This window comes from Streptomyces sp. NPDC002564, assembly GCF_042889645.1.
Lineage (GTDB): Bacteria > Actinomycetota > Actinomycetes > Streptomycetales > Streptomycetaceae > Streptomyces.
The window spans coordinates 111,719-167,884 of record NZ_JBIARE010000013.1 but is presented as its reverse complement, the minus strand read 5'-3'; the positions used below and the strand labels follow the sequence as shown (position 1 = coordinate 167,884).

Below are 56,166 nucleotides of genomic sequence, written 5' to 3'. Positions count from 1 at the left end.
ACTGGAAGCCTTCCGCGCACGCCTCACACTGCTGCGCGGCGAGACAGGCCTGTTCCAGGCCATGGGCACGCTCCCGCCCCGCCAGTTCGACGCGATCGTCCTGCGGTACGTCCTGCAGTACGACACCCGGTGGATCAGCTGGTACATGGGCGTCACGCCCAGCACCGTCGACTACCACTGCCGCAAGGCGAAGGAGCGGCTCGAGCCCGCCGTGGCCTCACACATCAAGACCGAGGGGGACCCGAAATGACCACCATGGAGACGTTGCTGGCCCAGGCAGGCGCGGAACTGCGCACCCGGCGACGGCCGTTCGACGTGGGCGCCGGACTGCGCCGCCTCGCCGAGGACGCCGGGTACGTACCACCCTCCCGGGAGGTGCCGCCCGTCTCCCGGGCCCGCCAGCAACTCTCCGTCGTGGTGCGCTGGTCGCTCAACCAGGCCGGCGCCGCCGACCACGTCGAACGACTCGCCCAGGAGATAGGGGAGGACGGACTCGACGGCACCTGCGCCCCCCTCAAGGACCTCGACGTCGACGGCGCCCACATCTTCGCCTGCATGCTCCACCTCGCCGAACACCCCGAGAGCGCCCAGTTCTGGTGGCAGCTCGCCGCCGGCGCCGGCAACCGCAGCGCCGCCTACTGCCTCCACCTCCACCACCTCGGCCGCGGCGAGGACCCCGAGGCCGCCCACTGGCTCGACCAGCTCCAGCACCATCTCGACGGACCCAGCGACGCCTTCGTCAAGGGCATGGGTGAATTCACCGCCTACGTCCGCCGCAACTGCCCGCCCCAGCGCGCCGGAGAACCCGGCATCACCGCCGAGGTCGAACGGCTCGCCGCCCGCGACGACACCGATCCGGTGCTCGTCTGCCGCCCCGAACGCGAGATCGCCGACCGCCTCCAGCACTGCGCCCAACAGCACTGACACCACCCAGCCACCAGCGCCGCACCCGCACCTGCGCCGCGCCCGCACGCGCGCCGCACCCACACGGCGAAGGGCCTGCCAGGCGGTCTCCGGTTCCTAGGCCACCGACCGCCGACAGGCTCCTCGACAGGAACGCCCTCAGGAGGCCCTGCCATGCCCCAGCGTAAGCCGAAGCCCGCCCGCACGACCCCCCTCCCGCCGGACGAGGAACCCCTCCCGCCCCCGCCCGACAAGGACCCGTGCCGACGCCGCCGCCACGACGCCGCCACCCACCTGCTGCGCGGCACCTGCTACGGCCTCGGCACCGGAATCGTCAGCCTCGCCGTCTGGTGGATCCAGCAACACCCGTGACGAACCACCCTGTTGGCCACGCCCCGACCCCCTCGCCCCCACCGGCCCCCTCGCACGCGTCAGGCGGAACACGCACATGAACCACCACCACGGCACCGGCCCCACCGACGGCGACCCCGGCGGCCGGGGCGGCTTCGCCCGCTGGCTGCTGCGGCAGTACCGGCTCGCCGGATACGACACCGACGACATCGACGCCCACGTCCGGATCGTCTCCATCGCGGCCGTCGCACTCGACGAAGGCCTCACGCCCGAACGGACGGCGGAACTCGCCCGCACCCTCGCCGTCACCCCGCACGAGATCACCACCGCCCACCGCGCCGAGATGCGCCGGCGCACCCTCGACCGGATCCTCGACCACCCCGGCCTCGCCGCACTCGACGCCCACCTGGACGACATCGTCCGATAGGCCTCACCCGACCCCCGCGGAGCGGGGGCGCCGCTCCTATGAGCGGTGCCCCGCACAATTCAACACTTGTCAAGAGCCCTTCATGCAAAGGTTGTTGAGTAGTCACCCCCGGCCAATTCTCTACCCGCCGGTAAGGCCTAGGGTCGAACCATGCGCCGAGCGAAAATCGTCTGCACCCTGGGACCCGCCACCGACTCGTACGACCAGATCAAGGCACTGGTCGAAGCCGGAATGGACGTGGCACGCTTCAACCTCAGCCACGGCACCTACGCCGAGCACGAGGAGCGCTACCACCGCGTGCGCAAGGCCTCCGAGGAGACCGGCCGCAGCGTCGGCATCCTCGCCGACCTTCAAGGCCCGAAGATCCGCCTCGGCCGCTTCCGCGAAGGCCCCGTACTACTCGAACGGGGCGACGAGTTCACCATCACCGTCGAACCCGACGTCCAGGGCGACCGCCAGCTCTGCGGCACCACCTACGGCGGCCTCGCCGACGACGTCACCACCGGCGAGCGCATCCTCGTCGACGACGGCAAGGTGAGCCTCGAGGTCACGGCGGTCGACGGCCCGCGCGTCACCACCACCGTCGTCGAAGGCGGCATGGTCTCCGACCACAAGGGCCTCAACCTCCCCGGCGTCGCCGTCTCCGTCCCCGCCCTCTCCGACAAGGACGAGGCCGACCTGCGCTGGGCCCTGAACTCGGGCTTCGACGTCATCGCGCTCTCCTTCGTCCGCAGCGGACGCGACATCGAGGACGTCCACCGCATCATGGACGAGGAAGGCCGCCGCCTCCCCGTCATCGCCAAGGTCGAGAAGCCCCAGGCCGTCGACAACATCGAGGACATCGTCGCCGCCTTCGACGGCATCATGGTCGCCCGCGGCGACCTCGGCGTCGAGATGCCCCTCGAACAGGTGCCGATCGTCCAGAAGCGCGCCATCAAGCTCGCCAAGCGCAACGCCAAGCCGGTCATCGTCGCCACCCAGATGCTCGACTCGATGATCGACAACTCCCGGCCCACGCGCGCCGAGGCCAGCGACGTCGCCAACGCCGTCATCGACGGCACCGACGCGGTGATGCTCTCCGGCGAGACCAGCGTCGGCAAGTACCCCGTCGAGACGGTCAGGACCATGGGCCGCATCGTCGAGGCCGCCGAGGAGGACATCCTCGCCAAGGGGCTGCCGCCGCTGACCGAGCGCAACAAGCCCCGCACCCAGGGCGGCGCCGTCGCCCGCGCGGCCGCCGAGATGGGCGACTTCCTCGGCGCCAAGTTCCTCGTCGCCTTCACGCAGTCCGGCGACACGGTCCGCCGCCTCTCCCGCTACCGCTCGCCGATCCCGCTCCTCGCCTTCACCCCCGACGCGGCCACCCGCGCCCAGCTCAACCTCACCTGGGGCGTCGAGACCCTCCTCGGCCCGCACGTCGACTCCACCGACGCGATGGTCGACCAGGTCGACGAGCTCCTCCTGAAGATCGGCCGCTGCCAGAAGGGCGACGTCGTCGTCATCACGGCCGGCTCCCCGCCCGGCGTCCCCGGCTCCACGAACCTGGTCCGCATCCACCACATCGGCGAGGACGACAGCCCGAAGTAGACGACAGCCCGAAGTAGGGGAGCGCCCGCTCCGGTGGTCAGTGCTTGGGGCCCACGTGGGTGTCCATGAGCGCCACGGAGGCCTTGCGGGCCACGGAGATGTTGTACGGGTTTCCGTGCCGGGTGCAGTGCGTCCACGTGACGCCGAGCTGGTCGAGGGTGTCGGTGTAGAGCCGACGGATGTCGTCGGACTTGTTGGTGAAGAGGTACCGCGGATACTCGTACCGTTTGCGCTCACCGCCGACCGTGCGGGTCGTCCAGTTGGTGATGCGGCAGCCGTCGGAGTGGACGAGCCCGCGGACGAGGTCCCAGGGGTGGACGTCGACGATCTGCTTCTGCCAGGGCGCGAGGGCGATGGTGCGCTCGTGCTTCGGGCCTGGACCGTGCTGGGGGAACAGACACCCCAGGTGGTTGGAGTAGACCTTGATGTTCTGGCAGCCGGTTCGGCGCACCCGGCAGACGGCGTTGTCGGGGAAGACCGCGCGCATGGCCCTCTCGCAGTCGTCCTTGAGACCGGGCCACGCGTCACCACAGGTGATCATGAGGCTGGGGACGCGGTGTGCCGAGTACCGGATGATGTGCCCGTCCCCGAGATAGAGCCCCAGCAGATACGCGTAGGCCGGCCCGTCGAGGTCGCGGTCGTCGCAACGGGGGCAGGGGGGATCGTGCCGGCCCGGACAGGTGCCCCGGCGCTCGCGGTCCCGGTGCAGCCAATAGCCGACGGTCCCGGCCGGGACGTCCAGTGCGCGGGCGACGTCCGCGTTCCGTGCGCCGTCGCGGAGCAGGGCGAGGGCCCGTCGGCGCACCTCTGAGCCGTGAACGTTCATACGGCCACTCTGTGTCACGGCCCGGCGCCGGGGAAGACGAAAAGCGGAGATCCACGAGAACGTGGATCTCCGCTTTCGACGAGTGCCGGGTGCGGGATTCGAACCCGCAAGCCCTCTCAGGCAGAGGTGTTTGAGACCTCCGTGTATACCGTTCCACCAACCCGGCCAGGCGCTGCCGGAAGTGTACCGGGTCACCGCACGGCGCCGCAGCTAGGTAGGCTGCAGGGGCAGTGCACCTGCCATGAACGAGGAGCCCCCCGTGACCGCCCCCGAGTCGCCCCAGCCCATTGACGCGTCGGACGACGACAAGTCGCACGTGCCTCCGCTGACGACCCGTGTCGTCATCGCCGAGGACGAGGCCCTGATCCGGCTCGACCTCAAAGAGATGCTCGAGGAAGAGGGCTACAGCGTCGTGGGCGAGGCCGGTGACGGCGAGAAGGCCGTCGAGCTGGCCCGCGAGCACCAGCCGGACCTGGTGATCCTGGACGTGAAGATGCCCGTGATGGACGGCATCTCCGCGGCCGAGAAGATCGCCGAGGAGTCCATCGCCCCCGTGCTGATGCTCACCGCGTTCTCCCAGCGCGACCTCGTGGAGCGGGCCCGCGACGCCGGTGCGATGGCGTACCTCGTGAAGCCCTTCAGCAAGACCGACGTCGTCCCGGCCATCGAGATGGCCGTCTCGCGCTTCACGGAGCTGAAGACGCTGGAGAAGGAGGTCGCCGACCTCTCCCAGCGCCTGGAGACCCGCAAGCTGGTGGACCGCGCGAAGTCGATCCTGCAGACGGAGTACGGCCTCACCGAGCCCGCCGCGTTCCGCTGGATCCAGAAGACGTCGATGGACCGCAGGCTGTCCATGCAGCAGGTCGCCGAGGCCGTCATCGAGGACGCCGAGGAGAAGAAGGCGTCCAAGGGCTAGCCCCGGGCGCGTACGGACGTACGGCGTACGAGGAGGCCCGCACCCCGGGACGGGGTGCGGGCCTCCTCGTGTGCGCGGCGGCGGGGCCGCTCAGTCCTCGCCCAGGTACGCCTTGCGCACGGACTCGTCGTGCAGCAGGTCGCTGCCCGTGCCGGAGAGGACGATCCTGCCGACCTCCATGACGTGTCCGTGGTCGGCGAGCGAGAGCGCCGCCTGGGCGTTCTGCTCGACGAGGAGGATCGTCGTGCCGTTGGCCTTGAGCTCGGCGATGGTCGCCATGATCTTCTGCATCATGATCGGCGAGAGGCCCATGGAGGGTTCGTCGAGCATGAGCAGCTTGGGCCGGGACATCAGGGCGCGGCCCATGGCGAGCATCTGCTGTTCGCCGCCGGAGAGGGTGCCCGCGGCCTGCTTCTTGCGTTCCCCGAGGATGGGGAAGAGCTCGTAGGCGCGCTGGATGTCCTTCTCGATGCCCGCCTTGTCGGAGCGGAGGTAGGCGCCGAGGCGGAGGTTGTTCTCGATGGTCATGCGCGGGAAGATGTGCCGGCCCTCGGGGGAGTGCGCGAGGCCTTGGGCGACGATCTGGTCCGCGCGGTACTTGCGCAGCGGCTTGCCGTTGAACTTGATGGCGCCGCCGACGGGCTTGAGCAGGCCCGACAGGGTGCGCAGGGTGGTGGTCTTGCCCGCGCCGTTGGTGCCGATCAGGGTGACGACCTCGCCGGCGTCGACCTTGAAGGTGATGCCCTTGACGGCTTCGATCTTGCCGTAGGCGACGCGGAGGTCCTCGACCTCAAGGAGTGCGGTCATGAGTTGTTCTCCTCGAAGGGCTCGCCGAGGTAGGCGGCGATGACGCGGTCGTCCTGCTGCACCGTCTCGCTGGTGCCTTCGACGAGTTTCTCGCCCTGGACGAGGACGGCGACGCGGTCGCAGAGGTTGAAGATGAAGCGCATGTCGTGCTCGATGACGAGGATGGCGATGCCCATGTCCCGGATGGCGAAGACGAGTTCTTCGGTGGCGCGGGTTTCCTGGGGGTTCATGCCGGCGGTGGGCTCGTCGAGGAGGAGCAGGCCGGGTTCGCTGGCGAGGGCGCGGGCGATTTCCAGCTTGCGCTGTTCTCCGTAGGGGAGGTTGCGCGAGAGGTGTTCGGCCTTGTCGGCGAGGCCGACGAATTCGAGGAGTTCCATGGCGCGGGCCTTGGAGGCGGCCTCCGCCTTGTGGAAACCGGGGCCGCGCAGGAGGGCCGACCAGAGGCCTTCCTTGGTGCGGGTGTGGCGTCCGACGAGGACGTTTTCCAGGACCGTCATGTTGGCGAAGAGACGGATGTTCTGGAAGGTGCGGGCGATTCCCGCGGCGGTGACCTTGAAGGATTTGGCGGGCAGGATCTTGCCCTTGTAGCGGACTTCTCCCTCGGTGGGGATGTAGAGCCCGGTGAGGCAGTTGAAGAAGGTGGTCTTGCCGGCGCCGTTGGGGCCGATGAGGCCGACGATTTCTCCGCTGTTGACGGTGAGGTCGACGGAGCGGACGGCGGTGAGGCCGCCGAAGCGCATGGTGACGCCGCGGGCGTCGAGGACGGTCTCGCCGGCCGGGGCGGCGGGGGTGCGGTCCTCTGTGGTGGTGTCCGTGGTCATGGTCAGACCCCTGTCTTGCTGAGGGCTGCGGGCGGCGGCGTCTCGCCGGGGCTGAGCTCGGCTTCGTGGAACTCGAGTTGGCGGCGGCGGTTGGGGATGAGGCCTTCGGGGCGGAAGCGCATCAGGAGGGCGAGGGCGAGTCCGAAGGCGAACAGCTGGTAGTCGCCGAGGAATTGGAGTTTGTTGGGGATGAGGTAGAGCAGGGAGGCGCCGACGAGGGGTCCGCTGATGGTGCCCATGCCGCCGAGGACGACGGCGGCGAGCAGGAAGGCGGAGTTCGGCGGGACGGAGTTGGCGAACTGGTACTGCTCGGGGGTGACGGTGTAGGTCACGTGGGCCTGGACGGTGCCGGCGAGTCCGGCGAGGGAGGCGCCGAGGGCGAACGCGATGAGTTTGACGCGGAAGCCGTTGATGCCCATGGCGAGGGCGGCGGTCTCGTCCTCGCGGATGGCGACCCAGGCGCGGCCGATCCGGGAGTCGCCGCTGCGTCGGAAGACGAGGACGACGACGAGGGTGATGAGCAGCATCAGGAAGAAGTAGTTGGCGAAGCGGCCGATGGTGAAGCCGGCGATGCTGTGTTCGAGCCCGAAGTCGAAGCCGAGGATCTTGAGGTTCGGGATCGAGGAGATGCCGTTGGATCCGTTGGTGATGTCGGGTCCGGAGGAGCCGTCGGAGTTGTTGGCGGCGAGGCGGAAGATCTCGCCGAATCCGAGGGTGACGATGGCGAGGTAGTCGCCGCGCAGCCGCAGGGTGGGGGCGCCGATGAGGACGCCGAAGACGAGGGAGGCGCCGGCGCCGACGAGGATGGCTCCCCAGAACGGCAGGTGGACGTCGAAGGGCGAGGAGGGCGAGCCGGAGACCATGGACGCGGCGTAGGCGCCGACGCCGAGGAAGGCGACGTATCCGAGGTCGAGGAGTCCGGCGAGGCCGACGACGATGTTCAGGCCGAGGGCGACGGTGGCGAAGATGAGGATGTAGACGCCGATGGTGGCGTACTGGTCGTCGCTCTGGGTGAAGGGGAAGGCGGCGGCGGCGAGGAACGCGCCGATGAGGGTGATGTTGCGGTGGCGCGCGGTGTACGTGGAGACCTGGGCGACGAGCCCTGCCTTGGCGAGTGCGGCGAAGCTGAGGCCGACGGTGATGAGGAACCCGATGAAGAGTTCGTCGTACTCGGTGCCGATGCCGTAGGTGAAGACGAGCAGGCCGGTGGCGAGGGCCGTGATGATGATCAGGATCTCGAGGTACGAGTTGAGCTTGCGGGGCGGGGCCGGGGTTTCCGCGGCGAAGGCGCCCTTGACGATGGTGTTGGCGTTGCGTGCGCGGTGCTTGAACTGTTCCCAGGAGCTGTCTTCCTCGTCGACCGGGTAGGTGTGCGGTCGTGGGAAGGGCAGGGCGAGGGCGCCGACGAGGGCGACGAGGGTGGCGACGGCCGCGACCCAGCCGCCGGGTTCGAGGTTGGCGAGGCCGCCGAGCTTGTCGCTGATCGCGATGATCGTGTACCAGGCGGTGGCGAAGGCGGCGAGGGCGGCGAACTTGACGGCGGCGTCGGCTCCGGCGGGGGCGAGGGCGCGGACGCCCTTGACGCCGTAGGAGGCGAGGCCGAAGAGGGTGGTGAGCGCGCCGGCGATGAGGACGAGCCACTGGAGGCCGCCGGGGTAGCCGTAGACGGTGAGGTCGCCGGGGAAGGCGGAGGTCCAGGTCCAGGCGAGGAAGGCGGAGATGACGGTGAGGATGCCGCCGCCGGTGGCGAGGGCGCGGGCGGGGCCGACGGGGAGGGGGATGAGCCCGGTGGCGGGCTGGTCCTTGTGGAGGGTGTCGGCTGCTGTGGTGTGTGTGGTCATGGTTGTCACGCCCTGTCCGCGACGCGCTCGCCGAGGAGCCCCTGGGGCCTGACGAGGAGGACGACGATGAGGAGTACGAACGCCCAGACGTCGGCCCAGGACTGGCCGCCGAGCTTGTCCATGCCGGGAACGTCGTTGATGTAGGCGGTGGCCATGGATTCGGCGAGGCCGAGGACGACGCCGCCGATCATGGCGCCGTAGATGTTCCCGATGCCGCCGAGGACGGCCGCGGTGAAGGCCTTGAGGCCGAGGATGAATCCCATGCGGAAGTCGATCTGGCCGTACTTGAGGCCGCGGGCGACGGCGGCGATGCCGGCGAAGGCGGCGCCGATGGCGAAGGCGACGACGATCACGCGGTCGGTGTTGATGCCCATGAGCTTGGCGGTGTCGGGGTCCTGCGCGGTGGCCTGCATGCCGCGGCCGATGCGGGTCTTCATGACGAAGTAGCCGAGGGCGAGCATGCACAGGGGTGCGGCGACGAGCAGGAAGATGTCGCCGGGCTGCATGGTGACGGAGCCGATGTGGATGGAGCCGCCGGGCAGTTCGGGGAAGGAGCGGGCGGACTTCGCTTCGGGGTACCAGGCCCACACGGCTTGCTGGAGGGCGAGGGAGAGTCCGATGGCCGTGATGAGCGGGGCGAGGCGTGGTGCTCCGCGCAGGGGCCGGTAGGCGAAGCGTTCGGCGCCGATGGCGATGGTGGTGGAGACGAATATCGCGCCTATCAGCATGAGGGGCACGGCGGCCCACATGCTGGTGCCTCCGGGCAGCCAGAGCCAGACCGTGAGGGCACCGAATCCGCCGGTCATGAAGATCTCGCCGTGGGCGAAGTTGATGAGCTGGACGATGCCGTAGACCATTGTGTAGCCGATGGCGATCAGGCCGTACATGGATCCCAGTAGCAGGCCGTTGACCAGCTGTTGCGGCAGTTCGTGCACCGCAGGTCCTCCGAGTCTTTCGATGTCGTACGACCGTTTCGCGGTGGCTCGTCGGCCTGCGCGCGGCCGCACGCTCCTGTGACGAATGCGACGGATGCGACACCGCGCGGGGCGCTGGCCTGCAGCGCCCCGCGCGGCGTGTCGTGGGTGCGGGTCGGGGTCAGTTGGACCCGGTGTAGGTGCCGGACTCCACGGGCTTCCAGCCGGCCTTGGGGTCGGTGGACTTGACCTGGTAGACCGTGAGCTGCTTGTTCGTGGCGTCGCCGAATTCGTCGAAGGAGACCTTGCCGGTGACTCCGTCGAAGGAGACGCCCTTCATGGCCTCGATGACCTTGGCGCGGGCGTCGTCGGGCAGCTTGCCGTCGTTGTCCTCGACGACCTTCTTGACGGCCTCGATGATGGCCCAGGCGCTGTCGTAGGAGTAGCCGCCGTAGGCCTCGTAGGCCTCCTTGAAGCCGGCCTTCTTGTAGTTGGCGATGAACTCCTTGGCGGAGGGCAGTTCCTCGACGGGCTGGCCGACGGAGGTGGCGTAGTCGCCGACGCCCTGCTTGCCGGAGAGCTTGATGAAGTCGGCGCTGTAGATGCCGTCGCCGCCGACGAGCGGGGCCTTGGACCCGGCCTGCTTCATCTGCTTGCTGAGGGGGCCGGCCTGCGGGTACTCGCCGCCGTAGTAGACGAGGTCCGCGTCGGAGTTGCGGATCTTCGTGGCGACGGCGCCGAAGTCCTTGGTGTCGGGGTTGATGTGCTCGGTGCCGACGACCTTGCCGCCGAGCTTGGTGAACTCGTCCTTGAAGGTGGCGGCGAGTCCGGCGCCGTAGGTCTTCTTGTCGTCGACGACGAAGACCTTCTTCTTCTTGGCCTTGTTGTACAGGTACTGCGCGGCGAACGGGCCCTGGATCGCGTCGGTGGTGGCCGTACGGAAGTAGGACTTGTAGGGGCGCGCCTTCTTGCCGCCGTTCCAGTCCGGGCCCTGGGTGAGGGCCGGGTTGGTGTTGGCGGGGGAGACCTGGACGAGCTTGGCGTCGTCGAAGACCTTCTGCATGGACTCGGCCACCGAGGAGTTCAGGGGGCCGACGGCGCCGAGGACGTCCTTGTCGGCGACGAGTTTGGTGGCGTTGGTCTGGCCGGACGAGGGCTGTCCCTGGTCGTCGAGGGCCTGGATCTTGAACGTGACGCCGTCGACGTACTCCTTGGCGTTGGCCTGCTTGGCGGCGAGGTCGACGGAGTTGCGGATGCCGAGGCCCAGCGCGGAGAGCTCGCCGGTCAGCGGCGCGTCGACGCCGATGACCACCGTGGTGCCGCCACCGTCGGCCTTGTCTCCGTCGTCCTTGTCGTCGCGCGAGCCACAGGCGGTGAGGGTGAGAGCCCCCGCGGTGAGAGCGGCGGTGATGGCTATGAGCGAACGTTGACGCACGATCAGTCCTTTCCCCTGGCACGGCTGTCCCTTGTTGGGATGCCGAGTCGAGCGCGGAACCGAACTGACAGGAATCCGGTGGGCGCGGTGACTGGCCGTGACTCTAAGGGCGCCTTTGTTCCTGGTGGAGTGGTCGGAGCAAGGCTGTGACGCTCTTGTTATGCCACGGAGTATTCCGGGCTGGAACACGGGGGGCGGTTGGGGCTGAATATTGCCTTGTTCGGTGGATCTCGACGTATCCGCATGCTGAGAATCTCCAGGGCAACTTGCATGACCGTACACCTGTTTCACTCATGACAGCGGTGTTCGCGGGCATGCGGCGGTCAGCGCCCTGGAAAGATCATTCGCGTATTCCGGACCCAGGATGTAACTCTGCTTCTCCATTGCGCGCGTATTACGCAGCGTAACTTCCAGGAAAGGGAGTCCGGCATTCCGGGGCACGCCCCGGCAGGTGTGAATGCGCATCCTGACGATCGATGTCCGAGGTGGGCCCGATTTCACCTCGAAAGGGGCGACGGGGGAGGTGCCGACCGAAAGCGCCACCGAGGGCTGGCCGACCCGACGCACGGTGACCGGCGGCCCCGACTCCTGGGCGAACGCGACGGTGAAGGTGAAGCTCCGGTCCCCGGGCCTCGGGTGCGACATCCGGCCCGTGTACGTCACCGAGACGCTCTGCGACGGATACGGCGCGGGCGGCGGGGGCGGGGGCTGCGGGCGGGTCAGGTAGAGGCTCAGACCGGCCGCGGCGACGAGCAGGGCCGCGCCGGCCGCGAGCGTGCCGCGCCGGTGGCGGAGCCGGTGCGGGGCGACCCGGACCGGGGGTGCCGGGGTGCCCTCGTGGCCGTAGGTGTCCTCGCCCGGCTCGACCGGGCCGATGGCGTTCACGTCCAGGGGCCTGTGCTCGGCCCGCCGTCGCGGTAGCGCTCCGCGCACCGCTCACGGGCCTGACGGGTGATCAACTTCCGTCCCGCGCCGACCGATTCGCGCCGGCGCTCGGCGCGTGCGGCGTCCAGGACCTCGCGCAGGATCAGATACTGCCCGTTCGACAGGCCCATCGACTGGTAGTCGCCGTAGGTCGAGTCGCCCGCGTCGTAGATCTTCCCCGCCCACCGGGTGATGATCGTGGCGCACAGGTCCTCGGGGGAGGTCGTGCCCGGCGAGGGGCTGGGGGACGCGTCGGGGGTCCCGGAACCGGAACCCCCGCATCCGGTGGCGGTGACGGCGACGGTGGTCAGGGCGAGCGCACAGAGCGACATCCGGTGCCTCATGCACCGACGCTAGTGCGGAGCCACACGCTCCGACAATGCGCGGGCGCCCGCCCTTCCGTCCTTCACCGGACCCGGGATCAGCCCGCGGCGCCCGCCGCGCCCGCCGAGCCGGTCTGCGGGGTCGCGTCGCGCAGCAGGCACGTCAGCCGCGCGCTGCACACCCGCTTGCCCTGCTCGTCGCTGATCACGATCTCGTACGTCGCCGTCGAGCGGCCCCGGTGCACGGGCGTCGCCACCCCGGTGACCAGGCCCGAACGGGCGCCGCGGTGGTGCGTGCAGTTCAGGTCGACGCCGACGGCGAGCTTGTCCGGCCCGCCGTGCAGCATCGCGCCGACCGAGCCGAGGGTCTCGGCCAAGACCGCGGAGGCGCCGCCGTGCAGCAGGCCGTACGGCTGGGTGTTGCCCTCCACGGGCATCGTGCCGACGACGCGCTCCGCGGCGGCCTCCAGGATCTGCACGCCCATGCGGGTGCCGAGGTGCCCCGCCGAGAACAGGGAGGGGAGGTCGACACCGAGCGAGGCGTACTCGTCGATGACCTCCTGCGGGAACTTCACGCTGTGCTGCTCGCCCATGGGGCCCGGCTCCGTTCGTTCGTCGTCGTCACCTGTCGCTGAGCAAACGCTCAATCGATCGCCGATTGTTCCAGGCGCACGACGACGGACTTGCTGGCAGGGGTGTTGCTGGTGTCCGCGGTGGCGTCCAGCGGCACCAGGACGTTCGTCTCCGGGTAGTACGCGGCGGCGCAGCCCCTGGCCGTCGGGTAGTGCACGACGCGGAAGCCCGGGGCGCGCCGCTCCACGCCGTCCTGCCACTCGCTGACCAGGTCGGCGTACGTCCCCTCGGCGAGGCCGAGCTCCGCGGCGTCGCGCGGGTTGACCAGGACCACCCGGCGGCCGTTCTTGATGCCGCGGTAGCGGTCGTCCAGGCCGTAGATGGTGGTGTTGTACTGGTCGTGGGAGCGCAGGGTCTGCAGCAGCAGCCGGCCCTCGGGCAGGGCGGGGTACTCGACGGGGGCCGCCGTGAAGTTGGCCTTGCCGGTCGCGGTGGGGAAGCGGCGCTCGTCGCGCGGGGCGTGCGGCAGGGCGAAGCCGCCGGGGTGCGCCACCTTCGCGTTGAAGTCCTCGAAGCCGGGGATCACGCGCGCGATGCGGTCGCGCACGCTCGCGTAGTCCTTCTCGAACTCCTCCCAGGGCGTGCGCGAGGCGCTGCCGAGGACGCGGCGCGCGAGGCGGCACACGATGGCCGGTTCGGACAGGAGGTGCTTGCCCGCGGGGGCCAGGCGCCCGCGCGAGGCGTGCACCATGCCCATGGAGTCCTCGACGGTCACGAACTGGTCCGCGCCCTTCCCGTCCGGGCCGGCCTGGCGGTCGCGCTCGGTGCGGCCGAGGGTGGGCAGGATCAGGGCCCGCGCGCCGGTGACCGCGTGCGAGCGGTTCAGCTTCGTCGAGACGTGCACGGTCAGCCGGGCCCGGCGCATCGCGGCCTCGGTGACCTCCGTGTCGGGCGAGGCGGAGACGAAATTGCCGCCCATGGCGAAGAAGACCTTCGCCTCGCCGTCGCGCAGCGCCCTGATGGCGCGCACGACGTCCAGGCCGTGGTGGCGGGGCGGCGCGAAGCCGAACTCCTTCTCCAGGGCGTCCAGGAAGGCGGGCGCGGGGCGCTCGAAGATGCCCATCGTGCGGTCACCCTGCACGTTCGAATGGCCGCGGACCGGGCAGACGCCCGCGCCGGGCCTGCCGATGTTCCCGCGCAGCAGGAGGAAGTTGACGACCTCGCGGATGGTGGGCACCGCGTGCTTGTGCTGGGTCAGGCCCATCGCCCAGCACACGACGGTGCGCTGGGAGGCGAGGACCATGCGCAGGGCCTCCTCGATGCGCTCGCGCTCCAGGCCGGTGGCCGCGAGGGTCTCGTCCCAGTCGGCGGCCCGGGCGGCCTCGACGAAGTCCTCGTAGCCGTGGGTGTGGTCGCGGACGAACTCCTCGTCCACCGCGCCGTCCGTCTCCAGGACGAGCTTGTTGAGGAGGCGGAACAGGGCCTGGTCGCCGCCGAGGCGGATCTGCAGGAAGAGGTCGGTCAGGGCGGTGCCCTTGAGCATGCCCTGCGCGGTCTGCGGGTTCTTGAACCGCTCCATGCCCGCCTCGGGCAGCGGATTGACCGTGATGATCTTCGCGCCGCCGTGCTTGGCCTTCTCCAGGGCGGACAGCATGCGCGGGTGGTTGGTGCCCGGATTCTGCCCGGCGACGATGATCAGGTCCGCCTGGTGGAGGTCCTCCAGGAGGACGCTGCCCTTGCCGATGCCGATCGTCTCGGTGAGCGCGGAGCCGGACGACTCATGGCACATGTTCGAACAGTCGGGGAGGTTGTTCGTGCCGAGCTCGCGGGCGAACAGCTGGTACAGGAACGCCGCTTCGTTGCTGGTGCGGCCCGAGGTGTAGAAGACGGACTCGTCGGGGGAGTCCAGCGCCGCGATCTCCTCGGCGACGATGTCGAAGGCGCGCTCCCAGGAGACCGGCTCGTAGCGCTCGGCGCCCTCGGGCAGGTACATGGGGTGGGTGAGGCGGCCCTGCTGTCCCAGCCAGTACCCACTGCGGGTGGCGAGGTCGGCGACCGGGTGCGCGGCGAAGAAGTCGGGCGTGACGCGGCGCAGGGTGGCCTCCTCGGCCACGGCCTTCGCGCCGTTCTCGCAGAACTCCGCGGCGTGCCGGTGGTCGCCCTCGGGCCAGGCGCAGCCGGGGCAGTCGAAGCCGTCCTTCTGATTGACGCGCAGCAGGGTCAGCGCGGTGCGGCGCACGCCCATCTGCTGCTGCGCGACACGCAGCGTGTGACCGATGGCGGGCAGGCCCGCGGCCGCGTGCTTGGCCTCGGCGACCTGGGGTGCGTCCTGGACCGGATCGCCCTTGGGCGGCTTGCTTGCCATGGTCGACTCTCCTTCGGGCACCTGCGTGAGCTACGTCTCCGATCCTCCCACGCACCGGTGACAATGCGGGGCTCAGGGGTCGCGCGGGACCGTACTGTCAGTGGGGCGTGGCAGGATCGGGGACGTGGCAGAAACAGCATCGAAGAAGAAGTCCGAGACCGCGGCGACCAAGGCCCGGAAGGCGGGCGGTGAGCAGCGTCCGCGCCTGCTCCTCATGGACGGGCACTCCCTGGCCTACCGGGCGTTCTTCGCGCTGCCCGCGGAGAATTTCACGACGGCGACGGGCCAGCCGACCAACGCGATCTACGGCTTCGCGTCGATGCTGGCGAACACGCTGCGCGACGAGGCGCCCACGCACTTCGCGGTGGCCTTCGACGTCTCGCGCAAGACGTGGCGCTCCGAGGAGTTCCCCGAGTACAAGGCGAACCGCTCCAAGACCCCGGACGAGTTCAAGGGGCAGGTCGAGCTGATCGGCGAGATGCTCGACGCGATGCACGCGGTGCGCTTCGCGGTCGACGGCTTCGAGGCGGACGACGTCATCGCCACCCTGGCCACGCAGGCGGAGGCGGCCGGCTTCGAGGTCCTGATCGTCACGGGCGACCGTGACTCCTTCCAGCTGATCACCGACCACGTGACGGTGCTGTACCCCACCAAGGGCGTGTCCGAGCTGACGCGCTTCACCCCGGAGAAGGTCGAGGAGAAGTACGGCCTGACCCCCGCCCAGTACCCCGACTTCGCGGCGCTGCGCGGCGACCCGTCGGACAACCTCCCGGGCATCCCCGGCGTCGGCGAGAAGACCGCCGCGAAGTGGATCAACCAGTTCGGTTCGTTCGCCGACCTGGTCGAGCGGGCCGAGGAGGTCAAGGGCAAGGCCGGGCAGAACTTCCGCGACCACCTGGAGTCGGTCAAGCTCAACCGCCGGCTGACCGAGATGGTCCGCGACGTGGAACTGCCCAGGACGGTCACCGACTTGGAGCGCGCGGCCTACGACCGTACGGCGCTCGCGATGGTCCTGGACACCCTGGAGATCCGCAACCCCTCGCTGCGCGAGCGGCTGCTCGCCGTCGACCCGGGCGCGGAGGAGGCCGAGCAGACCCCGGCCGAGCCGGGCGTGGAGCTGGACGGCACGGTCCTCGGCGCGGGCGAGCTCGCCCCGTGGCTGGCCGAGCACGGCACGGCGGTCCTGGGCGTCGCCACCGTCGACACCTGGCAGCTGGGCACGGGCACGGTCACCGAGGTGGCGCTCGCCGCCGCCGGCGGAGCGGCCGCCTGGTTCGACCCGGCCACCCTGGACGAAGCCGACGAGAACGCCTTCGCGGACTGGATCGCCGACCCCGCCAAGCCGAAGGTCCTGCACAACGCCAAGGGCGCGATGCGGGTCTTCCCCGAGCACGGCTGGAGCGTGGCGGGCGTCACCATGGACACGGCGCTCGCCGCGTACCTGGTGAAGCCGGGCCGCCGTTCCTTCGCCCTGGACGCGCTCTCCCTGGAGTACCTGGGCCGTGAGCTGGCGCCCGCGTCCGCCGCCGAGGGACAGCTCGCCTTCGGCACGGAGGAGGACGACCGCGCCGAGGCCGACTCCCTGATGTCGCAGGCCCGCACCATCCTGGACCTGGGCACCGCGTTCGGCGAGAAGCTCGCCGAGGTCGGCGCGAGCGACCTGCTCACCGACATCGAGCTGCCGACGTCCGCGCTGCTGGCCCGTCTGGAGCGGCACGGCATCGCGGCCGACCGCCCGCATCTGGAGTCCATGGAGCAGCAGTTCGCGGGCGCGGTGCAGCAGGCCGTGACGGAGGCGCACGCGGCGGCGGGCCACGAGTTCAACCTGGGCTCGCCCAAGCAGCTCCAGGAGGTCCTCTTCGGCGAGCTGAACCTCCCCAAGACGAAGAAGACCAAGACCGGCTACACCACGGACGCGGACGCCCTGGCCTGGCTCGCGGCCCAGACGGAGAACGAACTGCCGGTCATCATGCTCCGCCACCGCGAGCAGGCGAAGCTGCGGGTGACCGTCGAGGGCCTGATCAAGACGGTCGCCGCGGACGGCCGCATCCACACCACCTTCAACCAGACGGTGGCCGCGACGGGCCGGCTCTCCTCCACCGACCCGAACCTGCAGAACATCCCGGTCCGCACCGACGAGGGCCGGGCCATCCGCCGCGGCTTCGTGGTCGGTGAGGGCTTCGAGTCCCTGATGACCGCGGACTACAGCCAGATCGAGCTGCGCGTGATGGCGCACCTCTCCGAGGACGAGGGCCTCCTGGAGGCGTTCACCTCCGGCGAGGACCTGCACACGACCGTCGCCTCGCAGGTGTTCGGCGTGGCGGGCTCCGCCGTCGACGCGGAGATGCGGCGCAAGATCAAGGCGATGTCGTACGGCCTGGCGTACGGCCTGTCCGCGTTCGGCCTGTCCCAGCAGCTGAACATCGACGCGGGCGAGGCGCGGGCGCTGATGGACACGTACTTCGAGCGGTTCGGCGGCGTCCGCGACTACCTGCGCCGTGCGGTCGACGAGGCCCGTGCCACGGGGTACACGGAGACGATGCTGGGCCGTCGCCGCTACCTCCCCGACCTCAACAGCGACAACCGCCAGCGCCGCGAGATGGCCGAGCGGATGGCGCTGAACGCGCCGATCCAGGGCACGGCCGCGGACATCGTCAAGATCGCCATGCTGAACGTGCACGGGGCGCTGACCGCGGCGGAGCTCGAGTCCCGGATGCTGCTCCAGGTGCACGACGAAATCGTCCTGGAGATCGCTCCGGGGGAGCGCGCGAAGGTGGAGGAGCTGGTCCGCCGCGAGATGGCGGGGGCGGTGTCGCTGCGGGCGCCGTTGGATGTGTCGGTGGGGGTGGGGGCGGACTGGGAATCCGCCGCGCACTAGCCCTCCCGGGCGGGGGGACGGGGGGTTTTGCCCTGCCCGGGCGGGGTCGGTGGGGTGAGGCTGTCGTTCCCCCTTCCCTGCGGGTGCGATGGGGCTGGGCGCGCAGTTCCCCGCGCCCCTGACCGTGGGTGCATTCCCGTGCGCTTCGGCCTGCGGGTGCCTTGTGGCTGAGCGCGCAGTTCCCCGCGCCCCTAAAACCATGACGCACCCGCAGATCAAGGCGCGCGGGAATCCACCCACACGGTCAGGGGCGCGGGGAACTGCGCGCTCAGCCACGACGCGGCCGCGGGCACCGCACCGGGCCGGACCGCACGGGGCCGGGCCGCGGTGGAGCCGCGCGGAGTGAGGGGTTCGGGGCGAGCGCCGCGCCCCCGCTCACTCGCGTGGACCTCGGCACCGCGCCGCCGGAGCGGTCCGCGGGACAGGATGTGGGCATGGCCCCTCACCTGCGAAAGTGCCGCGCGGCTCTCGCCGCGGCGCTCACCACGGCCCTGCTCGCTCCGATACCGGCGACCGCCGCCGAAGCGGGGGTGCGGCAGGGTGCCGCGCTCTGCACGGCCGGCCGCGACCGTGGTCTCGCCGCCCGGATGTCGAAGGACATCAGGGCGGCTTTGTCGTCCCGGACGGGCAGCGTCTCCGTGGCCGTGCACGACACCCGGACCGGCCTCGTCTGCGAGCTCGCGGGCCGGCGCCAGTACGACTCGGCGAGCATCGTCAAGGTCCTGATGATGGAGGCCGCGCTGCGCCGCGCGCAGGAGTGGGGGCGCGGCCTGACCGCCTGGGAGCGGCGCCGGATCCGCCCGATGATCACCGCATCGGACAACGAGGCGGCCCGGCGCCTGTGGAGCGACCTGGGGCACCCCTACCTGGCCCGCTTCCTCGACCGCGTCGGGACGACCGCCACCGCGCTCGGCTCGTACGGCCGTTGGGGCCTGACGCGGACGACCGCCGCGGACCAGATGCGGCTGCTCGGCGTGCTCACGGGCGCCCGCGCCGTGCTCCGCCCTGGCGCCCGGGCGTACGGGCTGCGGCAGATGGCCGAGGTCCGGCGCGACCAGCGCTGGGGGGTGCCCGCGGGGATGCCGCGCGGGGTCCGCGCGCACCTCAAGAACGGCTGGCTGCCGCGGGCCACGCTCGGCTGGCGCGTGCACAGCGTCGGCGCGTTCACCGGCGAGGGCCGCACCTACCGGATCGTGGTCCTCTCGCACGGCAACCCGTCGATGGCGTACGGCGTGCGGACCGTCGAGCGCATCGCGCAGGCCGTGCACCGCGGCCTGAACAAGGGCCGTGCCGTCGGCCAGGGCCTCACGCCGGAGAGCGAGATCAGTGAGGTCCCGGACGGTTCGGCGCCCGCGGAAGGGGAGTTCGGGGAGTTCGAGGAGGGGCTCGACGGGCCGGAGGGCCTCGCTCCGTAACAGCCTTGTCGCGGTGAGTTGGCCAACCGGTAAATAACGGGCGCGAACGGGTGCCTGGGCGCGGGAAGTTGTCGTAGTGTCGCCTGAGTCGCCCCACGGGGAGTACGCGCGTACGAAGGCGAGCGTGTACGTGGAGAAAGAAGCGTGCACGGACGTGGGGGCGGCGCGCAACAGTCGTCAAAGGGGAGGGGTGGCTCGGTCATGGCGCCGGTATTCGGCAGGCGACTGCGCAGAGGAACGGTGACCGCCGCGGTGGCCGCGGCGGCGGTGGCGGCGCTGGCCGCCTCACAGGCCCCGGGCGCGGCGATTCCACGCGACGAGCGGGCGGCGGGCGCCTCGGACACGCCGCCGCCGGGCTCCGCGACCGGCGACTCCCCGTACTTCACCGACCTGCCGCCCCTGCAGAGCCCGGTCCCGCCCACCGGCGCCCCGCCGAACGGCGGCGACAAGGACGCCGAGGCGGGCCTGCCGGCCACCGTCCTGGACGCCTACAAGAAGGCCGAGTCGGCCCTCACCGCCGACGGGCCCGGCTGCAACCTGCCCTGGCAGCTGCTCGCCGCCATCGGCAAGGTGGAGTCGGGCCAGGCCCGCGGCGGCCGCGTCGACGCGAACGGCACGACGCTCAAGCCGATCCTGGGCCCGGTCCTGAACGGCGACGGCTTCGCGAAGATCACCGACACCGACAAGGGCGCCTACGACGGCGACCGGACGCACGACCGCGCGGTCGGCCCGATGCAGTTCATCCCGTCCACCTGGGCGACGTGGGGCCAGGACGGCAACAGCGACGGCAAGAAGGACCCCAACAACATCTACGACGCGGCGCTCGCCGCCGGCCGTTACCTGTGCGCGAACGACCGCGACCTGTCCGTCGAGGCCGACCTGCACCAGGCGATCCTGAGCTACAACCGCTCCACGGAGTACCTGAACACGGTCCTGTCGTGGCTGGAGTACTACCGCAAGGGCACCCACGAGGTCCCCGACGGCCGGGGCGTGCTGCCCGACGACCGCAGCGACACCCGTTACCCCTCCGTCGGCGCGACCCCGCCCCCGCCCCCGGTGCAGCCGAAGGCCCCCTCGTACACGCCCCCGCCCAAGCCCCGCCCCGACGACGGCAAGCCGGGCGGCGACGGCGGCGGCAAGCCCAAGCCGCCGGGCGACGGCGGCGGCCACGAGAAGCCGGACCCGCCGGCCTCCGTCGAGGTCGACGTGCTCGCGAACGCGGGGACGGGTGACCTCGTCGCGAAGACCGGCGACGCCTTCGCCGAGCGCGTCGCGGTGCGCGCCGAGTCCGACAAGGGCGACGCCGTGCCCAAGGCGAAGGTGAAGTTCACCGTCGTCGGGGACACCGACACCCGTTTCGACGGGGGCGCCCGCAGTGCCGTCGTGACAACCGGCAACTCGGGCAAGGCCACCGCTCCGGTGCTCGAAGCGGGCGAGAAGGCGGGCAAGTTCACCGTGCGCGCCACGGTCGTGAACAGCAGGGCGACCGGCGTCGACTTCGACGCGGAAGTCGCCGAGCGCCGGGCCGACGCACTGGCGAGGACCAGCGACAAGGCGCTGGTCGGCGCCCCGGGCAAGGAGTTCGCCGACCAGGTCGAGGTCAAGGCGACGGACCACGGCAAGGTCGCTGCGGGCGTCGCCGCCACCGCCACGATGATCAAGTCGGCGACGGACGCGACCGCCAACGACAAGGGCCCCTACTTCAAGGACGCGGACGGCAAGCCGGTCCGCACCCTCAAGGGCCTCAAGACCGGCCCGAACGGCGTGCTGAAGCTCCCGAAGATGTACGCGGACGACGCGGCGGGCACGTATCTGCTGCGCATCGTCACGCCCGGCGGCGGCACGCTCACCGTCGAGCTGAAGGTGACCGCGCCGGAGCCCGACGCGACCCCGTCGCCGACGGCCTCGTCCGGCGCCTCGCCGAGCGCGTCCCCGAGCGCCTGACCGGGCGGCCCCTCCGGCCGCCGCACGCGTCCACCGGACCGCCCCTCCGCCACCCACGGCGGAGGGGCGGTCCGTGTGTGTGCAACGTGTTCTCATCTCGCCCGTCCGTTGCTACGGTGCCCGCCCTGACGCCCTATCAGTTCCGGCCGCACGCCGGACCGGGAGGCCCTGTATGCGCGCCCTCATCGCCGCCGCCACCGGCCTCGCCGTCGCGTTCGCGCTGGTCCTGACGGTCACGGCGATCGGCGCCCCGTCGGGGGAGACCTCCCCCGAGCCGCTCCTGACGACCGTCCCCGAGCACCCGTAGACCCACTGTCCCCCGGCACCCACAGACGTAGGGAGGGGTCGCGCGATGCACCGCAAGGCCAGCCTCGTCCTGCTCGCCCTCGCCGTGTTCTGCACGGCGATGTCCCCGCTCATGCGCTGGTACGCCTTCCCGCGGCTCGCGAAGGTCCCGCCGAGCCAGTACCAGGAGGCGGTCCTCGAGGCGGACGATCCGACGCTCATCGACTACGGCTCCATGAAGGCCAAGAAGCTCGACAAGGTCACCATCGTGCAGACCCTCAAGGGCAACGTGGAGGCCTCCGAGAAGATCGAGAAGAGCGCGGACCGCGACGTCGTGGTCTGGGACGCCCTCTCCTACGTCCAGGACGACCGCGGCAAGATGGTCTCCAAGATCCCCGAGCGCTACATCTTCGACGCGCACAGCCAGGAACCCGTGCACGCCACCGGCGAGGCCGTCGACGGCGACCCGGTCAAACGCGAGGGCATCGAGTTCAAGTGGCCCTTCCTGACCGAGAAGCGCGACTACGAGTACTTCGACGCGCAGGCCCGCATCACCCGCCCCATCCACTACAAGGGCACCCAGAACTTCCGCGGCCTGAAGGTCTACTACTTCGAGCAGACCATTCCCTGGACCAAGGTGCCCTTCCCCAAGACGATGCCCGTCAAGGGCATCACCCCGGAGTCCCTCGCCAAGACCGGCACCACCCGCTGGTACACGACCGTCCGCAAGTTCTGGGTCGAACCGACCACCGGGGCGCCCGTCTACGGCGAGGAGATCCAGAACAACGAACTGCGCGGCGGCACCCTGCTCGGCGACCGCGACAAGGTCACCGTCTTCTCCGGGCACGTGAAGATGCGCGAGGACTACATCAAGGACACCGTCGACCTGGTGAAGTCCCAGCGCGTCCTGGTCCTCCTGATGACCTCGTACCTGCCCTGGGGCTTCCTGGTCCTCGGCGTGCTGCTGCTCGCCCTCGCGCTGTGGCTGGAGGCCCGCGGCCGCAGGCCCGGCGACCCGGCACCCTCCGCCGAGGCCGACCCCGAACCCGAACCCGAGCCGGTCAACGCCTAGGGGCCTGCCGCCCCCCGGCGTCAGCCGCCCGCGCCCCGGCGGGCCTGCCCGGCCTTGGTGTACCGGGTCGGCTCGGCCGCCGCCGGGTCCTCCGGCCAGGGATGCTTCGGGTAGCGGCCGCGCAACTCGGCCCGCACCGCCCGGTATCCGCCGCTCCAGAAGGAGGCCAGGTCGGCGGTGACGGCGGCGGGACGGCCCGCGGGGGACAGCAGATGGACGACCACCGGCACCGCACCGTCCGCGATACGCGGCGTGCGGGCCAGGCCGAACATCTCCTGGAGCTTGACGGCGAGCACCGGCTGCCCGGGGTCCGCGTAGTCGATCCGGATCCTGGACCCGCTCGGCACCTCCAGGCGCTCGGGGGCGAGCGCGTCCAGACGGGCCGCCTCGCCCGTCGCCCACGGCAGCAGCCGGCCGAGCGCCTGCCCCGCCTCGATCCGCGCCAGGTCCGCCCGCCGCCGGGCCCGCGACAGCTCGGGCTCCAGCCAGTCGTCCACGCGCGCGAGGAGGGCGTCCTCCGCCACGTCGGGCCAGGGGGCGCCCAGGTGCCGGTGCAGGAACGCGAGCCGTTCGCGCAGCTCCCGCGCGCCCCGGGACCAGTTCAGGAGCCCGGTGCCCTCCTCCCGCAGGCCGCTCAGGAGCGCCCGGCGGATCAGGGCGGGATCAGGCTTCTTCAGGGGGCGCACCGCGAGTTCCACCGCGCCGAGCCGCTCCACGTGCCGTGCCACGAGCTCACCGCCGCCCCACGCCACTTCGTCGCCCGCGGAGCGCAGCGGCGCCGCCGCGTCCCGTGCCACGTCCTCGTCGACCTGCCCGGCCAGCAGCACGCGCGCGTGCCCCGCGCCCACCGGCCGGTCCGCCACGGCGACGGCGAGCCAGCGCGCCCCGGCCAGCGCCGACCCCTGCAGGACCTCGGCACGCGTCCCGCCCGCCATCAGATACGTCCCGCCGCCCACGCTCCGGGCCACCCGCTCGGGGAACGCGAGCGCCGCCACGAGCCCGGCGACGTACTCGTCGCTCGCCGCGGCCCCGCCGCCGTCCCCCGCACCCGGCGCCGAGGACGCCAGGCGCCTGGCCTCCGTGCGCCAGCGCGCCGCATAGGAGTCCCCGCCCCGCCGGGCGGACCGCCAGGCCCCCGCGAGATCGTCCCCGTACTCCCGCGGCGGCTCCTCGCTCAGCAGGGCCACCGCCTCCGCGGCCCGCCGGCCGCCGACCCGCGGGGCCGCGTCCAGCAGCGCCCGCGCCAGCCGCGGATGCAGACCCACCCGGGACATCCGCGTCCCGCGGTCCGTGGCACGCCCGGTGTCCGCCGCCACCGCTCCGACCGCCACCAGGACCTCCCGCGCCGCCGCCATCGCGCCGCCCGGCGGGGGATCGAGCAGCGCGAGACCGGCGGCGTCCGGATCGCCCCAGCACGCCGCCTGCAGGGCGAACGCGGCGAGGTCGGCCACCTTGATCTCGGGCGCGGGGAACCGCGGCAGCCGCCCGTCCTCGGCCTCGGCCCAGCACCGGTACACCGCCCCCGGCGCCTCGCGCCCGGCCCGCCCCGCCCGCTGGCGCCCCGCCGCCTGCGAGGCCCGCACGGTGGTCAGCGCGCTCAGCCCGCGCGCGTGGTCGACCCGGGGCTCGCGCGCCAGGCCCGCGTCCACGACGACGCGCACCCCCGGCACCGTCAGGGACGACTCCGCCACCGCCGTGGCGAGCACCACCCGGCGCCCCGCCGACCCCGCGAGCACCGCGTCCTGCACGGCGGCCGGGGCCCGCCCGTGCACCTGCAGCACCTCCACGTCGCCGAGCCCGGCCAACTGCCCCGCCACCCGCGCGATCTCGCCGACCCCGGGCAGGAAGCACAGGACGTCGCCCGCCCGCTCGGCCAGCGCCCGCCGGACCACCGACGCCACATGGGTCAGCAGCGCCGGGTCCACCCGCATCCCGTGCGGCGGCCGCACCGCGCGCGGCGGCGGCGCCCACACCACCTCCACGGGGTGCGCGATCCCGTGCGCCTCGACCACCGGCGCGTCCCCGAGGATCCGGGCCCAGCCCTGCGCGTCGGTCGTCGCCGACGCCGCGACCAGACGCAGCTCGGGCCGCAGCGCGGAGCGCACGTCGACCAGGAAGGCGGCCACGGTGTCCGCGTCCAGGTGCCGCTCGTGGCACTCGTCGAGGATGACGACGTCGACGCCGGACAGCTCCTGGTCGCGCTGCAGCCGCTGCAGCAGCACCCCCGTCGTGACGACCTCCACGCGCGTGTGCGGGCCCACCACGCGCTCCCCGCGCACGGTGTAGCCGACGCGCTCGCCCGCCTTCTCGCCCAGCAGCCACGCCATCCGCCGCGCGGCGGCCCGAGCGGCGATCCGCCGCGGCTCGGCGACGACGACCCGGCGCGCACCGGCGTCCGCTCCCGGGAGGACCCCGTCGAGGAGCCCCGCGAGGGCGAGCGGCACCAGCGTCGTCTTGCCCGTGCCCGGCGGGGCGCACAGCACCGCGCCGCCCGGCCCCTCCAGAGCGGTGCGCAGGGCGGGCAGCGCGTCACGTACGGGCAGGTCCAGGGCGTCGCTGCGGGGGTCGCTCACGTCCTCAGTCCCGCACGCACACGTAGATGGCCGTCCCCGGGATCAGGTTTCCGCGCAGCGGGGACCAGCCGCCCCACTCCTGCGTGTTCCAGGCAGGCCACTCCGGCTCCACGATGTCGACCAGCCGCAGGCCGCCGGCCACGATGTCCCGCACCCGGTCGCCGATCGTCCGGTGGTGCTCCACGTAGACGGCGTTGCCCTCCTCGTCCTGCTCCACATAAGGGGTGCGGTCGAAGTAGGAGGCGGACACCGACAGGCCCTCGGGGCCCGGCTCGTCGGGGAACGCCCAGCGGACGGGGTGCGTCGCGGAGAACACGAACCGGCCGCCGGGCCGCAGCACGCGGCGCACCTCCTTGAGGACCAGCACGGGGTCGGCCACGAAGGGCATCACGCCGTAGGCGGAGCAGACGAGGTCGAAGGTGCCGTCCCGGAAGGGGAGCACGCCCGCGTCGGCCTGCACCAGCGGGACGTTCCCCCCGATCCGCAGCGCGTGCTGGAGCTGGCGGTGCGAGAGGTCGAGCGCCACCGGGCGCGCGCCCTGGGAGAGCAGCCAGCGCGAGCACTGCGCGGCGCCGGCCCCGATCTCCAGGACGTCCTTGCCCTTGAGGTCCTCCGGCGGGCCGAGGAGCTCCGCCTCGACCTCGTCGAGACCCTCGGGTCCCCACACGAAGCGGTCGTCCCCGAGGAACGTGCCGTGCTCGATCTGGTACTCGTCCGCGTTCCGGTCCCACCAGCCGCGGTTCGCGCGGCTGCTCTCCGTGACGTCCGCGGCACGGCGGGTGGCTTCGGGCTCGGGCAGCTCGGACTCTTGGATGATCGGCTCCATCGTCGTAATCTTCCGTCGAAATTCCGTCGCGAGGGGGCGCGATGCGGCCCGTGTGGCCTCATGCGACAGGTTTTGTGCCGGGTATGCGGCGATCCGCCCCGGGTGTGCGCCTTCGCGCATTGACCCTGCCCGGCAGCCCCCGTATGCTACAAGTTGCGCTGCGAGCCTGCGCTCCTCAGACATAGCAGGCTGCGCTCGCGTCTGTTGCATGTCCCCTCGGTTGTCGAGGCGCCTTCCGTTTCGCGGAAGTCGCGCTTCCTTGGCTGTCCGGCTTCTGCAGAGTGCGAAATCGGCTCCGGCGTTGCAGTACCTACGACTTCAATGTCCGTACCGGAGCCCTTACCCACATGACGAGCAGCACCGAGACCACCGCCACCACCCCGCAGGTAGCGGTCAACGACATCGGTAACGAGGAAGCCTTCCTCGCCGCGATCGACGAGACGATCAAGTACTTCAACGACGGCGACATCGTCGACGGCGTCATCGTGAAGGTCGACCGGGACGAGGTCCTGCTCGACATCGGTTACAAGACCGAAGGCGTCATCCCGAGCCGCGAGCTCTCCATCAAGCACGACGTCGACCCGAACGAGGTCGTCGCCGTCGGTGACGAGATCGAGGCCCTGGTTCTCCAGAAGGAGGACAAGGAAGGCCGTCTGATCCTGTCCAAGAAGCGCGCTCAGTACGAGCGTGCCTGGGGCACGATCGAGAAGATCAAGGAAGAAGACGGCATCGTCACCGGTACCGTCATCGAGGTCGTCAAGGGTGGTCTCATCCTCGACATCGGCCTCCGTGGCTTCCTGCCGGCCTCCCTCGTCGAGATGCGCCGCGTCCGCGACCTCCAGCCCTACGTGGGCAAGGAGCTCGAGGCCAAGATCATCGAGCTGGACAAGAACCGCAACAACGTGGTCCTGTCCCGCCGTGCCTGGCTCGAGCAGACCCAGAGCGAGGTCCGTCAGACCTTCCTCACGACCCTGCAGAAGGGTCAGGTCCGCTCCGGCGTCGTTTCCTCGATCGTCAACTTCGGTGCGTTCGTGGACCTCGGCGGCGTCGACGGTCTCGTGCACGTGTCCGAGCTGTCCTGGAAGCACATCGACCACCCCTCCGAGGTTGTCGAGGTCGGCCAGGAAGTCACCGTCGAGGTTCTCGACGTGGACATGGACCGCGAGCGCGTCTCCCTGTCGCTCAAGGCGACGCAGGAAGACCCGTGGCAGCAGTTCGCCCGCACGCACCAGATCGGGCAGGTTGTTCCCGGTAAGGTCACCAAGCTCGTTCCGTTCGGTGCGTTCGTGCGCGTCGACGAGGGCATCGAGGGCCTGGTCCACATCTCCGAGCTGGCCGAGCGCCACGTGGAGATCCCGGAGCAGGTCGTCCAGGTCAACGACGAGATCTTCGTCAAGGTCATCGACATCGACCTCGAGCGTCGCCGGATCTCGCTGAGCCTCAAGCAGGCCAACGAGTCCTTCGGTGCCGACCCGTCGGCCGTCGAGTTCGACCCGACCCTGTACGGCATGGCCGCGTCCTACGACGACCAGGGCAACTACATCTACCCCGAGGGCTTCGACCCCGAGACCAACGACTGGCTCGAGGGCTTCGAGACCCAGCGCGAGGCTTGGGAGGGCCAGTACGCCGAGGCGCAGCAGCGCTTCGAGCAGCACCAGGCCCAGGTCATCAAGTCCCGCGAGGCGGACGCCCAGGCCGAGGCCGAGGGTGCTGCGGCTCCCGGTGGCGCGGCTCCGGCCGCCGGCACCGGTGGCGGCGGCGGTTCGTACTCCTCGGAGTCGGACGACAACTCCGGCGCCCTTGCTTCGGACGAGGCGCTCGCCGCGCTTCGCGAGAAGCTGGCCGGAGGCCAGAGCTGACCTCGCGTCGCTCTCGCTAGGCGGTAGCTGAACGTCGCGGGCCCGCATGTCCCTCCGGGGAGATGCGGGCCCGTTTCGTGTGCCGGGTTCGTCCGTGGGTCGTGGGGGCGGGCGCGCGGCTCCCCGCGCCCCTGGAGGCTTGACCCTTCGGGACCGGCTCCTACGGAGTCACCGTGATGTTCGTCAGGCCCTTGCCGCCCGTCACCGTGTTGCTCGCGTAGACCGTCGTGCGGCAGCTGCCGCTGTAGTTGGTCACGTTGATCGCCAGCTGCTTGTCGCCCGTCGCGCCCGTCAGGGTCGACTTGTTGCCGCGGAAGACCGTGCCGCAGCCCCAGCCGGACTGCTGGGTGTGGGTCTCGAAGCCGTTGTTCGTGGTGTTCTTGCCCGTGTTGTTCTCGATGACGTAGTCGTTGCCCTTCACGTCGATCCACGAGTCGTCGTAGTTGTTGCCGGTCAGGCCCCTGCCGTCGAACGTGTTGTCCGCGACCCTGCCGCCCGTGGTGCCCTCCTTGAGGTCGATCGCCTCGCCGCCCACGTCCGGGCCGATGGTGTTGCCGGTGATCGTGACGTTGTCGCTCCGGTCGGAGAGGGTGTTGGCGCTGCCCACGTAGACGCCCTCGCCCATGCCGCGGTCGTCGTTCCCGGTGTCGTAGATCCGTGAGTTCTTGATGACGCCGTCGCTGCTCGACTTCCGGAAGTGGACGCCCTCCATGTCGAGGCCGTGGACCGTGACGGTGTCCACGACGACGCCCCGCGCGGAGTCGATCATGATGCCCTTCTGGCCGCCGGTGACGGTGACGCCCCGGACCGTCCAGTAGGCGGCGCCGTTCAGGTGCAGGCCGTAGCCGCCGCCCGCGGTGAGCACCGCCTTCGGCGAACCGGTCAGGGTGATGCGGGAGTTGGCGCTCGCCGCTACGGAGGTCTTGAAGTTCCCGGTGTACGTGCCGTCGGCGAGGTGGATCGTGTCGCCGGGGGCGGCGGCGGTGAGCGCCGACTTCAGTTCGGCGGCGGTGGAGACCTCGACGGTCCGCGCCGGGGTGGGCGCGGCGGTCGCGGTGGCGGCCGCGGCCAGGCCTCCGGAGGCGGCCGTCGCGGCGATCAGGGCGGTCAGCAGGGTGCGTCGGGTGCGCATGTGGGGTGGCCTTCCCGTCGGTTCGCAGGGTGGAGTGCTGGGAGGTGGGTTTCTTGAATTTCCCGTACGGCAGTTCCTGTACATGAACGTGGGGTGCGCATATGAACGTACGGGCGGGGCATGTGCGCGTCAAGGTATGGACCAGAGCGGACCTGTTCCGGCTCCGGGCGGATCGCCGGGTGGGAGGGGCGGCGTCAACTGGCAAGCTCCTTGCGGGGGTTCACGAGTATGAAAGGCGCCGCTCCCGGGGCCGGGGGCGGGCGGATGGCCGGGAATGCACGGGTGCGCGCGCGTGTTCTTCGGTAGGAACACGAGGAGGAGCGGTCACAGTGCTTGATCCGCAGGGTTTGTACGCATGGGAGCCGAAGGGCCTCGCCGTCGTCGACATGGCGCTCGCCCAGGAATCGGCCGGACTGGTCATGCTCTACCACTTCGACGGATACATCGACGCGGGCGAAACCGGCGACCAGATCGTCGAGCGGCTCACGGACAGCCTTCCCGGGCAGGTGGTGGCGAGATTCGACCACGACCGGCTCGTCGACTACCGCGCCCGCCGCCCGCTGCTCACCTTCCGGCGCGACCGCTGGAGCGACTACGAGGTGCCGACGCTCGACGTCCGCCTCGTCCAGGACGCCACCGGAGCGCCCTTCCTGCTGCTGTCCGGCCCCGAGCCGGACGTCGAGTGGGAGCGCTTCGCGCAGGCCGTCCAGCAGATCGTGGAGCGGCTCGGCGTGCGCCTGTCCGTGAACTTCCACGGCATCCCCATGGGCGTCCCGCACACCCGCCCGGTGGGCCTCACGCCGCACGGCAACCGCACCGACCTGGTGCCGGGCCACCGCAGCCCGTTCGACGAGGCGCAGGTGCCGGGCAGCGCGGCCTCCCTGGTCGAGTACCGCCTCCTGGAGGCGGGCCACGACGTGCTCGGCGTCGCCGCGCACGTGCCGCACTACATCGCGCGCTCCGCCTACCCCGACGCGGCCCTCACGGTCCTGGAGGCCATCACCGCCGCCACCGGCCTGGTCCTGCCCGGCGTCGCCCACGGCCTGCGCACCGAGGCGCACCGCACGCAGACCGAGATCGACCGTCAGATCCAGGAGGGCGACGAGGAACTCGTCGCGCTCGTCCAGGGACTTGAGCACCAGTACGACGCCGCGTCCGGCGCCCAGGAGCGGGGCAACATGCTGGCCGAGCCGGCGGACATCCCGTCCGCCGACGAGATCGGCCGTGAATTCGAACGCTTCCTGGCCGAGCGGGAGGGCGACGCGTAACGCCAGGGCCTAAGCTGCCGGTCATGCTGAAAGTGGGCCTGACCGGCGGGATCGGCGCCGGCAAGAGTGAAGTGTCGCGGCTGCTCGCCGCGTCCGGTGCCGTCCTGATCGACGCGGACAAGATCGCGCGTGAGGTGGTGGCGCCGGGAACTCCCGGTCTGGCGGCCGTCGTCGAGGCCTTCGGGCCGGACATCCTCGCCGAGGACGGCTCGCTCGACCGGCCAAGACTCGGCACGATCGTCTTCGCCGATCCCGAGAAGCTCGCCGTCCTCAACTCCCTCGTGCACCCCCTCGTGGGTGCCCGCTCCGCCGAGCTCGAGGAGGCCGCCGCCGACGACGCGGTGGTCGTGCACGACGTGCCGCTGCTCGCCGAGAACGGCCTCGCGCCGCTCTACGACCTCGTGGTCGTCGTCGACGCGAGCCCCGCGACCCAGCTGGACCGCCTGGTGCGGCTGCGCGGCATGACCGAGGAGGACGCCCGCGCGCGGATGGCCGCGCAGGCCACCCGCGACAAGCGCCTGGAGATCGCGGACGTCGTCATCGACAACGACGGCCCCCTGGAGGGCCTCGCGGAGCGGGTCGGCGCGGTCTGGGCCGACCTGGCGCGCAGAGCACGCGCCTGAGGAACCCGAGGGCCTGGGGAAGGGGCGGGGACAGTGGTCGTACTGGCGGCGTTCACGGCTCTGGGGGGCCTGGTCGCGGCCCTGGCGGGCGCGTACGGGCTGCGGCAGACCCGGCGGATCACCGCGGCGGGAGCGGTCGCGCAGGCCCTGGTCAAGGCGGCACCGCCGGGCACCGAGCGGCCCACGCTGCAGTTCGAGACCGGGGACGGCCGGGTCGTCGAGGTGGTGTCGCCCGTACCGCCCACCCGGCGCAGGCCGCTGGCCCCGGGGGACGTGGTCGACATCGCGTACGACACCGGGGATCCGCGCGAGACCGTGCTGCTCGGCGGCGAGCGTGCCGGGCTCGACCGGGCCTTCGTCGGCGCGGGCGCGGTGCTCGTGGTGCTCGGGGCGGTCCTGGCCGTCGCCGCCCGCTGAGCGCCCTCCCGGCCGCCCCCCCCGCACGCAGGAGGACCGGCGCGGGAACGCGTGGGGGACATGGGTGCGGAATAGGCGGGGGTGCGGCGCGCGTTGATGCCGGAGAGCGAGGGAAGGAGCCCGGCGTGCCCGAAAATACTCCGGAGACTCATGTCATCGATTTCCGTGCGGCGGAACAGCTCCTTGCCGCGCGGGATCCGCGTGGTGCGGTGAAGCTGCTCGACACCGTCATCGACGCCCACCCCGAGAACACGGCGGCCCGCCTGCTGCGCGCCCGCGCCTTCTTCGCCGCCGCGCAACTGCGCGCCGCGGAGCTGGAGTTCAGCATCGTCCTGGAGCGCGAGCCGGACAACGCCTTCGCGCACTTCGCGCTCGCCCGCACCTACGAGCGGGCCGCGCGGCCCGAGCAGGCGCGGCGGCACTTCCGCCTCGCCGCGGCCCTGGATCCGCAGCCCGAGTACCTGGCGGCGGCCCGCTTCGACGAGGGGCGGCCGGGCGAGGAGCGCTAGGGCCGGTGGGGTTCGGCGACCGGCCCTAGGGCCGGTCCTGCGGCTCGTACGGAGGGATGTCGGGGCCCGGCTGGTAGTGCGGGCCCTGACGCATGCGGTGCACCACCCACGCCAGGTCGGCGGCGACCACCAGCAGCAGCACCCCGCAGGCCACCGCCCAGCCGGCCCGGCCGACCAGGGCGAAGGCGACGGTGCCGAAGACGGCCCAGACCAGGCCCCACACACTGCACCAGAAACGCATCCGCAGCGGGCTGCGCGCGGTCGACGGTTCACTGCCTGTGCGCATCATCAGAGGTCATCTCCTCCCTCCAGGATAAGAACGCCTCCGGGAGGCGCAGGAGAGCAAGCCGCAGGACAGCAAGCTTCAGGAGAGCAAGCTTCAGGAAAGCAAGCCTCAGGACAGAGAGAGGGTGGGAACGTGCTGGCGGCGCTCAGGGCGGACGACCGGCTCGCCCGGTGGCTCGGCGAGCTGGAGAGCGCGGGCGAGCCACGGGCCGCCGCCGTGCTCCCGACGGCCGACGAGCTGCCGGAGGTGCTGCTCGACCTCGCCGTGCCGCACGAGGACATCAACGCGCTCGTGGCGCTGCGCGGCCGCCTGTGGGCGGATCCGGACGCGCGCCGGCTGCTCGACCGCTGCGTGGACGCCCTCGTGCGCGATCCGGGGACGGTCCGCGGCGCCCGGTTCCCGGTGCTGCCCGAGGCGTGCGGCGAGCTCGGGCGCTGCTTCTTCGTCTTCGTGTGTGTGGCGGCGCGCGAGCACGTCCGCGCCTTCCACCGCGACCGGGGCATCCCCGACGACGTCTCGCGCCGCACCCTCGCCGATCTCGGACGGCATCTGGCGGTGCACCGCAGGGCGCGCGGCACCCGGGGCCTCGTCGAACCGGGCTGGCTCGGCCTGCACTTCCGGGGCGAGCTCTACCAGTTGGGGCGGCTGCAGTTCCAGCGGGCCGTCCTGGGCGGGCGCATGGGCGGCGCGACGGCCGCGGCCGGGCACCCGGCGGGTCCGGGCGACCCCTGCCTGAACCTGCACATCACCGACTTCCAGGGGCCGTTGACGCCGGAGGCCTGCGACCGGTCGCTGGACCTGGCCCGGGAGTTCTTCGCGCGGCACTTTCCCGAGGACCGGTACGAGACAGCCGTCTGCCACTCCTGGCTGCTCGACCCGCAGCTGCGGCACCGGCTGCCCGCGGACTCGAACATCGTCCGCTTCCAGGAGCGATTCCGTCCCGCCGACGGCTACGGCACCGAGCCGGACGACACCGGCCCCGTCGCCTTCGTCTTCGGTGACGGGAACCTCCCGGTGGCCGAACTGCCCCGGCGGACCGCCCTGGAGCGGGCCGTGGGCGACCATCTGCGGGCGGGCGGCCACTGGTACGGGGGGCATGGCTGGTTCCCGCTGTAGGCGGGGCGGGCGTGCGGCAGCCGGGAACGGGGCCGGGGCACGCTTCGTTGGCCGGGCATGAACCTGGAGATGCGTGAGGGATACGAGGGAACGGGGCCCGGCGCGATCACGCCGGACGGCTGCGCGGTCGAGCTCTACGCACGCCTTCCGGCGGGGGAGGAGCCCGGGGTCGTCGCCGCCGCCGTGCCGCCCGGGGCGCACATCCTGGAGCTGGGCAGCGGCGCGGGACGGGTGACGCGGCCGCTCCTGGAGCGCGGCTTCCGGGTGACGGCCGTGGACGAGTCCGCCGGGATGCTGGAGAAGGTGGCCGCGCTCGACGGCGGGGTGCGCACGGTCCTGAGCCCGATCGAGCACCTCGACCTGGACGAGAGGTTCCCGGTGGTGATGCTCGCGTCGTTCCTCGTGCACACCGGCGACGCGGCGGTGCGCCGCGGCATGCTGCGGGCCTGCCGCAGGCACGTCACGGACCACGGCTGCGTCCTGATCCAGCGGGAGGGCGCGGACTACCACACGAACGCGCCGAGGGAGCGCGTCGATCCGGCGGGTCACACGGTCCGGATCCTCTCGGCGGAGCCGGTCGGCGACGGGGTCAACGAGGTGCGCGCGGAGTACGTGTTCCCGGACGCCGTATGGACCCAGACCTTCCGCGCCCGGCCGCTCACCCCGGAACAGTTCGAGGAGGCCCTCGCCGAGGCGGGGCTGAAGATCGACCGCTGTCTGACGGACGACGGGACGTGGGTGCGGGCGGTCCCGGTCGGCTGAGGAGGGGAGGCGGGGGAAGGGGAGGCGGGAAGGGGAGGCGGGAAGGGAGGGGCGGTCGCGGAACGGATTCGGTGAATGCGCCGCGCACAGCGATGAGTTCCGCGCGGCGGGCGGGTCTCTACGGGGGACAGCACAACAGCCCGACGGGCCCCGCTCACCGAGGAGAACACGATGACCGCCACCACCCCCGCAGCCACCGCGACCCCCACCGTCGCCCCGCTCGCATCCGCCCCCGCCGCCCCCGCCGGATCAGGACGCAGCCGGGGCGCCCGCGTCACGCTGCGCACGCTCCAGGTGCTGCTCGGCGTGTTCTTCGCCGTCGCGAGCGGTGTGCCCAAGCTGATCGCGCACCCCACCGCCGTCGAGTCCTTCGACAAGCTGGGCTGGGGCGCCCCCGGGATGTACACGATCGGGGCGCTGGAACTGCTCGGCGGGATCGCGCTGCTGCTCCCGCTGCTCTCCTCGCTCGCCGCCACGGCGTTCATCGGGCTGATGATCGGCGCGTTCGTGGTGACGATCACCGCGTTCGGCGGCGAGAACGCGGCCACTCCGCTGATCCTCGTGCTGCCGCTGGCGTGGATCGCCTGGGCGCGGCGCGACGAGACGACGAAGCTGGTCGCCCGCCTGCGACGGTGAGGTGAGGCGCACGCCGCACGGACCGCCGCGCCCGCGGCAGCCCGATCCGGTGGAGAAGCCCGAGCAACACGTCCTGGATCAGGGCGTGTTGCTGAGGCGTTTCCACGGAGCCGCCCCGGTCACCGCCCCCTCCGGGTCGCCGCCGCCCCGGTCACCGCCCCCCGGTCGCCGCCGCCCCGGTCGCTGCTGCTCCGTTCACCGCCGCCCCGGCCGCGAGGAGGCGAGGACGCGAGGCCGCGAAGCCGCGAAGCCGTACGGCCGCAGGGTCGCGCCCTCAAGCGTCCCGCGTGCCGTCCGTCTCGTCAGACCTCCCGCGCGCCCTCCGACGGCGGCCGGGTCCAGCCCTCCGGCGCCCGCAGCCGTTCCATCTCGCGCCGGTCCCGCTTCGTGGGGCGGCCGGTGCCCCGGTCGCGGATGCCCGCGGGGGCGACCGCCTCGCGCGGCGGCGGGGGCGGCGAGTTGTCGACGTAGCACTCGACCGCGACGGGCGCCCCGACGCGCTTGCGGATGAGGCGTTTGACGATGACGATCCGCTCCCGGCCGCCTGCCTGCCGCAGCCGCACCTCGTCGCCCACGTGCACGCCGTACGCGGGCTTGACGCGCTCGCCGTTGACCCGGACGTGGCCGCCCTTGCACGCCGCGGCGCCGGCCGAGCGGGTCTTGGTCAGGCGCACGGACCAGATCCAGCTGTCGACGCGCACGGTGCCCCCGCCGCCGGAGCCGGTGCCCGCAGGCGCGGGCGCCTCCGTGGCCGCGGCGCCGTTGCCCCCGCCCACCGCACCGCCCGGTGTCGCCCCGCTCTCCGGGGCCCGGCCGTCCGGCCCGCCGTCCGTCGCCGTGCCGCCGTCAGCCGCGCGGCCCGTCGTGCCGCCCCCTGAAGTCTCCGAAGCCATGTGTCGACCTTAGTCCGGGTTCCGTGCGGCATCCCCGCCGCACGGCGAGCCGTCCGGAAACCGCCGACCCCGGGCGCCGATAATTCGGACCGAACACGACAAAACGGTCCGTAGCCCCAGGACATGACACGCGACTCCCAGGAGTGCTGCCCATGACGTCTTTCGAAGCCACCGTCGACGGTCTGATGGACGGACTCCGTGCCGACCTGGAACGGCTCGCCGCGATCCCCTCGATCGCCTTCCCCGGCTTTCCCGCCGAGCCGGTGACGGAGGCCCACGACCTGGTGGCCGGGCTGCTGCGCGACGCCGGGGTCCCGCGCGTCGAACGGCTCGACCTGCCGGACACCGCCCCCGTGATCTACGGCGAGATCCCGGCCCCGTCGCCGGACGCGCCCACGGTGCTGCTCTACGGGCACTACGACGTGCAGCCGCCCGGCGACCCGTCGCTCTGGAAGTCCCCGCCCTTCGAGCCGACCCCGGTCGAGGGCGGCCTGCGCGCCCGGGGCATCGCGGACGACAAGTCCAACGTCATCGCGCACCTCGGGATGCTCCGGGCGTACGAGGGGCGCCCGCCGGTCGGCGTCAAGATCGTCATCGAGGGCCAGGAGGAGTACGGCAGCGCCTTCGACGACTATCCGCCCACCGACCCCGAGCGGTTCGCCTGCGACGCCATGGTCATCGCCGACCTCGGCAACCTCCGCCCCGGCACCCCCACCCTCACCACGGGCCTGCGCGGCGCCGCCGAGGTGACCGTCGAGGTCCGCACCCTCGACGAGCCGCGCCACAGCGGCGAGTTCGGCGGGGCGGCGCCCGACGCGCTGCTCGTCCTGCTCAAGGCCCTCGCCACCCTGCACGACGTGCACGGGGACGTCGCCGTCGAGGGGCTGCGGCGCGAGGAGTGGACCGGCACGGCGTACACCGAGGACGAGTTCCGCTCGCTCGCGGGCGTGCGGGAGGGGGTGCCGCTCGTCGGCAGCGGCAGCCTGGGGGAGCGGCTGTGGAGCGGCCCGGCGATCACCGTCATCGGCCTGGACGCGCCGAGCGTGGAACACGCCGCGTCCGCCGTGGTGCCGTACGCGAGAGCCAAGCTGAACCTGCGCTTCCATCCGCGCCAGGACGCGCGGGACGCGCAGCACCGGCTCGTCGAACACCTGCGCTCGCTGCGCCCCTTCGGCGTGCCGCTCACCGTCACGCCGGGCGACACCGGACCCGGGTACGAGGCCGCGACCGGGGGGCCCGCCTACCGCGCCGCGCTCGCCGCGCTGCGCGAGGGCTGGGGCGAGGACGCCTCGTACGTGGCGACCGGCGGGTCCATTCCGCTGGTCAACGGGCTCGCGAAGGCGGCACCCGGCGCCGAGGTGCTGCTCTTCGGCGCGCAGGACAGCATGTGCAATCTGCACGCCCCGAACGAGCGCGTCCTCTTCTCCGAGCTGCGCAACACCGTCGTCGCGATGTGTGCGTTCGTGCGGGAGTACGCCGCGGGATTCGACCGGCCGGCGGCCGGGCGGCCGGACGGCGGTGCCGCGTGAGCACCACTGAGACCCCCGTGGGCGGCGATCCGTCCGAAAGCCCTTCGGGTAAGCGGAAGTTCACCTTTCCCAGCGCCCTGACGGTTCTGGCGATCGTCACCGTCGCGGTCTGGCTGCTCGCCTTCCTGGTCCCCTCGGGCCAGTACGACCGCAACGACTCCGGCGCCCCCGTCGAGGGCACCTACCACCGCGTCGACTCCGGCCAGTCCTTCGTCGACCGGCTCAACGACCTCTTCCTCTCGCCCGTCAACGGCCTCTACGGCATCCAGGACGAGAAGACCTCCCTGGTCGCACCCGACAACGTCGGCGCGCTGTACGGCAGCGCGGGCGTCTTCCTCTTCGTGCTCGCCATCGGTGCCTTCATCACCGTCGTCTTCGCCACCGGCGCGCTGGACCGCGGCATCGGCCGCCTGGCGCACCGGCTGCGCGAGCGCGGCGCGCTGCTCATCACCGGGGTCATGGTCGTCTTCTCCGTGCTCGGCACCGTCGAGGGCTTCGCCGAGGAGACGCTCGGCTTCTACGGCCTGATCGTGCCGCTGATGCTCGCCCTCGGCTACGACCGCATGACCGCCGTCGGCGCGATCATCCTCGGCGCGGGCGTCGGCGTGCTCTGCTCGACCGTGAATCCCTTCGCGACCGGCGTCGCCTCCTCGGCCGCCGACATCTCGCTCGGCGACGGCATCGTGCTCCGCTTCGCCATGTGGATCGTGCTGACCGCCGTCACGGTCGCGTACGTCATCCGCTACGCCAAGCGCGTCCGGCGCGACCCCGAGCGCTCCCTGTCCGGGTTCCTGCCCGGCGACCGGGACCGCGGGCAGGCGGCGACCGGCGCGCAGGAGGTGCCCGAACTCACCGGGCTGCACAAGGCGGTGCTCGTCGCCACCGCCCTGGTCTTCGCCTTCATGATCTTCTCGGTGGTGCCGTGGTCCAGCGCGCTGACCGGCAAGGCGGACGCACGGCCGTACGGCTTCGAACTCGGCTGGTCCTTCCCGCAGCTGGCCGCGCTGTTCCTGTGCGCGGCGGTCCTGATCGGGCTCGTCGCGCGGATGGGGGAGCAGAAGCTCAGCTCGACGATCATCCAGGGCGCGGCCGACTTCGTCTCGCCCGCGCTGGTCATCCTGCTCGCCCGCGGGGTCACGACCATCATGAACAACTCCAAGATCACGGACACCGTCCTGCACTCCATCGAGGGCGTCGTGAAGGGCACCTCGTCCGGGCTCTTCGCGGTGATCGTCTTCATCGTGAACCTGCCGCTCGCCTTCCTGATCCCCTCCACCTCGGGGCACGCCACGCTCGCCATGCCGATCCTCGCGCCGCTCGCGGACTTCGCCGGCGTCTCGCGCGCGGTCGTCGTCACCGCCTGGCAGGCGGCCAGCGGCTGGATGAACCTGTGGGTGCCGACGACCGCCGTGACCATCGGCGGTGTGGCGCTCGCGAAGGTCGGCTACGACAAGTACCTGCGGTTCGTGTGGCCGCTGCTCGCCGTGCTGTTCGCGCTGATCTGCGGGTTCGTGGCGCTGGGGGCGGTGCTCACCTAGGGGGTGGGCAGGGGGGTGTCCGTGGGCACCGCGCGGGCCAGGAAGGCCCGGATGCGCCCGGCCGTCTCGGCCAGGTGGCTCTCCAGCAGGAAGTGGCCGCCGCCGGGCACCAGGTGGATCTCGGCCTCGGGGAGGTCCTTGGCGAAGGCCCGCGCGCCGTCGGGGCCGAAGATGGCGTCCTCGGCGCCCCAGACGGCCAGGAGCGGGACGCGGCTCTCCCGGAAGTACGCGTGCACCTTCGGGTAGAGGGGCGGATTGGTGGCGTAGTCGCGGAAGAGGGCCAGCTGCGCGCGGTCGTTGCCGGGGCGGTTGACGTCGTGGTGGTCGGCCGTCCAGGTGTCGGGGTCGACCAGCTCGGGACGGTCCACCCCGTGCAGGTACTGCCAGCGGATGGCCTCCAGGTCGAGGGCGCCCCGGGCGCCCGGCTCCGTCGCGGGCCCCGGGTCGCTCGCGTAGGCCCAGACCGGGGCCCAGAACTCCGGGACGAAGCCCTCCTCGTACGCGTTGCCGTTCTGGGTGATCACCGCGGTGATGGCCTGCGGGGCGCGCAGCGCGAGGCGCCAGCCGATCGGGGCGCCGTAGTCCTGCACGTACAACGCGTACCTCGTGATGCCGAGGCCGGCCAGGAGCGCCTCCGTGATGTCGGTGAGCGCGTCGAACGAGTAGGGGAACTCGGCGGCGTCCGGGGTGTCGGAGCGGCCGAAGCCGAGGTGGTCGGGGGCGATGACGCGGTACCGGTCGGCGAGCTCGGGGATCAGCCGGCGGAACATCCGCGAGCTGGTGGGGAACCCGTGCAGGAGCACCAGGACCGGGGCGTCGGCGGGGCCGGCCTCCCGGTAGAAGACGCGGTGTCCCCGCACGGTGGCGTACTGGTGACGGATCTCGACCATGACTAACCCTCTTCACTCGTCTTGGTGGTTACCTGCTCTCCAGTGGACCGGATCCGATGTAACCTGTCAAGTCCCTGAATGGGGTTAGCCGGGGAGGTGGCACGCATGATCGACGAAGAAGCGCTGCTCGAAGCGCTGAACAGCACCCCCGTGGTGGAGGGCCGCCCGCGGGACCTGTGGGCCGACGACGCCGCACCGCGGCAGTGGGCGCGGGCGCACGGCGGCAGCGGCGACGCCGCGTCGCTCCACTGGCTGCGCACCGCCAGGGACGTGCTCCAGACCGCCACCCGCGGCCCCGTGCCCGACGAGGCGATGCGGGAGATCCTCGCCGACGTCCGCAAGGTCCCCGAGGCCGCAGGGGCAGGCCTGCGGTGGCGGCTCGACGTGCCGCCCGAGCGGACGCTCGCGGTGGAACTCGTCCTCGCCTGGTACGACCTCATGGACCGCAGGCCGGGCCGCCTGCGGCCTTGCGGCAACGACGAATGCCGGCTCTTCCTCATCGACCGCAGCCGCGGCAACACCGCCCGCTGGTGCTCGATGAAGTCCTGCGGCAACCGCCTCAAGGCGCGCCGCCACCAGGAGCGCGCCCGGCAGGCCCCCACGCCCTGACCGCCGCCCGCACCGCCGTGCGCGGCGGCCCCTACGGTGGAGGTCATGGACGGCCTCAGTGAGCTCGACGCGCGGCTCGTCGGCTGCCGCGCCTGCCCCCGCCTCGTCGACTGGCGCGAGGAGGTCGCGCGCACCCGGCGCGCCGCCTTCGCGGACCAGGAGTACTGGGGGCGGCCCGTGCCCGGCTTCGGACCGCACGACGCCGCGCTCCTGATCGTCGGCCTCGCGCCCGCCGCGCACGGCGCCAACCGCACCGGCCGGATGTTCACCGGCGACCGCTCCGGCGAGGTCCTCTACCGGGCGCTGTACGACGTCGGCCTCGCCTCGCGGCCCACCGCCGAGAGCGCCGACGACGGCCTGGCCCTGTACGGCACCCGCATCACCTCGCCCGTGCACTGCGCGCCGCCCGCCAACAAGCCGACCCCGCGGGAGCGCGACACCTGCCGCCCCTGGCTGGAGGACGAGCTGCGGCTGCTCGCGCCGGGCCTGCGGGCCGTGGTCGTGCTGGGCGCCTTCGGCTGGCAGGCCGCGCTGCCCGCCTTCGCGGCGGCGGGCTGGACGGTGCCGCGCCCCCGGCCCGCCTTCGGGCACGGCGCGCGGGTGACGCTGGCCGGCGGGCCGGCCGGGCGCCCGCTCGACCTCTTCGGCTGCTTCCACGTCAGCCAGCGCAACACCTTCACCGGACGGCTGACGCCCGAGATGCTGCGGGACGTGCTGCGCGGAGCGGCGACGGCGGCGGGACTGCACCCGGACGGCCCAGCATCGCAGGCCCCGCCGGGCACCGGTTCCTAGCGTGGGACCGTGAACCAGACCCACGAGACTCCGGCAGCCAGGCCCCCCGCCGCCGCCTACCGCAACCTGGCGATGGCGACCATCGGCTTCACGCTCACCTTCTGGGCCTGGGACCTGGTCGCGCCGCTCGGCAGCGACTTCAAGGACCGGCTCGGCCTGAGCTCCTTCCAGCAGTCGCTGCTGGTCGCCGTACCGGTCATCGTGGGTTCGCTGGGCCGCGTCCCGGTGGGTGCCCTCACCGACCGGCTCGGCGCGCGGCGGATGTTCCCGATCGTCTCGGCGCTCACCATCATCCCGGTGCTGCTGATCATCCCGGCCAGGAACAGCTTCGGCGCGATGCTCGCGGTCGGCTTCCTGCTGGGCCTCGGCGGCACCACGTTCGCCATCGGCATCCCGCTGGTGAACTCCTGGTTCCCGCCCGCCCACCGGGGCTTCGCGCTCGGCGTGTTCGGCATGGGCATGGGCGGTGTGGCCCTCTCCGGGTACTTCACGCCGCGCATCGCCAAGCACGGCGAGAACCTGCCGTTCCTCGTCGTGGCCATCGCGCTCGCCGCCTACGCGGTGCTGGCCGCGCTGCTCATCACCGACCGCCCGGACCGGCCGGTGCCCACCACCTCGCTGGGCTCCCGGCTCGGCCAGGCCGGACGGCTGCGGGTGACCTGGGAGCTGTCCGCGCTCTACGCGATCGGCTTCGGCGGCATCGTCGCCTTCGGCGTGTACCTGCCCACGTATCTGAAGACCTGGTACGACCTCTCGCCGACCGACGCCGGCACCAAGGCGGCCGGCTTCGCGCTGGTCACCGTGATCTTCCGGCCGGTCGGCGGCTGGCTCTCCGACCGCATCCACCCGGCGACGGTCACCTCGGTCGCCCTGGCGGTCGTCGCCCTCTTCGCCGTCGTGCAGGCCTTCGACCCGAAGCTGAACCCGATGGGCACGATCTGCTTCCTGCTCATGGCGGCCGGTCTCGGCACCGCCAGCGGCAGCGTCTTCGCCCTGGTCTCCCAGGTCACCCCGCAGCCCCAGGTGGGTTCCGTGACCGGCATCGTGGGCGCCGTCGGCGGCCTCGGCGGCTTCGTCCCGCCCCTGGTCATGGGCGCGATCTACAGCGCGAAGGACTCGTACTCCATCGGCTTCATGCTGCTCTCGGACCTGGCGCTCGCAGGCTGCGTGTACGCCTACGGGCGGATGCGGAACGCCAGGGCGGAGTGATCCGCCGGGACGTTAGGGTGCCGTGATGGGCCTCTACCCGGACATCGAACCCCACGACCACGGCCTGCTCGACGTCGGCGACGGCAACCGCGTGTACTGGGAGGTCTGCGGCAACCCCCGGGGCAAGCCCGCCGTCGTCCTGCACGGCGGGCCCGGCTCCGGCTGCACGCCCTTCTTCCGCCGGTACTTCGACCCGGAGGCGTACCGGATCGTCCTGCTCGACCAGCGCGGCGCGGGCCGGTCCACGCCGCCCGCGAGCGACCCGGCCACCGACCTGGGCGTCAACACCGTCGGGCACCTGATCGCCGACCTGGAGCTGCTCCGCCGCCACCTGGGCATCGGGCGGTGGCTGGTGTGGGGCGTCTCCTTCGGGTCCGTGCTGGGCCTGCGGTACGCCCAGACGCATCCGGACCGGGTCTCGGAACTCGTCCTCACGGGCGTCGCCACGGGCAGCCGGGCCGAGGTGGAGCTCCTGACGCGCGGCCTGGGGCGGATCTTCCCCGAGGCGTGGGAGGCCTTCCGCGCCGGGGTGCCTGAGGGGGAGCGGGACGGCGACCTCGCCGCGGCCTACCACCGGCTCCTCCGGTCGCCGGACGCCGCGGTGCGCGCGCGGGCGGCCCGGGCCTGGACGGACTGGGAGACGGCGATCGTGCCGGCCCCGCCGAGGTCGGTCCCGCGGTACGAGGACGCGGCCTTCCGGGCCGGCTTCGCGCGCACCGTCACGCACTACTTCGCCCACGACCACTGGCTGGGCGGCGACGAGGTCGTCCTGCGCGACGCGGGCTCCCTGCGGGGGATCCCCGGGGTGATGGTGCAGGGCAGTCTGGACTTCGGGAACCTGCTGGGCATCCCGTGGCGGCTGCAACAAGCCTGGAAGGACAGCGAGTTGGTGCTGGTCGACGACGCGGGGCACAACGCCGGGGCGCGGGGGATCGCGGAGGAGCTGGTGGCGGCGACGGACCGGTTCCGGGCCGCCTGAGGTTCGGACCGCGAGCGGCCCTCCTGTCAGCCGTCCCCGAACAGGTGCCGGACCGTCGACTCGTAGTTCGTGCGCACGTGCGCCAGCGCATGGGCGCGGGCCCGCTCCGCGTCGCCGGACGCCACCGCCTCGTACAGCTCGCGGTGCCCGGCCAGCAGGTGCGTCCACTCCTCGTTGCGCCGGGTCATCCAGCGCAGCCTGCCGTCGACCGGCTCCATCACCGAGGCGAGCAGGGAGTTGCCCGCCATCGCGAGGATCTGGTCGTGGAAGCGGGTGTTGATGTCCGTGATCGCCTCGGCGTCCGCCGTACGGGTCGCCCTCGCCGCCCGGCCGAGCAGGGACTTCAGCTCCGCGAGGCCCTCGGGCGTGGCCCGCTCCGCCGCCCGGCCCGCCGCATAGACCTCCAACGCCTCGCGGAGCTCGAAGAGTTCGGTCACGTCGGTGCGGGTCAGCGGGCGCACCACGGTCCTGCGGGGCGTCTCGAAGGTGACGAAGCCCTCGACGACCAGGGCGCGGATGGCCTCCCGCACGGGGACCCGGGAAACGCCGAAGCGGTCGGCGAGTTCGCGCTCCACCAGCCGGTCGCCCGGGCCGAGCCGCCCGGCGATGATCTCCTGCCGCAGCTCGGCGAGCACGCGTTCGCGTACGGCGGCCAGCGGCTGCTCCACGGTCGTCATGGTGTCCATCATGGCCGAACCCCGCATCGATTTACCGATTCGTAACCGCGCGGACATTGCCGGGCGCCCTTGGTGGCGGGAACATGACGACACCTTTGGTATACCAAAAATTGGTATACCAAAGCGGCGGCTCCGTCGTCGTCCCGGCCACCACCGCACCTCCGTCCCCCGCCAGGAGGCCCCGTGTCCCTCGCCCAACGCACACACGCCCCCGCCTTCGTCCCCGATCCGCGCCTGACCAACGAGGACCTCGCCCCCACCGCCGAACGCAAGTGGAAGGTCTTCGACCTGTTCGCGCTGTGGATGTCCGACGTCCACAACCTGGGCAACTACACCTTCGCCGCCGGTCTGTTGGTGCTCGGCCTCAACGTCTGGCAGATCTTCACCTCGCTCCTGGTCGGCTTCGTGCTGATCTACGCGGGGATGAACCTGATGGGCCGCGTCGGCCAGCGCCACGGCGTGCCGTTCCCCGTCGTCGCCCGCATCAGCTTCGGCGTCTGGGGTGCCAACGTCCCCGCCCTCATCCGGGCCGTGATCGCCATCATGTGGTACGGCATCCAGACCTATCTGGCCTCGATCGCCGTCAACGTCATGCTGATCGCGGCCTTCCCCGGCCTGGAGTCCTGGACCGAGCACTCCTTCCTCGGGCTGCACGCCCTCGGCTGGTGCTCCTTCGTCGCCCTCTGGCTGGTGCAGGGCCTGATCATGACGCAGGGCATGGAATCCGTACGGAAGTTCCAGGACTTCTGCGGGCCCGCCATCTGGATCGTGATGATCGCGCTCGCCGTGTGGATCCTCTGGAAGGCGGGCTGGACGATCTCGCTGACCTCCACCCCGCATCCCGTCTCCACCGGCGAGCAGGTCCGCCAGTGGTTCGGCGCGATCGGCCTGATCCTCGCCACCTACGGCACCCTGATGCTCAACTTCTGCGACTTCTCCCGCTTCGCGCCCGACTACCGCACCGTCAAGCGCGGCAACTTCTGGGGCCTGCCCATCAACTCGACGGCCTTCGTGATCCTCTCGGTCGTCGTCACCGCGGGCAGCCTGGAGGTCTTCGGCAAGGCCATCACCGACCCCGCCGAACTCGTCGCCGAGATCGGCAACACCTGGGTCCTCGTCTTCGGCGCGCTCACCTTCGCCGTCGCCACGATGGGCGTGAACATCGTCGCCAACTTCGTCTCACCCGCGTACGACCTGGCCAACGTCTGGCCGCAAAAGATCACCTTCAAGGTCGGCGGGATCATCTCCACGGTCGCCGCGCTGCTCGTCACCCCGTGGAACCTCTACTCCAACCCGGACGTCGTCAACTACTTCCTCGGCGGCCTCGGGGCCTTCCTCGGACCGCTGTTCGGGATCATCGCCGTCGACTACTTCTGGGTGAAGCGCGGACGCATCGACACGCAGGCGCTCTTCAGCGCCGAGCCCGGCTCGGCGTACTACTACCGCAAGGGCGTCAACCCCCGGGCGCTGGGAGCCTTCCTGCCGACCGCGGGCGTGGCCGCCGTCTGCGCGCTCGTGCCCTTCTTCGACCGGGCCGCGCCGTACTCCTGGTTCATCGGCACCGCGACGGCCGCGCTGCTGTACGCGGTGCTGTGCCGGTCCGAGCGGACCGCGGGAGGCGTGGCCGCCAGGGCCACGACCGTCGGAGCGGAGGACTAGTGCGCATCGTCGTCACCAACTGCAACACGACCCGGGCCATGACCGCCGAGATCGTGCGGGGCGCCACCGCGGCGGCGTCCCCCGGCACCACGGTCACCGGGCTCACCCCCGCCTGGGGCGTCGAGTCCGCCGAGGGCTGGCTCGACAGCTACCTCTCGGCCGCCGCCGTCCTCGACACCCTGCGCACGCACCAGGAGTCGGGGCAGCCCTACGACGCCGTGGTCCTGGCCGGGTTCGGCGAGCACGGCCGCGAGGGCGCCCGCGAACTCCTCGACGTGCCCGTCGTCGACATCACCGAGGCCGCCGCCCACCTGGCCTGCTTGCTCGGACGGCGCTACGGGGTCGTCACCACCCTCGACCGCGCCCGCGGCCCCATCGAGGACAGCCTGCACGCGGCGGGCGTCGCCCAGCACTGCGCCGCCGTCGTCGGCACCGGCCTCGGCGTCCTCGACCTCGGCAACCCGGCGGACGACGAGCGGACCCTGCGCGCCTTCCTCGCCGCCGCCGAGCGCGCCAGGGACGCCGGGGCCGAGGTCCTCGTCCTCGGCTGCGCCGGCATGACCGGACTGCAGCAGGCCGTCGGCGACAAGCTCGGCATGCCGGTCGTGGACGGGGTCGGCGCGGCGGTCCGGCTCGCCGAGTCGCTCGTCGGACTCGGCCTGACCACGAGCCGCGCCGGCGGCTACGCCAAACCCCGCCCCAAGGCCCGCACTTGGGGAAGCGGCCACGGAGGACCGCCGTCGGAGTGATTTATGGGTGAACCGTCGTCGCGGCGGCGCGCGGGTGCGCCCCCGCGGGGGCGGGCCGACCGCAGACTCCGGGGAAAGCGCCGGGCCGGACCGGTGCCGCAGCCACTGGAGCCGCCCGGTGTCCCCGTCGTCCCCCCGCCGTCTCCGTGCCCACCGCCCCGGCGGTTCCCCCTGGGCCGCCACCCGGACCGCCACCCGGGCCGTCCTCGCCGCCGCGCTGCTCCTGGGCGCGGCGGCGACCGGCTGCGGACGGGCGTCCGGCGCGCCGCCCGCGGACGCCGCGCCCCCGGCCGCGCCCGTCGGCGCCGCCGCCCCCGACTTCTGGGTCGCCCCGAACAGCGCCGCCGCCCGCCAGGCCGCGCAGTGGCGGCGGGAGGGCCGGGCCGGCGACGCCCGGCTGATCGAGCGCATCGCGGGGCGCCCCCAGGCCGTCTGGCTGAACGACAACGGGCCCGGCGCGGTCGTGCGCTCCCTCGTCGAGGCGGCCGCGAAGGCGCGGCGCACCGCCGTCCTGGTCGCCTACTTCGTGCCGCACCGCGACTGCGGCGCGTACTCCTCGGGCGGCGCCCGCGACGCCGCCCACTACCGCCAGTGGATCGACGGCTTCGCCTCGGGGCTCGGCACCCACGGCGCGTACGTGATCCTGGAACCGGACGCCGTCGCCCAACTGGTGGCGGGCTGCCCGCGCGCGAACTCCGCGGAGCGGTACGGACTGCTCACGTACGCCATCCAGCGGCTCAAGCGCCACCCGCACACGAAGGTGTACCTGGACGCGGGGAACGCGAGCTGGATCCCCGACGAGCGACGCCTGGTCGACCCGCTGCGCCGGGCCGGCATCGCCGCCGCCGACGGCTTCGCGGTGAACGTCGCCAACCACCAGACGAACAGGGTGAGTTCGGACTACGGGCACCGGCTCGCCAGGGCGCTCGGCGGCGGCAAGCACTTCGTGATCGACAGCAGCCGCAACGGCAACGGCCCCTACCGGGGCATGGACGCCTGGTGCAATCCGCCCGGCCGCGCCCTCGGCACCCCGCCCACGGCCCGGACCGGCGACCCCGCCCTCGACGCCTACCTGTGGATCAAGCGGCCCGGCGAGTCCGACGGCACGTGCCGGGGCGGGCCGCGGGCGGGCCAGTGGTGGCCGCAGTACGCCCTCGGCCTGGCCAGCCGGGCCGCTTCCTAGGCGCCGGCGGGGACGACGGCGGTGGCGGTGATCTCGACGAGCTGGCCCGGGTAGCCCAGGCAGGAGGTGCCGAGCAGGGTCGAGGTGTGCGGGCCCGCGTGCAGCGCGGAGCCGTCCACCACCTGCCAGGCGGCGCCGAGCGTGGCGGGCTCGTCGCCGACCACGTACACCGTGCTGGCGACCACCTGCGTCAGGTCGCTGCCCACGGCGCGCAGCGCCTCGTCGAGGTTGGCGAGCACCTGCGCGGTCTGGCGGGCGACGTCCCCCGCCCCGACGAGGTTCCCCTCGGCGTCGAGCGGGACGGACCCCGCCATGAAGGCGAGCCGGGTGCCGGCCTCGACGACGGCGGCGTGGGCGTAACCGGGTGGCGGGAAGAGGGTGGGCACGACGGTGCGCACGGGCGCGGCGGGGTGTGCGGGGGCGGGAAGGGGGCCGGGGTGTACGGGATCGGTCATGACGTGATCGTGCGGGACCTGACGCGCGTACGCATCCCCATTCCCCTCCGCCTGCGGACGCTCCGGCGCCCCGCCACCCGCTGTGGCGCCACGCCACCCGCTCCGGCGTGCCGCGCCGCCTCAGCGCACCGCCGCCGGTGAACTCCCGCCCCGTACCCGCAAGGTGGGCCGCCCCGAGCCGTCGGCGGGGGTCGACCAGATGTCCTGCTTGCGGCCGTCCTCGCCCGGCAGGGCGTACGCGAGGGTGCCGTCGTCCAGCCAGGCCGCCTGGTCGTCGACGCCGCGCCGCTCGGCGAGCGGGTGCTCGCGCATCGTCCGCAGGTCCAGGACGTACAGCCGCCAGGGGTCCCGGGTCCCCTTCCGTACCCGCTTCTTGAAGGCGATGCGGGTGTTGTCGGGGGAGAGGGAGGGGCACTCGACGTTCGTGCGCAGCGCGGTGGCGGCCCACTTCTTCATGTCACCGCGCACCAGGTGGGTCCTGCCCTCGGTCGAGACGGTCGCGTAGAAGCGGTTGTCGTCCTTGGCGAAGGTCACGCCCCAGTAGTTGACGTCGGGGGCGTGGTAGCGGCGGCCGTCCAGGGTGAGGGGGATCTCCTCCATGTTCTTGATCAGATAGCCGGTGCGGGTGTCCAGGATCGAGGTGCGGGTGGAGAAGGACGAGCCCGCGTAGGAGTCGCCGGTGGCGAACATCGTCCAGGACAGCATCCGGCCCGACGCGGAGACACGCGCCCGGTTGGGGATGCCGGTGAGGGCGATACGGCGCTTCTCGCGGAGGTGCCCGTCCAGAACCACGGCGTACGACCTGGGCGGGATCCCGGACCTGCGCTGCAGGCAGAGGCCGGTGTCCGCGGCGGCGTGGAAGCGCTCGCAGGACGGGCCGCCGGTGGTGCGCGCGGCGGCCCCGCCGGGGCCCTCGCCGGACGACGGGAGCCGCGCGACCCGGCCCGCGCCCGCGGCCGTGCTGCGGAAGTACAGGTGCCCCGGGTCGAGGCCGAACTCCGAGACCGCGTCCGCCGGTTCGGCACGCCGCGCCGCGTGCAGCGTGTACGTGACGGCGACGCCCGCGAGGACGGCGGCGGCCACGGCGACGGCGACGATCCGGGAACGCAGCGGGCGGGCGCGGTTCAGGGGCGCCCCGGGGACGTCGGGGGCATCAGGGGCGTCCGGGGCCGCTGTGTCAGGGGTGACGGTCATGAGCGCCTTTCGGAGGGCTCGCGGGAGTCGGAGGGCTCGCGGGATACGGGGAGCGCGGTGGCGCCGGACGGCCGGGCGGGCCGCAGGAGCGCGGCGGCGCCGGCGAGCGCCACGGCCAGCGCGAGGGACGCGCAGGTCAGCGCGGGCCGTACGCCCCACAGCGTCCAGGCGGCGCCGAACCCGGCCGCCGCCACGAGCCGGGCCAGCGCCTGTCCGGTCTGCAGCACGGCCATGCCGCTCGCCCGCCGCTCCGCGGCGACCACGGGGGCGACCAGCGCCATCAGCACGCCGTCCGTGGCCGCGTAGAAGATTCCGAGCAGCAGGAGTACGCCGATCAGCAGGGGCGGGCCGTCGGCGGGGGAGAGCAGCAGGAGGTAGCCGCCGAGCAGCGCCACGTGCCCGGCGAGGAACGGCACGCGCCGTCCCGTGCGGTCGGCGAGCCGCCCGGCCGGCACCGCCAGGAGCAGATAGACGGCGGCGGAGCCCAGCGGCAGCAGCGGGAACCACGAGACCGCGAAGTCCAGCCGCCGCTGCAGGAGGAGATAGAGGAACGCGTCGCCGATGGTCGCCGCGCCGAGCAGCGCGGCCGCGAGCAGGACGCGCCGGAAGGCGGGGACGCGGAGCAGGCCGAGCGCGGTGGCGGCACCGGGGCGGCGCCGGTGTCCGGGGTCGGCGGCGGCCGCGCGGGTGCGGTGCCGTTGCCCGGGGCCGGTGTGCTGCCGGGCGGAGGTCCGCGGTCCGGCGTCCAGGTGCCCCGGCACGAACGCCACCAGCAGCAGCACCCCGAGCAGCCCGAAGCAGAAGCTGACCACGAACACGGCGTCGTACGCGTCCGCCGTCGCCCACAGCAGGGCGAACGCGGCGAGCGGCCCGAGCAGCGCGCCCGTCGTGTCCATCGCCCGGTGCACGCCGAACGCGCGGCCGAGCGCGTCGGGCGGACTGCTCAGCGAGATGAGCGCGTCGCGCGGCGCGGTGCGCACGCCCTTGCCGACGCGGTCGGCGGCGAGCGCCGCACCGATCCCCGCGGTGGCGCCGCCCGCGAGCAGCAGTCCGAGCCGGGACAGCGCCGACAGCGCGTAGCCGCCGCCCGCCACCAGCTTGTGCCGCCCGCCGCGGTCGGCGGCGTACCCGCCGGCCAGCCGCACCAGCGCGGTGACGCCGTTGTAGAGCCCGTCGAGGAAGCCGAACTGGAGGGGTGAGAGGCCGAGTTGGAGGACGAAGTAGAGCGGCAGGACGGCGGTGACCATCTCCGAGGAGATGTCCGTGACCAGGCTGACCGCGCCCAGCGCGAGGACGGGTCCGGCGACCCGGCCGCGCCGGGCCCCGGATCGCTCCGGGGCCCCGGCGGCCGGGTCGCCCGCGCCGACCGCGCCGGTGGAAGCGAGGTACATCGCAGCGCTCCCGCCGGACTCAGCGGCAGGAGTAGGACGGGCTGGTGTCCTTCGTGGAGCCGTCGGTGGCCACGAGGTTCCACGAGAACCCGGTGTCGGTGAAGTTCAGCTTGACGACGCCGAAGGTGTTCGTGATCCGCTTCTGGCTGTTGGGCTGCACCTCCTCGATCTTGTACGGGTTGGCGCCGCCCATCCCGCCGAGCAGCTCGACGATCCCGTTCGCGTCGGCCTTGCCGTCCGGGTTCTGCGGGGCGAAGCGCTCGTAGTGGTGGTCGTGGCCGTTGAGGACCAGCTCGGCCTTGTGGTCGTAGAGCAGCTTCCAGACCGGACGGCTCACCGGGTCGTTGCCGTGCTCGCCGGAGGAGAAGAGCGGGTGGTGCCAGTACGCGGCCACGCACTTCTTGGTGGTGGCGGCGAGGTCGTCCTCGAGCCAGTCGATCTGCGCGTCGTCGTCGAAGCTGTTGGAGTCCAGCGCGATGAAGTGCCAGTTGTCCCGGTCGTAGCTGTAGTAGCTCTTGCCGTCGGGATAGGCGACGGAACCGAAGTAGGACTTGTACCCGGCGAGCGCGCCGGCCGGGTCGTAGGTCTCGTGGTTGCCCGCGACGGGGCGCGTCCTGCTCTTGAAGGCGCCCCAGGACGTGTCGTAGTACTTCTGGAAGTCCTTCAGGCGGGCGTCGTCGTACTGGTTGTCGCCCATGGTCAGCACGAAGGCCGGGTTGATCTGCTTGACCAGGGCAGCCGTCCTGGGGTGCTTGCAGCTGCTGCTGCTCGCCGTGCACTGCTCGGCGATGTCGCCCGCGGCGACCGCCGTGAAGGCGGCCCTGGCGGCGGTGGGGGAGGCGTCGGCCGCCCCGGCGGGCGACCAGAGCAGCACCCCGCCGACGAGTGCGAGCGAGCTGCCCGTGGCGAGGGGGATGCCCCGACGGACCCTGCGCGTGCGTGCGGTGGTGTTGCTGCGGGACGTGGTGCGAGGGGTGAGCGGCATGTCCGTCTCCTCGGGTGGCGTGGGGGGTGCCGAGCCGTCCCGGGGAATCCTGGCGATGCGGCATGTGCGCGTCAATAACTCGGGGTGAATTATTGTTAGTAAAGTTTCCTTCTAGTGTTCATCCGCTCGTTGCCCGGGAGCGGTTGACGTCCGGCCGGATACGGGCCCGCGGGTGGCTGACCCGGTGTTGTCAGTGGTCTCGCCTAGGGTGGCGTGCACGGGGACAGGTGGCGTGAGCAGGGGCGAGCGGGACGGCGGTGGCGATGACGGTGGGGACGGGGACGGCAGGTGGGGCGGCGGCCCGCGGCGCCGCTCTCGTGCGGTCCTGCGCCGCCGTGTTCGTCCCGGCGGAGGTGCCCCGGGAGGGGCGGATCGCGTTCTGGCGCCCGGACGGCGGCGAGCCCCCGGAGCTCGACGCGGTGCGGGGCGATGCGCTCGAAGCGGTAGGGGACGACGCGCTCGGCTCGGTACGCGATGGGGTGCTCGGTGCGGTAGGGGACGACGCGGTCGGCTCGGTACGCGATGGGGTGCTCGGTGCGGTACGGGATGACGTGTCCGGTGCGGTGCCGGAGGAGGCGCTCGATCCCGACGCGGTGCGGGGTGGGCGCGAAGTGGTGCGGCGGGGTGAGCTCGTCGTCGCGCGCAAGCACGGCAAGGGGGCCCGCGCCCGGACCGTGCCCGCGCTCTTCCTGCCGGTCGCCGAGGCAGTGCCGCTGCTCCTGGGCGCCGCCCGCCCGCACCCCGCCGTCGCCTGCTGGAGCGTGGCCGCCCGGCACGCGCTGCACCTGGCCGCGCGGGGCCGGATGCTGCCCGGCCTGACGGCGGGCGACCTGGACGCGTGGCGGGCGGGACCGCTGGACGAGGCCGACGTCGCCCAGTTGCGGGCCATCGCCGCCGCGCTGCCCGCACAGGCGCACGCGGTGCCGCTCCCGGGGCCCGGACCGCTGCGGCTGCCGCAACCGTTCGCCCTGGTCAGAGCCTTCGTCGACGCGGTGGTGGACGCACTGCCGCGGACCCCCGCGGCGGCGTACGCGGTGGGCGCCCCGTTCGCCGCGCGCGAGCCCCAGCGGCTGCCCGGCGCGCGCGAGTGGGCGGCCGAGGTCGCCGCCGGGGTGGACGCCGGGGTGCGCGTGTCGCTCCGCCTCGACCTGCGGGCGCACGAGGCGTTCGACGCCGCCGAGAGTGCCGGGGGAGGGGCGGACCCGGATGGCTCCGGTTCGGGTTCCGAAACCGAATCCGGCTCCGGCTCCGGTTCGGGTTCCGGCTCCGGTGCGGGCGTGCCGCGTGCCGCCGTCGCCAGCCCGGCCGCCGCCGTCGTCCAGGTGCACAGCCTCGCCGACCCCGCGCTCGTGACGGACGTCCCGGGCCTGTGGGCGGGCACCGACCACTTCGGGCCGCGGGCCCGCGTCGATACGCTGCTCGCGCTGCGCCGCGCCGCCCGCGTATGGCCGCCGCTCGGCCGACTCCTGGAGCGCCCGCGTCCGGACGTACTCCCGCTGAGCGAGGAGGAGTTGTACGACCTCCTCGGCGCGGCGGCCGGTCGGCTCGCCGCCGCCGGAGTGGCCGTGCACTGGCCGAGGGAGCTGACCCGCGGCCTCACCGCCACCGCGGTCGTCCGCCCGGCGCCCGGCACCGCCGCCGACAACTTCGACTTCTTCAAGACCGAGCAACTCCTGGAATTCCGCTGGCAGATGGCGCTCGGCGACCAGGCGGAGCCGCTGACCGAGGCCGAGCTCGACCTGCTCGCGGAGGCGCACCGGCCGGTCGTCCGGCTCCGTGACCAGTGGGTCCTGGTCGACCCCGAGCTGGTCCGCAGGGCGCGCAAGCGCGACCTCGGGCTGCTCGACCCGGTCGACGCCCTCTCCGTCGCCCTCACCGGCACCGCGGAGGTCGACGGCGAGCGGGTGCCGGCCGTCCCCGTCGGCGCGCTCGCCGAGCTGCGCGAGCGGGTGACGGGCGAGCTGGACGTGGTCGCCCAGCCGCCCGGCCTGCACGCCACCCTGCGCGACTACCAGCTCAAGGGCCTGGCCTGGCTCGACCGCATGACCTCGCTGGGCCTCGGCGGCTGCCTCGCCGACGACATGGGCCTCGGCAAGACGATCACGCTGATCGCCCTCCACCTGCACCGCGCCCACCCCGCGCCGACCCTCGTGGTCTGCCCCGCCTCGCTGCTGGGCAACTGGCAGCGGGAGATCGAGCGGTTCGCGCCGGGCGTGCCCGTACGCCGTTTCCACGGCACCGGGCGCACGCTCACCGGCCTGGACGTCCAGGGCGGCTTCGTCCTCACCACGTACGGCACGATGCGCACCAGCGCGTCCGAACTGGCCGCGCAGCGCTGGGGCCTGGTGGTCGCGGACGAGGCGCAGCACGTCAAGAACCCGCACGCGGCGACGGCGAAGGCGCTCCGCACGATCCCCTCCCCGGCCAGGGTGGCGCTCACCGGCACCCCCGTGGAGAACAACCTCTCCGAGCTGTGGGCCCTGCTCGACTGGACGACCCCCGGCCTGCTCGGCCCCCTCAAGGCGTTCCGTGCCCGCCACGCCCGCCTGGTCGAGGGCGGCGACCCCGCGGGCACCGGGGCGGACGACGAGGCGCTGGACCGCCTCGCCCGGCTGGTCCGCCCCTTCCTGCTGCGCCGCAAGAAGTCGGACCCGGGGATCGCTCCCGAGCTCCCGCCGAAGACGGAGACCGACCACCCCGTCACCCTCACCCGCGAGCAGACCTCGCTCTACGAGGCGGTGGTGCGCGAGACGCTGGCCCGCATCGAGGCGTCGGACGGCATCGCACGCCGCGGCCTGGTCATGAAGCTCCTGATGGCGCTGAAGCAGATCTGCAACCACCCCGCGCAGTACCTCAAGGACGGCCTGCTCACCACGCGGACGGGCCGCCCCCGTTCGGGCAAGCTGGAGCTCCTCGACGAGCTGCTCGACACGATCCTCACCGAGTCGGAGAGCGCGGGCGCGGTCCTGGTCTTCACGCAGTACGTGGAGATGGCCCGCCTCCTGGAGTCGCATCTGGCCGCGCGCGGCATCGCCACCCAGCTCCTGCACGGCGGCACGCCGGTCGCGCGGCGCGAGCAGATGGTGGACCGCTTCCAGTCGGGCGAGGTGCCGGTCTTCCTGCTCTCCCTGAAGGCGGCGGGCACGGGCCTGAACCTGACCCGGGCGGGCCACGTCATCCACTACGACCGCTGGTGGAACCCCGCGGTCGAGGAGCAGGCCACCGACCGCGCGTACCGCATCGGCCAGACCCAGCCGGTCCAGGTCCACCGCCTGGTCACCGAGGGCACGGTGGAGGACCGCATCGCCGAACTCCTCGCCGCGAAGCAGGCGTTGGCGGACGCGGTGCTCGGTGACGGCGGCGAGACGGCGCTCACGGAACTGTCGGACGCGGAGCTGGCCGACCTGGTGGCGCTCAGGAGGACGTCGTGAACGGGCGGGGTGGCGTGGGCGGGGCCGGCGGCCGGCGCGGTGTCCCGGGCGGGGCCGGCCGGTCCGGCGGCGGTCGGGGCGGCGGGCTCGGCTGGGCCAGCGGGATGAGCGAGACGAGCCGCATGGGCAGCGGCCGCGTCTTCCCCGCGCTGCCGGCGCACCCCGACCCGGCGGAGCCGTTCGCCGCCTCCTGGTGGGGGAACGCCTGGATCGACGCGCTGGAGGAGAGCGCCCTGGACCAGGCCCGGCTGGCCCGCGGCCGCGCGTACGCGCGCGAGGGCGCGGTCGACACGATCACGGTCGCACCGGGCCGCATCGTGGCGTACGTCCACGGCAGCCGCCCCCGCCCGTACCGCGCGGAGATCCGGCTGCGCACCATGCTGCCCGAGCACTGGGACCGCTTCCTGGACGCCGTGGCCACGGACCCCGCGCACATCGCGGCGCTCCTGGACAAGGAGATGCCGCACGCCCTGGCCGACGCGGCGACCCGCGCGGACGTCCCCCTGCTGCCCGGCGGCCGCGAACTGGCCCCGTCCTGCACCTGCCCCGACCGCGGCCACCCCTGCAAGCACGCGGCCGCCCTGGCGTACCAGACGGCCCGCCTCCTGGACGCGGACCCCTTCGTGCTCCTGCTGCTGCGCGGCGGCGAGGAGGGGGACCTCCTGGACGAGCTGTCCCGCAGGAACGCGCGCAGGGCGGTCGAGGAGGAGGCGGACGCCCGCAGAGCGGACCACCAGGTCCGGCACGGGGCCCTCGGCGACTCCGCGGAGCGCCACGCCGAGTCCGGCCCCACGACCGAAGGCCTCCGGAAATCCGCCCGGCCCGACGGGGCCCCATCCCCCCACCCCCTCAGGGGCACCGCCCCCGCAACGCCCACCGCCCAGGCAATGCCTACCGGCGCCGCAACGCCTACCGGCACCGAGCGGCCGGTGGTCACGGGCGCCGAGCGGCCTGCGGCCGTGGGCATCGAGCGGCCCACGTTGACCGGTATCGAGTCGCCTGCGGCCACCGGCAGCAAGCCAGCCACGTTGACCGGTACCGAGTCGCCTGCGGCCACCGGCAACGAGCCGCCCCCGGCCACCGCGACCGAGCCCCCCACGACCACGTCGCTCCCGGCGCCCGCCGCCACGGACGCCCCCACCTCTCCCAGCCTGCCCACCCCTCCCGGCGTCCTGGCGCGCGAGGTGCTGGCCACGGAGTACCGCTCCCCGCTGCCCGCGCCCCTCGCGCCCCCGCCGCACCCGGGCCGGCCGCCGGTCCTGCCCGAGGCTTCCGGCGCGCCGGACCCGATGGCACTCGAATTCCTGGTGACGGACGCGGCGGCGCGCGCCCACGCGTTCCTCACGGCGGGCACGGACCCCTTCACGGCGACGTCGCCCTGGCACGACG

51 protein-coding genes and 1 tRNA gene (2 of these 52 only partly in view) are annotated in these 56,166 nt (G+C 72.5%); 30 read left to right on the top strand and 22 right to left on the bottom strand.

Annotated features, from left to right (window positions below):
* The 5 genes from ACFYXE_RS33655 to pyk all read left to right on the top strand — a co-directional run.
* On the top strand, nt 1–250 hold the end of the coding sequence (locus ACFYXE_RS33655; RefSeq protein ID WP_389319145.1) for an RNA polymerase sigma factor. Its footprint begins 269 nt before the window's first position; only the last 250 of its 519 coding nucleotides appear in the window; its start codon lies off the left edge, out of view; it ends in the stop codon at nt 248–250.
* Nucleotides 247–924: a hypothetical protein gene (locus tag ACFYXE_RS33650; protein WP_361170709.1), complete on the top strand. Its 678-nt coding sequence runs from the start codon at nt 247–249 to the stop codon at nt 922–924. The genes ACFYXE_RS33655 and ACFYXE_RS33650 overlap by 4 nt, the downstream gene beginning before the upstream one ends.
* A 153-nt stretch (nt 925–1,077) precedes the next feature.
* Nucleotides 1,078–1,275: a hypothetical protein gene (locus ACFYXE_RS33645; protein WP_389319142.1), complete on the top strand. Its 198-nt coding sequence runs from the start codon at nt 1,078–1,080 to the stop codon at nt 1,273–1,275.
* A 76-nt stretch (nt 1,276–1,351) separates the two neighbouring features.
* Nucleotides 1,352–1,681: a hypothetical protein gene (locus ACFYXE_RS33640; RefSeq protein ID WP_389319140.1), complete on the top strand. Its 330-nt coding sequence runs from the start codon at nt 1,352–1,354 to the stop codon at nt 1,679–1,681.
* Nucleotides 1,682–1,831: 150 nt separating this feature from the next.
* Entirely contained in the window at nt 1,832–3,268 is a 1,437-nt protein-coding gene (gene pyk / locus ACFYXE_RS33635) for a pyruvate kinase (protein ID WP_389319138.1), read from the top strand.
* 37 nt (nt 3,269–3,305) lie between these two features.
* Here pyk and ACFYXE_RS33630 read toward each other — a convergent pair whose 3' ends face one another.
* The gene (locus tag ACFYXE_RS33630; RefSeq protein WP_389319136.1) at nt 3,306–4,094 is read right to left on the bottom strand and encodes a helix-turn-helix domain-containing protein; all 789 of its coding nucleotides are present in this window, start codon (nt 4,092–4,094) and stop codon (nt 3,306–3,308) included.
* A gap of 83 nt (nt 4,095–4,177) precedes the next feature.
* A tRNA-Leu gene (locus ACFYXE_RS33625) sits at nt 4,178–4,260 on the bottom strand.
* A 93-nt stretch (nt 4,261–4,353) separates the two neighbouring features.
* Between ACFYXE_RS33625 and ACFYXE_RS33620 the strand changes: the two genes are divergently transcribed.
* A complete protein-coding gene (locus tag ACFYXE_RS33620; protein WP_389319134.1) occupies nt 4,354–5,010 on the top strand; it encodes an ANTAR domain-containing response regulator in 657 nt (218 codons plus the stop codon).
* A 90-nt stretch (nt 5,011–5,100) separates the two neighbouring features.
* Here the strand turns inward: ACFYXE_RS33620 and ACFYXE_RS33615 are convergent, their stop codons facing one another.
* The 9 genes from ACFYXE_RS33615 to ACFYXE_RS33575 form a co-directional block, all read right to left on the bottom strand.
* Nucleotides 5,101–5,817 carry an ABC transporter ATP-binding protein gene (locus ACFYXE_RS33615; protein WP_389319132.1) on the bottom strand — a complete coding sequence of 239 codons (717 nt, stop codon included), beginning with the start codon at nt 5,815–5,817 and terminating at the stop codon, nt 5,101–5,103.
* Nucleotides 5,814–6,638, bottom strand: coding sequence for an ABC transporter ATP-binding protein (locus tag ACFYXE_RS33610; RefSeq protein WP_361170730.1), 825 nt, complete (start codon nt 6,636–6,638; stop codon nt 5,814–5,816). The genes ACFYXE_RS33615 and ACFYXE_RS33610 overlap by 4 nt, the downstream gene beginning before the upstream one ends.
* Nucleotides 6,639–6,640: 2 nt before the next feature.
* Nucleotides 6,641–8,479: a branched-chain amino acid ABC transporter permease gene (locus ACFYXE_RS33605; RefSeq protein WP_389319130.1), complete on the bottom strand. Its 1,839-nt coding sequence runs from the start codon at nt 8,477–8,479 to the stop codon at nt 6,641–6,643.
* Between the two features lie 5 nt (nt 8,480–8,484).
* A complete protein-coding gene (locus ACFYXE_RS33600; RefSeq protein ID WP_389319128.1) occupies nt 8,485–9,414 on the bottom strand; it encodes a branched-chain amino acid ABC transporter permease in 930 nt (309 codons plus the stop codon).
* A gap of 160 nt (nt 9,415–9,574) precedes the next feature.
* Complete coding sequence (locus ACFYXE_RS33595; RefSeq protein WP_389319126.1) at nt 9,575–10,828, bottom strand: branched-chain amino acid ABC transporter substrate-binding protein; 1,254 nt, start codon at nt 10,826–10,828, stop codon at nt 9,575–9,577.
* A 291-nt stretch (nt 10,829–11,119) separates the two neighbouring features.
* Nucleotides 11,120–11,713 (bottom strand): Tat pathway signal sequence domain protein, encoded by a 594-nt coding sequence (locus ACFYXE_RS33590; RefSeq protein ID WP_389319124.1) that lies wholly within the window; start codon nt 11,711–11,713, stop codon nt 11,120–11,122.
* Complete coding sequence (locus ACFYXE_RS33585; protein WP_389319122.1) at nt 11,710–12,096, bottom strand: hypothetical protein; 387 nt, start codon at nt 12,094–12,096, stop codon at nt 11,710–11,712. Before ACFYXE_RS33585 ends, ACFYXE_RS33590 begins: the two co-directional genes overlap by 4 nt.
* Nucleotides 12,097–12,173: 77 nt before the next feature.
* Nucleotides 12,174–12,668: a PaaI family thioesterase gene (locus ACFYXE_RS33580; protein ID WP_389319120.1), complete on the bottom strand. Its 495-nt coding sequence runs from the start codon at nt 12,666–12,668 to the stop codon at nt 12,174–12,176.
* Between the two features lie 50 nt (nt 12,669–12,718).
* Nucleotides 12,719–15,013 (bottom strand): FdhF/YdeP family oxidoreductase, encoded by a 2,295-nt coding sequence (locus ACFYXE_RS33575; protein ID WP_389319118.1) that lies wholly within the window; start codon nt 15,011–15,013, stop codon nt 12,719–12,721.
* 214 nt (nt 15,014–15,227) lie between these two features.
* On the opposite strand from ACFYXE_RS33575, the gene polA reads away from it, so the two are divergent.
* The 5 genes from polA (at nt 15,228) to ACFYXE_RS33550 (ending at nt 22,607) form a co-directional block, all read left to right on the top strand.
* Nucleotides 15,228–17,891: a DNA polymerase I gene (gene polA, locus ACFYXE_RS33570; RefSeq protein WP_389319172.1), complete on the top strand. Its 2,664-nt coding sequence runs from the start codon at nt 15,228–15,230 to the stop codon at nt 17,889–17,891.
* A gap of 434 nt (nt 17,892–18,325) precedes the next feature.
* Nucleotides 18,326–19,306: a serine hydrolase gene (locus ACFYXE_RS33565; RefSeq protein ID WP_389319116.1), complete on the top strand. Its 981-nt coding sequence runs from the start codon at nt 18,326–18,328 to the stop codon at nt 19,304–19,306.
* A 201-nt stretch (nt 19,307–19,507) separates the two neighbouring features.
* Nucleotides 19,508–21,250 carry a lytic murein transglycosylase gene (locus ACFYXE_RS33560; RefSeq protein ID WP_389319114.1) on the top strand — a complete coding sequence of 581 codons (1,743 nt, stop codon included), beginning with the start codon at nt 19,508–19,510 and terminating at the stop codon, nt 21,248–21,250.
* Nucleotides 21,251–21,422: 172 nt separating this feature from the next.
* Nucleotides 21,423–21,557, top strand: coding sequence for an SPW_0924 family protein (locus ACFYXE_RS33555; protein WP_389319112.1), 135 nt, complete (start codon nt 21,423–21,425; stop codon nt 21,555–21,557).
* Between the two features lie 45 nt (nt 21,558–21,602).
* Nucleotides 21,603–22,607, top strand: coding sequence for a DUF3068 domain-containing protein (locus ACFYXE_RS33550; protein ID WP_389319110.1), 1,005 nt, complete (start codon nt 21,603–21,605; stop codon nt 22,605–22,607).
* 20 nt (nt 22,608–22,627) lie between these two features.
* On the opposite strand, the gene hrpB is transcribed toward ACFYXE_RS33550, so the two are convergent.
* A complete protein-coding gene (hrpB, locus tag ACFYXE_RS33545) occupies nt 22,628–25,180 on the bottom strand; it encodes an ATP-dependent helicase HrpB (protein WP_389319108.1) in 2,553 nt (850 codons plus the stop codon).
* A 4-nt stretch (nt 25,181–25,184) separates the two neighbouring features.
* Nucleotides 25,185–26,006, bottom strand: coding sequence for a class I SAM-dependent methyltransferase (locus ACFYXE_RS33540; protein WP_389319106.1), 822 nt, complete (start codon nt 26,004–26,006; stop codon nt 25,185–25,187).
* 347 nt (nt 26,007–26,353) lie between these two features.
* Here ACFYXE_RS33540 and rpsA point away from each other — a divergent pair, with 347 nt between their 5' ends.
* Complete coding sequence (rpsA, locus tag ACFYXE_RS33535) at nt 26,354–27,865, top strand: 30S ribosomal protein S1 (RefSeq protein WP_361170772.1); 1,512 nt, start codon at nt 26,354–26,356, stop codon at nt 27,863–27,865.
* Between the two features lie 160 nt (nt 27,866–28,025).
* Here the strand turns inward: rpsA and ACFYXE_RS33530 are convergent, their stop codons facing one another.
* Nucleotides 28,026–28,997, bottom strand: a complete 972-nt coding sequence (locus ACFYXE_RS33530) for a right-handed parallel beta-helix repeat-containing protein (RefSeq protein WP_389319104.1) — start codon at nt 28,995–28,997, stop codon at nt 28,026–28,028.
* A gap of 329 nt (nt 28,998–29,326) precedes the next feature.
* Between ACFYXE_RS33530 and ACFYXE_RS33525 the strand changes: the two genes are divergently transcribed.
* The 4 genes from ACFYXE_RS33525 to ACFYXE_RS33510 all read left to right on the top strand — a co-directional run bounded on the left by ACFYXE_RS33525 (nt 29,327) and on the right by ACFYXE_RS33510 (nt 31,814).
* Nucleotides 29,327–30,265 (top strand): PAC2 family protein, encoded by a 939-nt coding sequence (locus ACFYXE_RS33525; protein ID WP_361170778.1) that lies wholly within the window; start codon nt 29,327–29,329, stop codon nt 30,263–30,265.
* A 23-nt stretch (nt 30,266–30,288) separates the two neighbouring features.
* Nucleotides 30,289–30,888, top strand: coding sequence for a dephospho-CoA kinase (gene coaE, locus ACFYXE_RS33520; protein WP_389319102.1), 600 nt, complete (start codon nt 30,289–30,291; stop codon nt 30,886–30,888).
* A 33-nt stretch (nt 30,889–30,921) separates the two neighbouring features.
* The gene (locus ACFYXE_RS33515) at nt 30,922–31,305 is read left to right on the top strand and encodes a DUF3592 domain-containing protein (protein WP_389319100.1); all 384 of its coding nucleotides are present in this window, start codon (nt 30,922–30,924) and stop codon (nt 31,303–31,305) included.
* Between the two features lie 125 nt (nt 31,306–31,430).
* Nucleotides 31,431–31,814 (top strand): tetratricopeptide repeat protein, encoded by a 384-nt coding sequence (locus ACFYXE_RS33510; RefSeq protein ID WP_361170787.1) that lies wholly within the window; start codon nt 31,431–31,433, stop codon nt 31,812–31,814.
* Nucleotides 31,815–31,839: 25 nt separating this feature from the next.
* Here ACFYXE_RS33510 and ACFYXE_RS33505 read toward each other — a convergent pair whose 3' ends face one another.
* Entirely contained in the window at nt 31,840–32,100 is a 261-nt protein-coding gene (locus tag ACFYXE_RS33505) for a DUF6343 family protein (RefSeq protein ID WP_389319171.1), read from the bottom strand.
* A 216-nt stretch (nt 32,101–32,316) separates the two neighbouring features.
* On the opposite strand from ACFYXE_RS33505, the gene ACFYXE_RS33500 reads away from it, so the two are divergent.
* The 3 genes from ACFYXE_RS33500 to ACFYXE_RS33490 all read left to right on the top strand — a co-directional run bounded on the left by ACFYXE_RS33500 (nt 32,317) and on the right by ACFYXE_RS33490 (nt 34,614).
* Entirely contained in the window at nt 32,317–33,216 is a 900-nt protein-coding gene (locus tag ACFYXE_RS33500) for an acyltransferase domain-containing protein (RefSeq protein WP_389319170.1), read from the top strand.
* A gap of 69 nt (nt 33,217–33,285) precedes the next feature.
* Complete coding sequence (locus tag ACFYXE_RS33495; RefSeq protein WP_389319168.1) at nt 33,286–33,978, top strand: class I SAM-dependent methyltransferase; 693 nt, start codon at nt 33,286–33,288, stop codon at nt 33,976–33,978.
* 171 nt (nt 33,979–34,149) lie between these two features.
* Entirely contained in the window at nt 34,150–34,614 is a 465-nt protein-coding gene (locus ACFYXE_RS33490; RefSeq protein ID WP_389319097.1) for a DoxX family protein, read from the top strand.
* Nucleotides 34,615–34,916: 302 nt separating this feature from the next.
* Here the strand turns inward: ACFYXE_RS33490 and ACFYXE_RS33485 are convergent, their stop codons facing one another.
* On the bottom strand, nt 34,917–35,507 hold the full coding sequence (locus tag ACFYXE_RS33485) for an RNA-binding S4 domain-containing protein (protein WP_389319095.1): 591 nt from the start codon (nt 35,505–35,507) through the stop codon (nt 34,917–34,919).
* Between the two features lie 152 nt (nt 35,508–35,659).
* On the opposite strand from ACFYXE_RS33485, the gene ACFYXE_RS33480 reads away from it, so the two are divergent.
* Nucleotides 35,660–37,036, top strand: a complete 1,377-nt coding sequence (locus ACFYXE_RS33480; RefSeq protein ID WP_389319093.1) for a M20/M25/M40 family metallo-hydrolase — start codon at nt 35,660–35,662, stop codon at nt 37,034–37,036.
* Nucleotides 37,033–38,574 (top strand): YfcC family protein, encoded by a 1,542-nt coding sequence (locus tag ACFYXE_RS33475; RefSeq protein ID WP_389319091.1) that lies wholly within the window; start codon nt 37,033–37,035, stop codon nt 38,572–38,574. The genes ACFYXE_RS33480 and ACFYXE_RS33475 overlap by 4 nt, the downstream gene beginning before the upstream one ends.
* Here the strand turns inward: ACFYXE_RS33475 and ACFYXE_RS33470 are convergent.
* Complete coding sequence (locus ACFYXE_RS33470) at nt 38,571–39,464, bottom strand: alpha/beta fold hydrolase (RefSeq protein ID WP_389319089.1); 894 nt, start codon at nt 39,462–39,464, stop codon at nt 38,571–38,573. The genes ACFYXE_RS33475 and ACFYXE_RS33470 overlap by 4 nt on opposite strands.
* 105 nt (nt 39,465–39,569) lie before the next feature.
* On the opposite strand from ACFYXE_RS33470, the gene ACFYXE_RS33465 reads away from it, so the two are divergent.
* The 4 genes from ACFYXE_RS33465 to pip all read left to right on the top strand — a co-directional run bounded on the left by ACFYXE_RS33465 (nt 39,570) and on the right by pip (nt 43,053).
* Entirely contained in the window at nt 39,570–40,073 is a 504-nt protein-coding gene (locus ACFYXE_RS33465) for a CGNR zinc finger domain-containing protein (protein WP_361170805.1), read from the top strand.
* 45 nt (nt 40,074–40,118) lie between these two features.
* Entirely contained in the window at nt 40,119–40,865 is a 747-nt protein-coding gene (locus ACFYXE_RS33460) for a uracil-DNA glycosylase (RefSeq protein WP_389319087.1), read from the top strand.
* Nucleotides 40,866–40,937: 72 nt separating this feature from the next.
* The gene (locus tag ACFYXE_RS33455) at nt 40,938–42,074 is read left to right on the top strand and encodes an MFS transporter (RefSeq protein ID WP_361170829.1); all 1,137 of its coding nucleotides are present in this window, start codon (nt 40,938–40,940) and stop codon (nt 42,072–42,074) included.
* Nucleotides 42,075–42,099: 25 nt separating this feature from the next.
* Nucleotides 42,100–43,053, top strand: a complete 954-nt coding sequence (pip, locus tag ACFYXE_RS33450) for a prolyl aminopeptidase (RefSeq protein WP_389319085.1) — start codon at nt 42,100–42,102, stop codon at nt 43,051–43,053.
* A gap of 26 nt (nt 43,054–43,079) precedes the next feature.
* On the opposite strand, the gene ACFYXE_RS33445 is transcribed toward pip, so the two are convergent.
* Entirely contained in the window at nt 43,080–43,730 is a 651-nt protein-coding gene (locus tag ACFYXE_RS33445) for a GntR family transcriptional regulator (protein ID WP_389319083.1), read from the bottom strand.
* A gap of 183 nt (nt 43,731–43,913) precedes the next feature.
* Between ACFYXE_RS33445 and ACFYXE_RS33440 the strand changes: the two genes are divergently transcribed.
* The 3 genes from ACFYXE_RS33440 (at nt 43,914) to ACFYXE_RS33430 (ending at nt 47,321) form a co-directional block, all read left to right on the top strand.
* Nucleotides 43,914–45,389 carry an NCS1 family nucleobase:cation symporter-1 gene (locus ACFYXE_RS33440; protein WP_389319081.1) on the top strand — a complete coding sequence of 492 codons (1,476 nt, stop codon included), beginning with the start codon at nt 43,914–43,916 and terminating at the stop codon, nt 45,387–45,389.
* Complete coding sequence (locus tag ACFYXE_RS33435) at nt 45,389–46,138, top strand: aspartate/glutamate racemase family protein (protein ID WP_389319079.1); 750 nt, start codon at nt 45,389–45,391, stop codon at nt 46,136–46,138. Before ACFYXE_RS33440 ends, ACFYXE_RS33435 begins: the two co-directional genes overlap by 1 nt.
* Nucleotides 46,139–46,355: 217 nt before the next feature.
* Nucleotides 46,356–47,321, top strand: coding sequence for a glycoside hydrolase family 6 protein (locus tag ACFYXE_RS33430; protein WP_389319165.1), 966 nt, complete (start codon nt 46,356–46,358; stop codon nt 47,319–47,321).
* Here ACFYXE_RS33430 and ACFYXE_RS33425 read toward each other — a convergent pair.
* The 4 genes from ACFYXE_RS33425 to ACFYXE_RS33410 form a co-directional block, all read right to left on the bottom strand.
* A complete protein-coding gene (locus ACFYXE_RS33425) occupies nt 47,318–47,776 on the bottom strand; it encodes a RidA family protein (RefSeq protein WP_389319077.1) in 459 nt (152 codons plus the stop codon). The two genes, ACFYXE_RS33430 and ACFYXE_RS33425, sit on opposite strands and share 4 nt — an antisense overlap.
* A 120-nt stretch (nt 47,777–47,896) precedes the next feature.
* Entirely contained in the window at nt 47,897–48,970 is a 1,074-nt protein-coding gene (locus ACFYXE_RS33420; protein ID WP_389319075.1) for a hypothetical protein, read from the bottom strand.
* Nucleotides 48,967–50,361, bottom strand: coding sequence for an MFS transporter (locus ACFYXE_RS33415; protein WP_389319073.1), 1,395 nt, complete (start codon nt 50,359–50,361; stop codon nt 48,967–48,969). The genes ACFYXE_RS33420 and ACFYXE_RS33415 overlap by 4 nt, the downstream gene beginning before the upstream one ends.
* Before the next feature lie 19 nt (nt 50,362–50,380).
* Nucleotides 50,381–51,346, bottom strand: a complete 966-nt coding sequence (locus tag ACFYXE_RS33410) for a metallophosphoesterase family protein (protein WP_389319071.1) — start codon at nt 51,344–51,346, stop codon at nt 50,381–50,383.
* Nucleotides 51,347–51,609: 263 nt separating this feature from the next.
* Here ACFYXE_RS33410 and ACFYXE_RS33405 point away from each other — a divergent pair, with 263 nt between their 5' ends.
* Together ACFYXE_RS33405 and ACFYXE_RS33400 are read left to right on the top strand one after the other, a co-directional pair.
* Entirely contained in the window at nt 51,610–54,777 is a 3,168-nt protein-coding gene (locus tag ACFYXE_RS33405) for a DEAD/DEAH box helicase (protein ID WP_389319069.1), read from the top strand.
* 104 nt (nt 54,778–54,881) lie between these two features.
* Nucleotides 54,882–56,166 carry the 5' portion of an SWIM zinc finger family protein gene (locus ACFYXE_RS33400; protein ID WP_389319067.1) on the top strand. The gene runs 407 nt beyond the window's last position, so only the first 1,285 of its 1,692 coding nucleotides appear in the window; its start codon is at nt 54,882–54,884; its stop codon lies off the right edge, out of view.

Excerpts from the sequence above, each read along its gene's own strand:
- ACFYXE_RS33650 (WP_361170709.1), top strand. The coding sequence starts at position 247 with ATGACCACCATGGAGACGTTGCTGGCCCAGGCAGGCGCGGAACTGCGC.
- ACFYXE_RS33645 (WP_389319142.1), top strand. The coding sequence starts at position 1,078 with ATGCCCCAGCGTAAGCCGAAGCCCGCCCGCACGACCCCCCTCCCGCCG.
- ACFYXE_RS33640 (WP_389319140.1), top strand. The coding sequence starts at position 1,352 with ATGAACCACCACCACGGCACCGGCCCCACCGACGGCGACCCCGGCGGC.
- pyk (WP_389319138.1), top strand. The coding sequence starts at position 1,832 with ATGCGCCGAGCGAAAATCGTCTGCACCCTGGGACCCGCCACCGACTCG.
- ACFYXE_RS33630 (WP_389319136.1), bottom strand. The coding sequence starts at position 4,094 with ATGAACGTTCACGGCTCAGAGGTGCGCCGACGGGCCCTCGCCCTGCTC.
- ACFYXE_RS33615 (WP_389319132.1), bottom strand. The coding sequence starts at position 5,817 with ATGACCGCACTCCTTGAGGTCGAGGACCTCCGCGTCGCCTACGGCAAG.
- ACFYXE_RS33610 (WP_361170730.1), bottom strand. The coding sequence starts at position 6,638 with ATGACCACGGACACCACCACAGAGGACCGCACCCCCGCCGCCCCGGCC.
- ACFYXE_RS33605 (WP_389319130.1), bottom strand. The coding sequence starts at position 8,479 with ATGACCACACACACCACAGCAGCCGACACCCTCCACAAGGACCAGCCC.
- ACFYXE_RS33585 (WP_389319122.1), bottom strand. The coding sequence starts at position 12,096 with ATGAGGCACCGGATGTCGCTCTGTGCGCTCGCCCTGACCACCGTCGCC.
- ACFYXE_RS33580 (WP_389319120.1), bottom strand. The coding sequence starts at position 12,668 with ATGGGCGAGCAGCACAGCGTGAAGTTCCCGCAGGAGGTCATCGACGAG.
- ACFYXE_RS33575 (WP_389319118.1), bottom strand. The coding sequence starts at position 15,013 with ATGGCAAGCAAGCCGCCCAAGGGCGATCCGGTCCAGGACGCACCCCAG.
- polA (WP_389319172.1), top strand. The coding sequence starts at position 15,228 with ATGGACGGGCACTCCCTGGCCTACCGGGCGTTCTTCGCGCTGCCCGCG.
- ACFYXE_RS33565 (WP_389319116.1), top strand. The coding sequence starts at position 18,326 with ATGGCCCCTCACCTGCGAAAGTGCCGCGCGGCTCTCGCCGCGGCGCTC.
- ACFYXE_RS33560 (WP_389319114.1), top strand. The coding sequence starts at position 19,508 with ATGGCGCCGGTATTCGGCAGGCGACTGCGCAGAGGAACGGTGACCGCC.
- ACFYXE_RS33555 (WP_389319112.1), top strand. The coding sequence starts at position 21,423 with ATGCGCGCCCTCATCGCCGCCGCCACCGGCCTCGCCGTCGCGTTCGCG.
- ACFYXE_RS33550 (WP_389319110.1), top strand. The coding sequence starts at position 21,603 with ATGCACCGCAAGGCCAGCCTCGTCCTGCTCGCCCTCGCCGTGTTCTGC.
- ACFYXE_RS33540 (WP_389319106.1), bottom strand. The coding sequence starts at position 26,006 with ATGGAGCCGATCATCCAAGAGTCCGAGCTGCCCGAGCCCGAAGCCACC.
- rpsA (WP_361170772.1), top strand. The coding sequence starts at position 26,354 with ATGACGAGCAGCACCGAGACCACCGCCACCACCCCGCAGGTAGCGGTC.
- ACFYXE_RS33530 (WP_389319104.1), bottom strand. The coding sequence starts at position 28,997 with ATGCGCACCCGACGCACCCTGCTGACCGCCCTGATCGCCGCGACGGCC.
- coaE (WP_389319102.1), top strand. The coding sequence starts at position 30,289 with ATGCTGAAAGTGGGCCTGACCGGCGGGATCGGCGCCGGCAAGAGTGAA.
- ACFYXE_RS33505 (WP_389319171.1), bottom strand. The coding sequence starts at position 32,100 with ATGCGCACAGGCAGTGAACCGTCGACCGCGCGCAGCCCGCTGCGGATG.
- ACFYXE_RS33495 (WP_389319168.1), top strand. The coding sequence starts at position 33,286 with ATGCGTGAGGGATACGAGGGAACGGGGCCCGGCGCGATCACGCCGGAC.
- ACFYXE_RS33490 (WP_389319097.1), top strand. The coding sequence starts at position 34,150 with ATGACCGCCACCACCCCCGCAGCCACCGCGACCCCCACCGTCGCCCCG.
- ACFYXE_RS33485 (WP_389319095.1), bottom strand. The coding sequence starts at position 35,507 with ATGGCTTCGGAGACTTCAGGGGGCGGCACGACGGGCCGCGCGGCTGAC.
- ACFYXE_RS33480 (WP_389319093.1), top strand. The coding sequence starts at position 35,660 with ATGACGTCTTTCGAAGCCACCGTCGACGGTCTGATGGACGGACTCCGT.
- ACFYXE_RS33470 (WP_389319089.1), bottom strand. The coding sequence starts at position 39,464 with ATGGTCGAGATCCGTCACCAGTACGCCACCGTGCGGGGACACCGCGTC.
- ACFYXE_RS33465 (WP_361170805.1), top strand. The coding sequence starts at position 39,570 with ATGATCGACGAAGAAGCGCTGCTCGAAGCGCTGAACAGCACCCCCGTG.
- ACFYXE_RS33460 (WP_389319087.1), top strand. The coding sequence starts at position 40,119 with ATGGACGGCCTCAGTGAGCTCGACGCGCGGCTCGTCGGCTGCCGCGCC.
- ACFYXE_RS33455 (WP_361170829.1), top strand. The coding sequence starts at position 40,938 with ATGGCGACCATCGGCTTCACGCTCACCTTCTGGGCCTGGGACCTGGTC.
- pip (WP_389319085.1), top strand. The coding sequence starts at position 42,100 with ATGGGCCTCTACCCGGACATCGAACCCCACGACCACGGCCTGCTCGAC.
- ACFYXE_RS33445 (WP_389319083.1), bottom strand. The coding sequence starts at position 43,730 with ATGACGACCGTGGAGCAGCCGCTGGCCGCCGTACGCGAACGCGTGCTC.
- ACFYXE_RS33425 (WP_389319077.1), bottom strand. The coding sequence starts at position 47,776 with ATGACCGATCCCGTACACCCCGGCCCCCTTCCCGCCCCCGCACACCCC.
- ACFYXE_RS33420 (WP_389319075.1), bottom strand. The coding sequence starts at position 48,970 with ATGACCGTCACCCCTGACACAGCGGCCCCGGACGCCCCTGATGCCCCC.
- ACFYXE_RS33415 (WP_389319073.1), bottom strand. The coding sequence starts at position 50,361 with ATGTACCTCGCTTCCACCGGCGCGGTCGGCGCGGGCGACCCGGCCGCC.
- ACFYXE_RS33410 (WP_389319071.1), bottom strand. The coding sequence starts at position 51,346 with ATGCCGCTCACCCCTCGCACCACGTCCCGCAGCAACACCACCGCACGC.
- ACFYXE_RS33405 (WP_389319069.1), top strand. The coding sequence starts at position 51,610 with ATGACGGTGGGGACGGGGACGGCAGGTGGGGCGGCGGCCCGCGGCGCC.